This is a genomic window from Mesorhizobium sp. M1227 (genome assembly GCF_040318315.1).
Classification (GTDB): domain Bacteria; phylum Pseudomonadota; class Alphaproteobacteria; order Rhizobiales; family Rhizobiaceae; genus Mesorhizobium.
The window spans coordinates 226,215-283,885 of record NZ_JAMYLZ010000004.1 but is presented as its reverse complement, the minus strand read 5'-3'; the positions used below and the strand labels follow the sequence as shown (position 1 = coordinate 283,885).

Sequence of the window (57,671 nt, the reverse complement as noted above, 5' to 3'; positions counted from 1 at the left end):
CGGGCTGAAGATCCTTCGTGTCATTTAGCGCGAATAGGAACTGTCTGCGAGACTTCGATTAGGCCCGACCGCTATTGCCAGCCGACGGCCCGCGCCGTTTGGCGGGAGCGGCACCATCACCAATCAACCGGATTCATTACAATGAAGGGCGACAACCTCGAAGAGAGAGGGCAAGACGACGTATTGGCGCCAGAGAAGGCTTGGCGAGCAGAAAAACGGGATTGGATCCGAACTGGGCTGATCGCCGCGCAAATCCGCGCGGAAAAGCTGCGGCAAGGTCCAAGAAGAAATTTCGCAGGATCGAACACATGTGTTGGCTGGAAAATAGAAAGCTTATCCGCTCCGCGAAAGTCATTGCCGAGGCTGAGCATGCCGAACGTAGCGAAAAGACAGCAAGATTGAGATCGCTTCGGATGGCAGCTCAGAGTGACCTGAAGGTTCCGTTCCTTGAGGAACTCGATTGCTCTCTACTTATCGCCGCACTGACTCAAGGCGAATTATCGGCTAAACTTCCCGACGGATCGCATTGGCGGGGCCGAGCAAGGGCAACAGGCAAAAACCAGTATTCCTCCGCGCCCGCCAATTCGGACTAACGAGTGTTCTCTCGCCTGATATCGAATTCAGAAGGCGATCTCGAGACCCAGCTTGCCGCTGACAGTTGACTGTCTTGAGACCACTTGCCGCGAATCTCACTGCTGAGCGTTGATCGATTGAGACATTTTCAGGTTGAAGCCAGACGGAGTGCCACTGAGAAGTCTGCGTCTTCAAACTCACACTCTCCCTTCCGTCAACGCATGCCGTGTTGGAATAGCCGAAGCCGAAAGGCGGTAGCGCTCCTCAAACCCACTATCTCATCTCGGGTAGCAGGTGTGGCGATGTAGCCCTCGTCACAGGGCTAACCCTAGTGTTTGCACTGGCCAGGGGCCGCTTTTGATGCCACGCTGCGGAGCGCCGGCGGTCCGAGCACACACCGCCGATCCCTGCGACCCAGAGCATCGCTTCACGAAATTTCCCTAAGGGCAGTCAGACATTGTTCCGATCAGTGTTGAACGAGATAGGTTTCGATCCTGCCGACACCTGCCAGTTCTAGATTACAGCGCGGTTCGAGCTTCCAGGAGGTGCGCAGGGCCTGCTTGGTTGCCTCCGAGATTTGCATGCGGTCGGCCACGCCCTGGGACTCGAGCCGGCTTGCAATATTCACGGTCTCGCCCCAGAGGTCGTAGACGAACCGATGCCGGCCGATCAGGCCCGCGATCACCGGTCCCGTGTGCACGCCAATGCGGATCCGAAAACTATCGTTACCCCAAGCTAAGGGCTTCAACGCGTCCAGCATGGATTTCCCGAGTGCCACGATCCTGTCGGCATGGTCAGCTGCCGGTTCGGGAACACCGCTCGCAGCCATATAGGCGTCTCCGATGGTCTTGATTTTCTCGACGGAATGCTTCTCCGCCAAGACGTCGAACGTGCCGAATAGCCTGTCGAGGCGCTTGATCAGGTCCGACGGCGGCAACCTTGCCGCTATGCTCGAGAAACCGACAATATCGGCAAAAAGAATGGTCACTTCATCGAACCGGTCGGCAATGAACTCTTCGCCCCGATGCAGCCGTGCCACGATCTGACCGGGCAGGATCGCATGAAGAAGCGAGTCAGCCCGCCCCTTCTCCACCTCGATCTGCTGAAGATACTGGTGCTCGCGGTCAAGCCAACGCTTCTTCTCCAAACTCGAGTTGATCCGGGCGCGCAGCAGGACTGGATTGAAAGGTTTAGGCAAGTAGTCGTCGGCCCCCGCCTCGATGCAGCGGACCACTGCATCCACTTCGTCCAACCCCGATATCATGATGACAGGGATATGCCGCCATCGGCGCTCCGCTTTCAATCGTGAGAGCACCTCGATGCCGTTCATGTCCGGCATCAGGAGGTCCAGCAGAACCAGGTCGAACTCGTGTTCCGCAAGGTGAGCCAGCGCTGACAGACCGGACTCGGCAGTGACTACCTGATGACCGTCACGTTGCAAGCGGCGGGAGAGGAGACCGCGGTTACTGCTGATGTCGTCGACGACAAGTATGCGGCCACAGCCGGAGCTTACGGGGTGCTCCGTCTTGATCAGTGCCCGTTCGAGTCCTGCCGCATCGATCTCAGCCTGATCCGTGGTCCGCGGTTCCTCGCTGTCGGGTGCGCGCGAGAGGCCGGCGATTGCATCGACATGCGCCAACAACTCGGCCGCCGCGGCGAGCATCACCCTGACATCCTCTTCCAGCGCGTATTCGTGCAATTCTTCGGCTTCTTCACGAATCATTTCGGAATAGCCGATGATCGCGTTGAGCGGCGTTCGCAAGTCGTGGCGCAGTTTCGCCTCGATCTCGACCCCTGCCCGGTTCTGATTGTCGGCTTTTCCATGGATCAAGCTGTCGATCAGGCCATTCAATTCGCAAGCAGCGGCGCTGACCTTCTCCAGATCCGGTGTCATGTGGATCAGACCGAGGTCCTGCACCTGTTCGGTCAGCAACTCCTGAAATCCTGAGATTGCCCGCGCCGGTCCGGCGAGCTGCTGTGCCAGATGGACGGCGATCGCATGGCGTTGGAACTTGTTCTTGGCAGTCATGTTTTCAAACCGTCGGCCTGGGCCTCATCGATTCCCGGCGAGCAATTGTTCAATTTTCTGGACAAGTCGCGACAGGTCCACCGGCTTGCTATCGTAGTCATCGCAGCCGGCCTCGAGCGCCATTTCGCGATCGCTGGCCATCGCGTGCGCAGAAAGCGCAATGATCGGGATCCCGGAGGTGGCCGGATCAGCCTTGATCCGCCTGGTCGCCTCCCACCCGTCCATGACCGGCAAGCTCATATCCATGAGGATGAGATCCGGCCTTTCCGAAAGGGTGAGTTCCACGCCCGACTGTCCGTTTTCCGCAATTAGGACTTCGAACCCACGCCGCGACAACCGCCGCGAGAGCATGTCCCGGTTCAATTCGTTGTCTTCTACGAGAAGGATCCTCGTCATCCTCGGCTTCCTTCAGCCATGGGGGGCGGTTCCGCGATCGGCAATGCTGGCACCTGTCGATCCAAGCGGGAATATCTGGCGCTCGAGGGCCTCGACCAACTGAGACCGACTGTTTGCGCCCTTGGTCACAACCGCGACCGCCCTGTCGCGAAGCCATTTGAGCTCATCGGCCGACAAATCCTTGGAAGTCACGACGACGACCGGAATGTTCTGCAGCTCGGGCACCTGCTGCATCTCGTTCAAGGTCTCGAATCCGTCCATTTCGGGCATCAGCAGATCAAGCAGGACCAGACGTGGCAACAACCGCTTCATCAGCTTGAGGCCGCGCAGGCCATCGCTTGCCTCGTGAACCCGCCAATCCTTCTTGACCAGAATACGCCGAAGGAAATCGCGCGAGGCTTGATCGTCATCAATAACAAGCACATCGCGGTTGCCACTGCCGCAAGCCTCTATCGTTCGAACAAGCTTCCGCGTGTCGATCGGCTTCGTCAGGTATTCGACCGCACCGAGTGAGAGGCCGAGTTCGCGATCTGCAAGTATCGTCGCAAGGATTACTGGAATCTCGCAGAGCTCCTTGTCGCTTTTCAGCGAGCGCAGCACTGACCAGCCGTCCTGATGCGGCATGATAATGTCGAGAACGATTGCGACGGGGCGATGCGCTCGCGCAGCGGCTATTCCTTCCTCGCCGCTTGCTGCTTCGATCGACGCCAGTCCCGCCTCTGCCAAGGCCCTGGCGATGAGGGTTCGGGCGGCAGGTTCGTCATCGATGATCAGAACCGCCTTGTCCGACGGCCGCGACGACAGCGGTTCGGCGGATCGCTGCTCGCTAGGTTCCTCGTTGCACTCGGCTGGAATCTCCATTGTGAAGGTCGAGCCTTTTCCGAGCTCGCTCTTGACCGTTACAACGCCTCCGATCATTCGGCAGAAACTCCGGGTTATGCTAAGGCCCAATCCCGTTCCGCCATAGTTGCGAGTGGTGGACGCGTCTGCTTGCGTAAAAGGGTCAAAGAGCCGTTCTTGCTGCTCTGGCGTCATCCCGATCCCGGTGTCCGACACTATGAATATTAGCCAGTCGCGATCCGATCTCCTGTTGCGTCGAACCGCCAGCGTTACACGGCCCACTTCGGTGAACTTGGCCGCGTTACTGAGTAGATTGAAGAGGTTATGACGCAACTTCGTCTGGTCCGAATGCATTTTCCCAAGGTCGCCCGCGAGGTCCAGCACGAAACTGTTTCTGTTTTTCGCCATCAGTGGCGCGACTGTGGCCTGGACATCGCGCAACAAGTCGGCGACGTCGAAAGTCTCCAGGAAATTTTCCATCTTATTTGCCTCGATCTTCGACAGATCGAGGATGTCGTTGATGAGCGCGAGGAGATGGCGACCGGCCCCTGCGATCTTTTCCACATCTGGGACGAACTCGTTCATTTGCTCGTCACTCGCCTCTTCGATCAGCATCTCGCTGTAGCCAATGATCGCGTTCAATGGAGTGCGTAGCTCGTGGCTCATGGACGCGAGGAAGCTGCTCTTGGCCTCATTTGCCGCTTCAGCATGGCTCTTGGCCCGCTCGAGTTCGACCTCTCTCTGCTTCAGTTCCGTGATGTCGGTGTAAACGGCGACGGTCCCGCCGTCAGGGGTCTTTCGTTTGCTGACGCGGACCCAGCGTTCTCCGAAGCGACCCTCGTGGACGAAGCCTGCCGGATCCTTCTGGATGCGCAGCCTCTCCGCAATCCATTCCTCCGGCGACGCGCCCTCAAGGTCGACGTGCCCGCTCGCCAAGCGTCCTTTCAGAATATCCTGAAGGCTTTGCCCAGGAAGAGTAGCTCGCTCATTGCCGGGAAAGATTTCGCAGTATTTGCTGTTGGCAAGAAGGACCTTGTCCTCCGAATCGAACAGGACAAATCCGTCAGAAATCGCCTCGAGTGCCGCTGCGATCGTCCGTCTTTGCCGCTCCGCCTCATCTTCCAGTCTTTGCTTTTCAATTGCGCTCGCCCGGAAAAGCCGAAGCGTCCGCGCCATCGCGCCGAGCTCGTCGCCTCCCTCTGCCTGTATTTCGACGTCATAGCGTCCTTCCGTCAGATTTCCGATCACCCGGTTCAAGCGCCGCAACGGGCCGACGATCGAGCGAAGAACAAGGATGGTGAGAAGCGACCCGATCATCACCACGATGGCCACCAGCACGGCAGCGGTCGTCGCCGTTTTCTGGGTTTCCGTTACGACCTCGTTGCGAGCGGCTTCTGCCTCGGCGCTCGCTCGTTCGACGAGTTTGTTTAGCGCGGCATCCACATTTGCGCTGTGGGTGCGCGCCTCGGCGAGGAGAGTGTTGCCGATGATGCGGTTGTCTTGAGTATAGCTGTCTGCCGCTCGTAACGCCGTTTTGACATAGGAATCGATCTCAACGCGGATTTCCCTGACCGCATCCGGTGATGATTTCGAAAGGCGGTCCAGATGTGTCAGCAGTCGCTCGCGCGCCTGCTCGGCATTGCGCTGGGAATTCATCAACAAGCTAACCGACAAATCAGTCAGCCAGTAGCGCAATTCGCCGAATGTTACGTGGGCCGCAGCCGCAGTGGATGCGACATCGAAAAATGCCTTGGTCTCCGCGGTTCGATCTGCACTGCGATAAAGTGCCTGCGTGAGAAAGATGGACGATACGATGAGGCTGATAAGGCCGGCCGCTGTCAGCGCAGCTATGCGGGCCGAAATCGGTAGATTGGCGAAGCTACGCGCAAGTGGCCTCGCCGGCGCCGATACGGCCTCCACTTGGTGCGGTGATTGTTCCAAAGCGCTCATTTGAACAAGACGATGCTGATCGCGCCTCCCAGATCGCCCGCTTTGCCGCCCTCCTTAGGATATCCTGTCACGTCGATCTCGCCCTTCGGCTCGCCGTGACAGGAAAGACACGAGCCGGTATAGTATTCGGGCAGCAGCATTCGAAATGCCGGGCGTCCATCCGCCTCTGTGACGTCCGTGTAGGCTCCCTTCGCTCTCTGCGGATCCACCAAGACCTTTTCGATGATCTGTGCTTCCCAGGCGTCTGGAAGCGATTTGCGGTTGCGCACGAGTTGCTCTGGCGCAGTCACGCGCACCCGAGCTTCGTTGCCGGCCTTGGCGCTGAACTTGTCATTCATCAGACGCGCAAACACGGCTGGCACGAAGCCCTTGAATGCGATTCCCGCGCGGTTGATGTTATCTTGCTGTTCGTCCACCACCTCTCGCATCGCCTCAATCTGGACCTCAAGCAGACGCCGGTCGCGCTCGGTCAATTCGCCGGAAAGCGGGTCGTTGCCGGTGTGTTTTGAGTATTCGGCGATGGCCTCTCTCGTAATGCGCTCACCGTCGAGGTGCTTGTCGCCAAGAGCAGGATCATTGATGAGCGTCTGGTAGTTCGAGATGATACGTCGCCCCGCACGGAGCAATTCCGCGAGTCGCGTTCCCGTCGCGACATCCTCGGTAACTCCCGCTCCGATGGCAGACGACACGGCGAGCGCGCAGCCGACAAGAACAGCGGCAATGAAAGTCCGCGTCAACGTTGACATGCCGGACATTTCCGTTTCCCTTCCAGGAAGGCCACTAGCAGCATAGCACGATAAAAGCCGGGGAGGCAGCGACAAACTTCGAAGCTCAGGGAAGGAGGGAACGAAATTCGCCATCTGTTCCGAAGCGTCCCTGGCGTGTAACCCATCTCCGCCGAACGTCCCTTACACCCCATTGCCACCCCATTGCCAACCCACAGCCTCGACCAACTGGATGACGGCTTCGGGTGATGGCCGTGAATTGGTCCGGAGCAAGCGAGCTTCCGCTTAGGTCGGAACCGGCATTTCGCTCAGGGTAAAGCCACCAGGACAGCTTCAGGCAGAGCCATCACCTTCAGCACCGCTTCGCGTCGTGCTGCTGGCTGGAGACGCCGCTCGTTGACGGGCACGGCCGGCCTTCGCCTTACGGCTGCGCCAGCCGCGATCCGAACCGACGAACGCTTCCAGCATGTGCGGAATCAGGGCAGCGGTGTCCACGGGTTCATAGAGCCGGCTGTGCTCGGCCGCATACTGGTCGAGTTCCTCCTTGAGGGGCTCCGGCAGGATGATCGTCATGCGGACGACACCAACCTTCGGCAGCCGACCGAGCCTCAGATCAGGCATTGTTCACCTCCTGCTTGTGAGACAAGGACATGTTGACTGTTCAGATAATCAACATAGGCAACGACGTCGCGATGAACGGCGGCAGGCAGTTCGACGGTGATCTTGACCGGACGGTCATCGGGAATGGCGGAAAGTTTCAGCTTGGTCATGATGAATCCTTTGACGTGCCGTAAGGCACAAGAACAAGGTCGCGATTGACAATCACGCGAACCGGGAAACCGGGCCGCACGGTGAGCGTAGGCTGGACATAGAGCTGATTGCGCACGAGCTGCTGGCCAATATCGGAGGCCGAATCCTGCGTGCTTTCGCGGATGGCCTTGGCGATTTCGCTTTCGTCGTCGCTGGACCCAAGCGATGTCCCAATGCCCAGTAATGTTGAGAGTGCTGCGGCCCGGAACATCTGGCCCCAATGACGGTCGACCTCGTCCTCCAGCCCGGAAAATCCTTCAGCGTCTGCGCCCTGCTGGCGCTCCAGGACGATCGAGGTGCCGTCAGGCATGATCAGCCGGTTCCAGACCAGCAGCACGCGCGACTGGCCGAAGGCGACGTGGCTGTCGTACTGGCCGATCAGCCTCGCACCCTGCGGGATCAGGAGATGGGATCCTGTCGGGCTGTCATAGACATTTTCCGTGACCTGAGCGGTGATCTCGCCGGGCAGGTCGGAGCGGATGCCGGTGATAAGGGCAGCTGGAATGACGCTGCCGGCTTGCACCACATAGGGCGAGGCCTTCGCGGCGAGCCGATCGGGGCTGACTGTGCGACGGTCTGGCTCGGCATTGACGAAGGCCAGCTTGCGATCCTGCCCGTTTTGCGCGGCGCCAGGATCGATCGGTGGCGGCCCCAGCGGCGGAATCAGACCAGATTGGGTGTCCGGTTCTATGACTCTGCCGCCAGGATCCTTTCGTCTGGGACCAGGTCTCGTGTTCGTATCGGTGAAGAGCTTCGCCACGCGTGCGGCCTCGATCTCGGCCAGTCGGCGCTGCTCCTCCGGATCGGCGCGCGGTCCACTGACGGTGGACGCCCCAATCGGCTGGCCGCGCTCCTGCGCGCGCAAGATCGGCCGGCCCAAATCGCCAGGCAGCGCGGGGCCGAGTTGCGGAACACCTGCATAGTCCTTCGGCAGCTTCTGTAGCCCGTCGGCCGTTGAGCGGTTTTCGGTGGTGAAGAGCTCAGGCGGCTGTTCGGTTCCGCGCTGTCTGGTGTCGAGCGCCCAAATCAACGTGCCGAGGATCGCAGCGCTGGCAACTCCACCGACGCCTATCAGCACCTTGCGCGACAGTCGCGTGACCCTGGCCGGTTCGGGCCGAAGGCGCAGTTCCGCTCGAATGTCCTGGTTGGGTGCATTTGCAGGGTCGCTCATCGGAACAGCCTCGTGCTGGGCGAGGTTCGTTTGCCGTCCGTGCGCACGATGCGGACGCGCTTTTCGCTTGTTTTGTCGCCGAGCCTCAATTCAGCGGCGGCAAACAGCCGATCAACGACGTAGTAGTTCTGGCGAGCACGGTAGTTGACCAGCTCCGAGCCGCCCGACGGGCCGATGACAAAGAGCGGCGGCATTTCACCTTGCCTTATGCCCGACGGGAACTCGATGTAAACTTTTGCACCGTCATCGAAGGCGCGAAGCGGCCGCCAGGGCGCCATGTCGCCTTCGATGCGATAGCGAAAATTCAGTTTCTGGATGTCGACGCCGGACGCGACCGGCTGTGCGGCGGAAGCCTGCGCATTCTGGCGCCGCAGCGCAATCAGCTGGTCCTGCGGGTACTGCCAGGAGACCGAAGCCATGTAGGTCTTTTCGGTCGAGCGCAGCTCGAGATGATAGGTGCGGCGGTCGCTGTTGATGACGAGATTGGTCTGCAGATCCGGCCGTGTCGGCTTCACAAGAATATGGACCTGCTGGCGCTCCCCTGCCCCACTTTGCGTATCGCCGATGATCCAGCGCACCGTGTCGCCGGCGGCCACAGGCCCGGAGCCGACAAGCTGCTCGCCCGGCTGCAAGGCGATGTCGGTGACCTGGCCGGGCGCGGCATAAATCTGGTAGAGCGCGCCCTCACTCCACGGATAGAGCTGGATGGCATTGACGAACCCGTCGCGAACCGGCTGCATCCTCGCTGCCTCGTTCGCCTGGCTGATACGCTGCTTCGGATCGGGCGGCTCCGGCTCCACCTTCGTAGCGTCGACTGGTTTCAACTGACCAGGCAGCGGAAGCGGTTTCGGCACTTCCACCACTTTGACCGGACCAGGCGGCTCGACCCTGCGCACCGCAGGCACCGCATCGTCGTAGGCGATTTCCGGCGGAATGTATTTCTTCGATGCACAGCCGGCGAGCGCCGTTGCCGACAGCAGTGCCAGGGCAAGCCTACGTGCCTCGGGCGCATTGTGCGTGACCGGTTTCGCCGACGTTCTTGTTGGTGCTGCACGCATCATGAAAACTCCTTCGACCAGCTGATGGCGTTGACATAGACGCCAAGCGGATTGGCTTTGAGCCGGTCAGCGTCGCGGGGTTGCTGAATCACGATTGTGAGGATTGCGGTCCAGCGCTCGGTGCCGGCCAGGTTGCCATTCTCGTAACGGCGCTCGACCCAGGCGACGCGAAACGAATCGGGGGTAGCACGGATGACGCTGGAAACCTCGATGGCGATCTGGAGTTTGCCCAATTTGGCAAAAGGGTCGTTCAACCGGGCGTAATCATTGAGGGAAATGGCGCCGCGGTCTGTGGTGTAGTCGTAGGCTCGCAGCCAGTTTTGGCGGACGATGACCGGGTCGGCCGGAATGCTTCTGACCTGTTCGATGAAGCGGGCCAGATGCCAGGCGACCTGCGGATCGGTCGGCCGATAGTCGGCAACGGCCGGCGCGACAACCTGCGCTTCACCGAACTTGTCGACCTCCACCACCCAGGGAACCACTGAGCCGCGCGTTGACTGCCACACCAATGCGGATGCAAAACCGCCGGCCAGGACGAGAGAGCCGAAGGCCATCAGCCGCCAGTTTCTCGCCTGGACGCGAGCCGAGCCGATGCGCTCGTCCCAAATCTGGGCTGCACGCTGATATGGCGTCTCGGGGGGGGGCGTTTTTGCGTAACGAACGAAAGGGCGTCTAAGGGGGGTCATCGGCGGTCGTCCTGATCGAGGGAAACATTCATCGAGCCGCCCCCATCATCACTCGAGTGAACTGAATGCGCGGCGACGCTGGCGCCATGGCTCATGACCTGGCTACGCTTCATTCGTTTTGCCCATGCGGGCGGGGCGTCGGAACTGGTTTCGGAGGTCGACCAGTCACCCGAGGAAGCCGTTCCCGACGATCGCTCTCCACTCGTCGCACTCCAAGCCGCAAAGCGGCCGGCCTCATAGCTGTCGGACAGCGCCGACGCGGCGCGCGACATGGCCTGCTTCACCGGTCGAACGGCAGCGCTGGCACCGGCCCTGGCGACACCCGCCACGCCGGCGGCGACCGAGCCTGCACCACCTCTTCCAGATGTCGCTGCGCCAAGTTCCCAGGCGGCCGAAGTGCTGCCGGCCAGATGCGCGCCGCGGCGTGCGGCTGCTGCCGACATACGCGCACTGCCATTGAGTGCGCCTGCCGCGCCGCTCAATCCGGCGCGAGCACCCATAGCGCCAGCCACGCCAAGGCCGCCAGCGACGAGGCTCGTGCCAACAGCGGCACCTGCGCCCAGTTGCGGGGCACCGGAGACCAGCCCCGTCGCAATGCCGGGACCGAAGATCGACAGTCCCATCAGCGACAGAGCGCCCAGGACAAGCGACAGCGCATCCGTGATTGTGGGCTGTTCGGCGCCGAAGCCTTGGGTGAACTCGCCGAACAGGCCCGAGCCGATGCCGACGATGACGGCAAGGACCAGTATCTTCACGCCGGAGGCAACGATGTTGCCGAGCACTTTTTCGGCAAGGAAGGCGGTCCGGTTGAACAGCGCAAAGGGTATCAGCACAAACCCGGCAAGCGTCGTCAGCTTGAATTCGACCAGCGTGACGAAGATCTGGACGGCCAGAAGAAAGAACGCAATCAGTACGATCGCCCAGGCGATCATCAGCACTACGATCTGGACGAAATTCTCGAAGAACGATACGTAGCCCATCAGCTGGCTGGCGGCCTCGAGGATCGGATTGCCGGCATCGATGCCGACTTGCGCCACGCGGCCCGGCTGCAGCAATGCCGAGCCTGAAAGTGCCGAGCCTCCAGCCTTCAGGCCGAGCCCGGAAAAGCTCTCGAAGACGATCCCGGCAAGACGGTTGAAGTTGCCGATGATGAAGGCAAAGAAGCCGATATAGAGCGTCTTCTTCACCAGTCGGTGCAGCACGTCTTCATCAGCACCCCATGCCCAGAACAGGCCGGCCAGTGTGATGTCGATCACAATCAGGGTCGAAGTGAGAAACGCAACTTCCCCACCGAGCAGACCAAAGCCGGAATCGATGTAGCGAGTGAAAGTCTCGAGGAAGCGGTCGATGACGCCGGTGTCGTTCATGGCGCCACCGTTTCGGGATAGGGCCGGTCTTCCGCGAAAGGCGGCGTTGGCGGTTGGAGCGGCGGCAGCCCGGTCGGGTCCTTTTCGATCGACGGAGCCACGTTTGGCATGATCGGGCGGGATGGCCGCAGGAAGCGTCGGCGGCCTTCCGCCCAGGCTTTCCTGCAGGCGTCGTCATCGATCGCCGCCATGCCGATGTCCCGGCATCGGGCAAGCTCGACACTTGCCGGCTCGCCGCCCGGATATGCGGAGCGCGGGGAGGACGCGTCCTGCGAGCCGCCGCCGCGCAGCGCCATGGAGGCGGCGGTCATGGCAGCGCCAAGGGCAAGAACGGCTGTTATCCGGGCGGCGATCTTGAGATCCATGCGGTCTTCGCCTCAGTCGTGGAACATTTTTACGGATGACGCGCTGTAGCTGCTGCCCGTCATGAAACGGCTGAACTGTTCCCGCGCCTGCTCCTGTGCGGCCGCCCTTCTCGCCTGTTCAAGGGCTTCGGCTCGTCCTTGTGCCGCCAGCATCGCGGTGAGGTCGGCAACTTGCTTGGCCTGCACGGCAAGAAGCTGGTTGCCGGCCTGCGTCGCCTGAAGCACGCCGACAGCCGACTGGCTGGCACCAACCAGCGCACTCGTCTGCTCCTGTGTCTCTGCGATGTTGTCTACTGCGACGGCGCCGGTCTTCAGCGAATGCTCAAAGGCCGACACCGAGGTCTGCCAGCGTTGACGCGCGCCCTCGACAAGCTGCTGGCTGGAGAGTTCCGAACCGAAATTCTCGTAAGCGGAGGTAAACTGGCTCTCGATCTCCTGGACGCTATAGGCCAGCTTGTCGGCCTCGCCGAGCAGGCTCTTCATCTCGGAAAAATTGGCCTCGATCTGTCCAAGCAGCGAGGTTGGCAGGGAGGTGAGATTCTTCGCCTGGTTGATCAGCATCTGCGCTTCGTTCTGAAGCGAGCTGATCTGGTTGTGGATCTGCTCCAGCGCACGCGATGCCGAAAGCAGGTTCTCGGCGTAGTTCTTTGGGTCGAACACGATCAGTGCCGATGCCGGTGCCGATGACAGCGCCGTCGCGACGACGATTGCGCCGGCTGCCGCCATGCGACGGATACGGCGACCTGCAAGAACGGAATTCATGAGGGAAGCTCCTTTGTGGATTGGTCGATCACGCCAGTGAGATTGGGAATGAGGTCTGCCGCCCAGGAGAGACCACGGTTCGTAAGCCAGGCCTCGACGAAATGGTCTCGCCCCGCCTCGGCGATTATCCGGTCGATCGCGGCCTGGTCCGATTTGGACGATGCGGCGCAGAGCGCCAGCGCGATCGGACCAAGCCCCAGCTCGAACAGGCGGTTGCCGCGGCGGCTTTGACAGTAATAGTCGCGCTTCGGTGTCGCTCGGGCGACGATCTCGATCTGGCGATCGTTGAGACCAAAGCGTCGGTAGATCTCTGTGATCTGTGGCTCGACGGCGCGCTCGTTCGGCAAGAACAGCCGCGTCGGGCAGCTTTCGACGATGGCCGGTGCGATTGGCGATCCGTCGATGTCCGAAAGCGACTGGGTGGCGAAGACCACGCTGGCGTTCTTCTTCCTCAGCGTCTTCAGCCATTCGCGCAGCTGGTCAGCGAAACCGCCGTCGTCGAGCGCGAGCCAGCCCTCGTCGATGAGCAGCAGTGTCGGCCGGCCGTCCATCCTCTGCTCGATGCGGTGGAACAGATAGGCGAGCACGGCGGGCGCTGCACCTGTGCCGATCAGGCCTTCGGTTTCGAACGCCTGGACCGAAGCCTCGCCCAGCCGCTCGTGCTCGGCATCGAGCAGGCCGCCATAAGGGCCACCGATGCAATAGGGAAGGAGCGCCTGCTTCAGCGGCGAAGATTGCAGCAATACGGACAGGCCAGTCAGCGTCCGTTCGTGGACGGGCGCAGAGGCCAGCGACGTCAACGCCGACCACAGATGTTCCTTTACCTGCGGCGTGATGGACACGCCTTCGCGCAGAAGGATGTCGACAATCCAGTCGGCCGCCCAGGCTCGCTCTGGCGTATGATGAATATGGGCGAGCGGCTGTAGCGAAACGGTATGAACGTCGTCCGACAGATCGGCCAAAGTGAGCAAGGGCAACGGATCGTCAGCCCCCTGCCCAGTTCCGGCATTTCTTCCGAGATCATGCCAATCGCCATGCATGGCGAGCATGGCCGCGCGGATTGAGCCGCCGAAGTCGAAGGCAAAAACCTGGCTGTGCTCGTAACGTCGGAACTGCAGCGCGATCATCGCCAACAGGACCGACTTGCCGGCACCGGTCGGGCCGATGACGAGGGTGTGGCCGACATCGCCGACGTGAAGGCTGAACCGGAACGGTGTGGCGCCTTCCGTTCTGGCGAAGAACAGCGGCGGGGCGCCAAAATGCTCGTCCTCAATCGGTCCAGCCCAGACCGCCGAAAGTGGAATCATGTGGGCGAGGTTCAGAGTCGAGATCGGCGGCTGGCGGACATTGGCGTAGACGTGGCCGGGGATGCTGCCGAGCCAAGCCTCGACCGCGTTGACGCTTTCGGCGATGCAGGTGAAATCCCTGCCCTGAATGACCTTTTCGACCAGGCGCAGCTTTTCGTCGGCAATTGACGGATCAGCATCCCAGACCGTCACGGAGGCGGTGACATAGGCTTCGGCGATCTGATCTGAACCGAGATCCTGCAGGGCCGCGTCCGCATCGGCCGCCTTGTTGGCGGCGTCCGTATCAACGAGGACTGACGCCTCGTTGGTCATCACCTCCTTCAAAATTGCGGCGATCGATTTGCGTTTGGCGAACCACTGGCGACGGATCTTCGTCACCAGCTTCGTCGCGTCGATCTTGTCGAGCATGATCGCCCGCGTGGACCAGCGGTAGGGGAAGGCAAGCCGATTAAGGTCGTCGAGAATCCCCGGGAAGGTCATGGTCGGAAACCCGGTGATGGTGAGTGTGCGCAGATGCGCATCGCCAAGCCTCGGCTCTAACCCGCCGGCTAACGGCTGATCGACAAGCAAGCCATCGAGATGCATCGGCGTTTCCGGCACGCGAACGCGATGCCGCTTGGTCGAAATTGTTGAGTGCAGGTAACTCAGCGTCTCGCCATCATCGAGCCAGTCAGCTTCGGGAACGAAGCCTTCGATGAGGTTGAGCACGCGGTCCGTGCGATCGACATAACTCTTCAGGAGCTCCCAAGGATCGACGCCGGTCTTTTGCCGGCCTTCGTAGAGCAAGCTCTCCATTCGCGACGCTTCCTCGGCCGGAGGCAGCCACACGAAGGTGAGAAAGTAGCTGCTTTCAAACAGCACGCCGGACCCTTCGAACTGTTCGCGCCGCTCGACGTCGAGAAGCGCGGATGCGCAATCCGGGAACCGGCTGTCGGGATAGCCGCTGGCGGAATTGCGCTGCGCTTCGACAAAGATCGCCCAGCCGGAGCCGAGCCGGCGCAGCGCGCCGTTGAGCCGTGCGGTCGTGCCGACCAGCTCCGCCGGCGTGGCGGAGTCCAGGTCCGGCCCGCGAAAACGCGCCGTTCTTTGAAAACTGCCGTCCTTGTTGAGCACCACGCCCGGCGCCACCAGGGCGGCCCAAGGCAGATAGTCGACGAGGCTGGCGCTCTTGTTTCGATATTCCGCGAGGTTCATCACGGCGAAAACCTCAACAGCCGAAATGCGCGGGATAGCGCAGGTGCCGGCGAACCACGTCGACGAACTGCGCATCGCGCTTTGCCGCCCAGACGGCGGCGAGATGCCCGACCGCCCAGATGACGAGCCCCGCGATCCACAGACGAAGACCCAACCCGACCGCGCCTGCCAGCGTGCCGTTGGCGATAGCGACGGCGCGCGGCGCGCCGCCGAGCAGGATCGGTTCAGTAAGCGCGCGATGCACCGGCGCGAAAAAGCCACGGACTTCCTCCTCCATCAGATCAACGCCCCGCCGCCGAAGGAGAAAAAGGACAGGAAGAACGAACTTGCCGCGAAAGCGATCGACAGCCCGAAGACGATCTGAATCAGCCGGCGAAATCCGCCCGATGTGTCGCCGAAAGCGAGCGACAAGCCAGTGACGATGATGATGATCACCGCCACGATCTTGGCGACTGGCCCCTCGATCGATTCGAGAATTTGCTGAAGCGGCTCCTCCCAGGGCATGGAGGAGCCGGCAGCATGGGCGGACGCAATCGTCATGATCGCGGCGGTCGTCGCATACGACAGCTCCACGGCAAGTTTGCGGATAGCCGATGAATTGAAGCGGATCGGGGTCATTCTGAAGCTCCAAAGGGCGAGTGGTGATTCACGGTCATTGTGGTCTCGACATTTGCTTCCAGGGTGCGGTAGTCACCGGTGGCCGCATCGAGCCCGTCGACAAAGGCGATTTCGACGAGCCGGCGCGCGGAGCCGCGGCCGGCGAGGACGGCGACGAGGTCTATGGTTTCGGCTATCAGCGCGCGCGGGACCGTGACGACGGCCTCCTGTACGAGCTGTTCCAGTCGCTGCAGTGCGCCAATGGCAGAATTGGCGTGAATGGTGCCGATGCCGCCGGGATGGCCGGTGCCCCAGGCCTTCAGCAAATCGAGCGCTTCGGCGCCCCGTACCTCGCCTATCGGGATGCGGTCGGGCCGAAGCCGCAATGATGACTTCACCAGATCGGACAGCGAGGCGACACCATCCTTTGTGCGCAGCGCTACAAGATTGGGCGCAGCGCACTGCAACTCGCGTGTGTCCTCGATCAGCACGACGCGCTCGGCGGTTTTAGCCACCTCCGCCAAAAGCGCGTTGACCAGCGTGGTCTTACCCGTCGATGTACCGCCGGCCACCAGCACGTTCTTGCGTGTCTCCACGGCAAGCTGCAGGACGTCAGCCTGGCCTTCGGTCATGATGCCGGCAGCGACATAGTCTTGAAGCGTAAACACCGCGACTGCCGGCTTGCGGATGGCGAATGTTGGGGCCGTGACGACAGGCGGCAAAAGGCCCTCGAACCGTTCACCGGTCCCGGGCAGTTCAGCCGAAACGCGCGGCGAGCCCGAATGCACCTCCGCACCGACATGGTGCGCGACCAGCCTGACGATCCGTTCGCCGTCTGCCGCGATCAGTGTTTCATTGCTTGCAGCGAGTCCTTCGCTGAGACGGTCAACCCACAGGCGACCGTCGGGATTGAGCATCACCTCGACAATGGCTGGATCGTCAAGGAAGCCTGCGACCGCCGGGCCGAGGGCGGTGCGCAGCATGCGCGCGCCGCGCGATACCGCTCCCTTACTGGCATGATAGTTGGTCGCCATGCGGGTCCCCGTTTCTCGCCACGAACTGTTCTTGCCGCGGTCGGGGATCATTAGAAAAGGCAGGAGCGCCGGCCTTGCAACAAGCAAAACCGGCGATCGTGGCATGACGTGCAGAGACTTGCGAGATGCGGTGCCGCTACCGCGACAGCTCAGCAACCCGGTGCCCGACTGGCCATCGCCGCTCCAGCAGAACAGGCGGCTATATTCAAGAGGTGGCATCGCGACGGAGGATCAGCGCCTCGTTAGGTGCGTCTGACAGGATGAAGGGACTGCTTTCACGCTCTATGGACCGCTGCCGGAACGCTCTTTACCGCGGCCCCGGTAGAGTTCCTCGCCGGCCGTCGTCGGATTGGAGTCGACAGGCAGCTTCGGGAGACTGCGGTCGCCGCTTGGCAGGCGTCGGCCTGGCGATTGTCGTGGTCAATCCGGCGCGGGTAGGCGAGGCTAGCAGGTATGTTGAAGAGCCTAGAGAACTCTGGTAGAAATTGCCAGAAAGGTAGATTTTTGGAGTTTCTCGTGTCCCTGAACATCAAAAATCCAGCCACCGTTGCTCTCGCCGATGAACTCGCACGCCGCCAGGGTATCAGTAAGACAGCAGCCATTCATCAGGCCCTTAGCGAGCGCTTGCACCGCTTGGGCTTTGGAGAGACCGCTCAGGAGCGTCTGCTGGCAGAATTGCGCGCCATCCGAGAAAGAGTGGCACGATTGCCTGAACTGGATGGTCGCAGCGACGAGGAGATCATCGGGTATGACGAGCATGGAATCCCTAACTGATGGTGATCGATACCTCAGCTGTTGTAGCGATCCTTCGGAGCGAGCCTGAGGCAGCAAGGCTGGAACGAGCGCTGGTCTCCGATCCAATCCGTCTGATCCCGGCAACCTGCGTGCTCGAGGTACGCATGGTGCTGGTCAGCAGGCGCGGCGAACACGCGTTGGCTGAGATCGATCTTTGGCTGCGCAAAATCGAGGCCGACATCATTCCTGTCGACTCCGAATTGGTTGATCTTGCGACCCAGGGTTGGCTGACCTACGGCAAGGGCCACCACCCGGCGGCGCTGAATTTTGCCGATTGCCTCTCCTATGCTTTGGCAAAGCGTGCAGACGAACCGCTGCTTTTCATCGGCAAAGACTTCTGCCAAACGGATATCGAACCGGCATGAGCACGAGATTGTAAGATGATCGGCTGTCCCCAGCTTGAACCTGTAATAGCGCCCAATTAGTTTCGGCCCTGTCGGCTGGGCCTGCATCGAGGGGCGTCATGCCAATTGGTGCAAAAGCAGAGCAAGCTGGCGTCTTTCGTCTTTCCGATCTGGCGCTGCTGGGCCGCGTCTCGGATGGGTTGGAAGTTGAGGGCCAATCCAGCCGGCCAACTTGTAACTCAGACATTCACGGCCGCGACGCTGGCTGCACCAATAGATGATGGGCCTCGTCGAAAACAGCCCTTGGGAGGGCCCGAAGCTCGCTTGCTTGGTGGGTGAGATGCTCGAGATACTGCGTCGTCAGCGGGACAACCACTTGCGCTTGGGCCAAGTCACGACCGCGCTTGACTGGCTCGCGATCAGCTCGTTTTGAGACCCAGAATTGTGAGCAGCAAAAATACGCGGATCGGCAACCACGAGCCGTAACGGTCCGCCTTTTTCATCGATGGCGATTGCTTCGAAAGCAGGGGCATTTTCCAATTATGCCAGACCAGATCAGCAGTGTGTGGGACCGCGAACCTGTTTTGAGAGGTACTTGAACTCACCTTCGGGCAATTGGCCGCGCAGGTGTTTGGACGATACGCGCGCGGCATCATGGCCCACCAGATTCGGATTCGCGGCCAAGAGAACGACGTCGGCATAACTGTGCCTGAGATTCTGCTCGAGATCGCCGGCGGAACGCAGCCTCAGATGGTCTTTGAAAACGTGCTCTACGGATCGAGCCATGCAACATCTCCATTTGCGGCACCGAAGAGACATTCAGCCGGAGGGTTCTGGCGGTGCCGAACGGATGCGAGTGCGGTTGTTCCTCTGCTATGAGACAGGGGCGCGGAGGCCCGGAGAGGTGGACATGCCGCATCGACCGACGGATAATTCTCGGGACTCGCCGGTTTGAAAGGCGTACTCTGCTTTGATCGGTGATAAACATTAAGGGCATCGCCGGCTGTGAGCGAGCATCGTGCTTCCGCCCCAATTCGGGAGGGAGCCATGAGCAGCCCCAACACCTCCAAAATTGGCGTCGCAAACTCAGAAGACCGCGATCGGGCGCCACAGCCAATTCCTAGCCCAGAGCCTGTATACAGAAACGAACTGCTGCGGCGCATGTCTCCGGCCAACCTTCAATTGCTCAGGCCTCACCTTCACAGCAGCTTTCTGCCATTGAGGACGCAACTCGAAACCGCAAACGCCGCTATCGAGGCCGTCTACTTCTTTGAGACGGGGATCGGCTCGATGGTGGCGAAACTCCGGCCGGAGGTCGACGCCGAAGTTATAGTCATTGGTTTCGAGGGCATGACCGGCTCGGCGCTGATCATGGGCGGCGATCGATCGCCGCACGACTGCTACATTCAAGCGGATGCCGAGGTTGCCAGCATGGACGCCGAGCCATTCACAAAGGCGCTTTCCGACAGCCCGACGCTGCGGCTTTTTCTGCTGCGGTACGTGCACTACGCGTGGATCCAGGCAAGCTATACCGCCCTCGCCAATGCGCGTTTGAAACTGGAAGAACGGCTGGCAAGATGGCTGGTCATGTGCAACGACCGCATAGAAGGCGACCGGCTGCCGATTACCCATGAATTCCTGTCGGTCATGTTGGGTGTACGACGCCGGGCGTCACCCTGGCACTTCAAATGCTGGAAGGCCGCGGTCTGATCAGGTCAAATCGTGGCGAGGTCATCGTCCGTGATCGAACTGGTCTCATCACCTTGGCAAACAGCTCATATGGCCAGCCGGAGGCGGAATACGCCCGCCTGATCGGCGAGCAGGCATCTCCATGATCCGCGCCAATATCGAAGTCCGCCGATGGGATGAGACAAACCACCTAAAGCGGCAGGCCATCGCTAATGCTGGGCGGGGGGTCTCGATCCGCGAAGGGCAACCCCTGCTGGTTGCGACAGTTTGAGTGAGGCACGCCGAGTCTCTCCCTTCCCACAAAGAATTGATATGTTGAGACCGGAGGCTCTGTCAGCGCCGTTGGCGACCAGTCCGGCGCGGGAACCACCATCCAGCCGCAGTCGACGTGTTGTCCGGGTCCCGGCCAGCGTCGACGTTACTCCGACCGATCCCACACACTGACCAGGTCGGTGACGAGCAGCCCTGCAAACGGTCTGAGAAACCCTACCAAATGTGGCGGAACAAATCATGATCGTTTCTCATTGTGCTGATCAATCAAGGGAGATTGACCATGGGCGACCGGCACAACCCAAAAATCGAGGCATCGGCAAATGTCGGAAAAGACCCGGAAGATTGGGTCAGCGGAGATGACCCAATGACTCCCGCACAAGCCTCATATCTGAAAACTCTGGCCGAACAGGCCGACGACCCTGAGGCCTATGCCGACGGCCTTAGCAAGGCGGAAGCTTCTAAACGCATTGGTGCACTCCGGGAAAAGTTAGGCCTGTAGCGTCCGCCCGTGGCTTTTCGTCTCTAGCAAAGGACAGCCGATCGGATTGGATTGGGACAGTTTTGGTGCAGGTGACCCGCAATGAATCTTCTGAATTCAGTGCATTGTGGCTCGACCGGCGATCGAGACGACAAACGGCGGATGGGAGCGGCTCATAGGGTACAACAGCCCGGCATTCGCCCTAAACCCACCGAGACCTCGCACCCCCCGATCCAATCCTACTGTCGAAACAGATCAGGCCCTTCCGACGAGGGCGATGGTAACCAAAGACACAAACAGGACAAGGGCGATTGCAGCGCCCCAGAAGAAAACTTTTTCGGTGCCGCGTTGCTCTTCCTCGCGAGATATGTCTTTCGCCATTGTATGCATCCTTTGCGAAGGTCAGCGACTGAGCAACGTGCTGTGCCAAGGCTGGGTTCCCGATAAACTACTTGCCCGCTTCGCACTGTGAGACAGTTCTCGGAATGAAACTCCAACCGTCGGTTGGTGGACGCATCGCACCTGGTGCATCTAAAGTTCGCGTGGTCCGCGCGCACCGGGCATGTCCGACCCCCCGCTCGGTGCAACAGCGTTTGATCGACCCGCCGCATCAACCTGTGCGGCGGGCTTTTTTCCTCACGCGATGGAACACCGGCGCGCAGGAAAAGTTCTGCCCACGCAGCAAACTCTTTCCCTCATATTTTTGCTGCCAGATCGGATATCTCCGATCGGCCCGCGTCGTTCTTATCCTCCGGCGACGCGGGCTCGCCGTCCTGCTATCGGTCGAGGAACCACAGAACAACCGAAAGCACGATGCTGTCAGGACCCGGTGCCAATCGGAGCACAAACGTGAAGTTCTCACGCGGATCCTGGTCAACCGTAGCGGCATATGTAAGGCGGGAGCGTCTTCACCGATCGCCTCATCGGCTTCCTCGTGCAGGTCTAACTATACGTTCTGATGTTCTTGGACCCAAATGAGCTGCACCGCGTTGTTTGCGCGCATGCTGTGCTTCGCAATCTGATGGAAAAATCCGACGCCCCTGCTGCACCGCAGACAGCTCCTGGTGCCGAAGCGCGCTTTCCGTACGATCGTGCGGCGGTTGAGCGGTTTCGACAGACATTCCCGCGCGCCAGGTGGAGTGACGAGCGCAGAACCTGGTTCGTGCCAGGAAAGACTGCAGAGCGGCGGATCCAGCGCTGGCTTGCGCAAGAGGCGGATTTGCGAGCAGCACATGATGACAGCAAGGGACGGGATGCCTTCGCCTTCGATCCCCTGTCGAGCCGGTATCTGGAAGTCGCGGACGACCTGCGCATTCGCACGCCTTATTCGCGGACGGTTCTTGAGGAACTACGAGCCGTTCCATGGGCGAGCTGGGACGACGAACTGCGGGCCTGGAGGGTGCCTTTCCGCTCATACGAGGAGTTGAAGCGCCATTGGCCAAGCATCGAAAGGGCCGCAGGCCGCGCAGAACCGGAGGAGAGGAAACGGCGACGAGAAGCGTCCAAAGACTCCGAGGAACATAAAGCCGCCAGATTGCGGTATGCCGAACGCAGGCGACGTCGCTATCCACTGCCCCCAGACGATTTACCCCGGCTTGGCCGTGCCGTGGCAACGGAGCAATACGGTATCGTGGTCTTCACCGAGATTTCGGGTGAACTCGTCGACGCCTCGCAGATAGCAGCGTTCTATCCGCATTTGATCGAGGCGAACGTCGACCACGTCTGGGGCCGATGGCGTCCGGCGACGTTGGCTGAATTGATTAGAACATGGCCCGCTCGGCGTGCTGCCGGATTACCGGAACGGCAGCGAGGCTGGTGGCAACCAACGCTGGCCGAACTCAGGATAGCTCGCCAAATAGCTCGAAGCCTGGCGCGAAGAAGGGCACACGGCTTATGGCATTGTTCTCGCTTTTGAAGCTGGGGCCGTTTTCCACCGTCTGTCCGGTTGCCCTAGTGTTGAGATGTTACCCCGATCGGAGCCTTCCATGTGCAACGAATATGGCTTGGCTGAACATTGCTCGATGATGACGTCGCTGGCCTTGAAGCTCCCATGCATGAAACCGAACTTGACGTGGGCGTAGGCGCACGACACCAGCATCGATGATCCGGCTCCAATAACCCGCGTGGCAGTAAAGCCATCGACCGGCTTCTATGACGTTTGGAACGCACCGGCCGGACCTAGACTAACGGTGGGCGGGTGGTCAACTTGCCTTCCGAGGGAGCTTGGGAGCAGCACACGATTCCTGCTTCCGGCGTGGCGTTCCTCGAATTTGCCAGAACGATGTACCTGAACGCGAAAGATTCATTTCCGCTTCACGCTCAGCGTTTATGCCATCGCCGGACTGCGATGAAGTCCGCCGCTCCGCTACCGTGTGGCGGGCGCGCCAAGGTCATCCTGAAGGTCAAACCGTTTCTGCAGAATTTTGACGCACAAGGCCGATCCGAGGCCAACTGGGAGTGCATACCAGCTTGGAATTGTGCGGAACCGTACGAAGTCGATTGCAAGCAACCAACCTGGTTGGCCGGGCATTAATTTAGCAAAGCGTGAATTAGGAAGGCATCGGGAGGAAGACCATGCTGCACGTTAACATGCCTCGCGAATTTGAGGTCGGCGATGAGGTGGCGCTGGCAGGTATCGTGATCGCGATTCTCCCCAGTGGGCGCGCCAGGGTGAGCATTCCTTCGTATGACCATCCTTATACGATTGATCCGCCACCGAAAGTCCGGGCCGGCGACAGAGTGGTTCTTGTTGGGGACGTCACCCGCGTCGATCGCGGGGTGAACAAACTCACTGTGCGGATTGACTGCGGCGGGGTGATCACTGTCGACAATTCGGCGATTACTCGGCTGAGAAAGCGCAACCGGACTTCAGCGGGTTGACGCTCCGGATACACTGCCAGCGTCGGCGCAGGGAAGATGCAAGCGCCTTTGAACAGCCCAAGGGTGCGGCGCCGTCCGATAGATGGGAGCTCGACGGCTAGGGCACGCGTCCAGCGCAGCGCGTCCCTGGCGTCTTCCGGGTTACTGGTGAAGCAAGTCAGATTCGGGCCATCGCAAGCGCGCTTCACCTGCCGTCCGCTCTCGGCAACAGGCGGCCCGCCCGTCCAAGACGCGTAGCATGTGCCTTCGCGTGAAGGCACGCGGGCATCGCGATCGATCGTAACCTTTCTCTGCAACGAGCGCCTGTTCGCCGATCAGCAATTTCAATCGCGACAGGCTCCGGTTGGTGCGCATTATGGAGATCACATGTTTGTCCCGGCCGCGATGCCGGCAAAGGTCTGCTTCGGAGCGTCGCGAGGCAACTGGGCGACATGTTGCGGTGGAGCAAGCCGCCTGGGTTAAGAACCCGGCCACTGACGGCCATGCCGGTCAGTGGCGGCCACGACCGCACCGACAACGCCCGCAACGGCAATCAAGTCGTCGCTGAAAGCCCGCAAGGTGTCTGTCACGACATAGCGTGCCGGCGAAGCTCCGCCCTGGCGACCGGGATTCGTTGTAGGCCGACCGGACGGCAACGCCGGCCAGATGAGCGAGAACTCGGTGTTGGTCTCGATCAGGGTTGACGTTCGTCGACGACCGTCGGTAATTGCCGACTACGAGTCGAGGTCGTAGGGCTCGTGGCCCAGCTCGTTGTGATGAAGCGCCTCTGCCATACACCTGATATCGAACGCCTGGCCGCACGCCGGGCAGACGACATAATACTCCTCCTCCCGAAGTGGCGAAGCGTCGTGGTCTTGGGGAAGGACGATATCATCGTCGGGCATTGGGTCCTCCGGCAACCCGCCCGCTATGCTGGAACGCTTGCCGGCAGGATTTGTTTCAAAGTTATTGCGCCTGAGGAAAGGATCCGATGTCCGGTTTTGACAGCGATGCCGTCCCACCGGGCTGTTCAAAGTGATTATCATCTGCAACCTTTGGTTACGGCACGGGCAAGAACCTTTTCCTCCGGCGGCAAGGCTCGAATTCAACCAAGCATGCGCGGTCGAAAGACCTCCAATTCGGCAACGCACACTGCTGGCCGAGATCGACTGTGGAGACGAATGCCGAGGGGGGTGGAAGCGGTTGAGTGGCCCCGTCCGTTGTGATTCGTTTGAGTTGTCTAGACTTGAACGGGATCACGACATGGGTTGGACGGAGACCGCCCGCCGGCGATATTGCCGCGCGGGGCAGCGACATGCAAACGCGTTGACGGACAGGGAATGGGCGGTTGATCGAGCCGTTCCTGTCGGGAACGAAGACAACGGGACGACCGCGGATGACAGAACTTCGGGCGGTCGTGGACGCGCTTCTCTACATCGCCTGGACCGGCTGCCAATGGCGGGCATTGCCCGACCGGTTCCCGCCGGTTTCGACGGTTCAACGCTAGTTCTATGCCTGGCGGGACAACGGGCTGTGGAGACCATCAACTTGCACTTGGTGGCTGCGGCACGCCTGCGCTGGTCGCGAGGCGAGCCCGAGCGCCGGTGTCATCGACAGCCAATCGGCAAAGACCACGGACGTTGCCGGTTTGCGCGGTAACGACGCCGGCAAGAAGGTCAAAGACCGCAAGGGCCATATCATTACCGACAGCGAGGGACACTTGGTCGGGCTGAGGGTGCACGCAGCCGACTTCCAGGACAGGGATGGGGCAGTCGGCGTCATCGCCTCCATTCGACGGCCTTATCCCTGGTTGCGCCATCTGTTCGCCGACGCCGGCTATGCCGGAGAAAAACTGTCGCAGGCTCTGGCCAATCTCGGCACATGGACCATCGAAATCATCAAGCGCTCCGACGCAGCCAAGGGCTTTGAGATGCTGCCACGACGATGGGTCGTCGAGCGAACCTTCGCCTGGCTGGGACGTTGTCGCCGGCTCGCCAAAGACTTCGAGGCGACCATCGCCAGCGCCGAGGCGTGGATCTTCATCGCCTCGATCGGCCTCATGCTTCGCCGCATGGCAGCTCCGCGTCGTGCGTAACCGAATTTCGAGTCAGGCTCTTAGAGCTTGTTCTCTGGCTCGACGGCGCAGAAACGACCGAGGATTACTTCCAGACCAGAATTGATCGTTCGGCGCATATGAGCACAAGCTAATACTCCCGGTTGCTCGATGAAAGGTTAAAGCGATCGGTGTTCGGCTCGAGGATTACTGCACGCATTCGCTTGGTGGACCAATGCTTCGATCATTTACAAGGCAACCCGGCAAGTGCAGGAACTTTCAATTATTCGCCGGTTCAAGTACGCTTCCGATTGCCATGTCGAACGCGCGGCCAAGGAGGAGGAAGGCATGCATCGGATCGCCACTCTTGCGACTTTCAGCATAGGGCTTGCCTTTTTTGCAACCATATCAGCGTCACAATCCCAAGCTGCACCTTGCGGTATCGTGCACAAGCAAGCCCGCCAGCCGCTGAGTGATCAAAATTTCTGGTTGCTCGCTGAACATGACGGCAAAGCTTTCGTCGACCAACGCACTTGCCTTGTTGCCCGGCTAGACAGGCTTGATCAACCCGCAACGCTGAGCGATGCGATGGGGTACTGCGCCACGCTCGGGCAAGGCGGGCCGCACGGCGACATGGGCTGGGAGCTTCCGACGATGGCGGAACTGACGAGCCTCGATTCGGCAGACTGGCCAAGTCAGCGCGAGGCGTTCGCGCAATACAAGCTGCCGCCGCTCGCACGTAGCGAAACCGAATACTGGACCCGCACTGAATGGCCGGGCCTGGCAGGGTCCTTTGCGGTCGTTGCCTTCAGTGCCCCCACCACTCTGGTGCGTCCGCTTGAAGCGTCCAAGAAGGCAGGCGTATGGTGCGTTTTTGGGGCGCCCGCCACAGGCTTGGACTAGCTGCCTGGCAGCCCGCGCAGATTGGTTGAGGTTAGGGCCCAAGGCCAGATCGTGACCTCCCGCATTCGAACCGTGGGCGCCGAACGATGCTTGGACGGGGCCAAGAGAGCGGAAAAGACAACTCTTTACGATGCGTTAACTGCATCAACACTTAGGCACGCATTTCCGTAACGGAATGCAAAAAGCCACGTGTATCGACAGACAAACCGTTCTATCTTACTTTAGCAGTGCATTTTAAAGCGAAGCTGAATTTGAATTGGCCACGCCTTCGGCGGCCAATTTCCGCTGTAGCGAACAAATACCAAAAGTAGCCTGCTAGCATATTGCCAGTAAAGAGCAATGAGGCCGCCGTTTCGACGGTGGGGGAGGCTTTTGTGCATTTTCCTTTGGTCGTTATGTTGAAGAGGTACATCTTCAATCGAGCGATCATCGTCGCGGCGTTTCTTGTGCACGGCGAAGGAATTGACCCCGCTGCAGCCCAGCAAATCTGCGGCCCCGCGCTATCGCAGTGCGACCTGCAGACCGACCCCGCATGCCTTGAACGCACCTATGCGTGCGGTGAATACGATACCGTTGTCCAGTCGCTCTTCGTCGAGCGGTTCGAACCGACGCCCGACCAGAAATACTTCGTCGGCGCCTCATTCTACGGCCGCCACATTCGCGAACGTGCCGCCGGCGTGCAGTGCGAGATGGTGAAGTTCGCGCGCGAATACCTGACCGACTATCTGTCCGGCGTCGAGACCGAGTTCACCACCAGCGGCTCCTTCGGCACGGTGCGACAGATGGATCAAATCTATCATGCCGCGCAGATGCTGACCGACCTCGGCAGCGTAACCGGTTGCCCGGAATCGGCACTCACACGCGCCGCCGTCGAGGACATCGCCCGCAGTGAGGCCGTACGCTATGCGCGCTCGGTGTTCCTGCAGCCGCCGCCGGAAGCCCGTTCCTCGTTCGAAACGCTGCAAGGCGCGCTGAGTGGCTTCGTCAGTCGGGCGTCAGACCTCGAAACGGGCATCGCGCTGCGCCGCGTCGAGATTAAGTCGGCCGACACGCACTTGAAGGCGATCCGCGCCATTTTCGCGGAGATCTTCGGACCGGTGAGCGGTGCGGGCGCGACGCTGGTCGCCAACACCTCAATCCTCGACGGGTTGGCAGCGAAGACGACGCAGATGCTGCGCTCCGTCGAAGTTTCGGAGGAAGAGTTCAAGCGGGCGCTCGGCAACGTAACGCCTGAGCAATACGCCAATCTTAATCGCAAGACCGTCGCTAGCGCTGAGGACTTTCTCAAAGTCTCCGCCTTCCACATCAATATGATCGGGGTGCTGCTCCCGACCGATCCGGCAAAGCCCTTCTGGCGACTGGATGCCGAGGTTCATGCCGACAACGCGGCACAGGGCGCATTCAATGATCTCACCAAGATTAAGGCGGACTGGAAGGCGCACGGCGCTGCGACCGGCATCTGCGCCCAGGCAGGCGCAGCCGACAGGGTGTGGTACTGCCGATGACAAGCTTCCGAGACATCGCGTTATTCGTCATCGTCAGTTGCGTGTTGGCCAGCGAAGCCGGCGGCGCATCGATTCTGGAGCGCGCTTACACATCGGAAAAACTTGACGGCTTCTGGAACGCCACGCTCTCGAACGCGACGCCCGAAACGACCCGGTTCAGCTTGCTCGCCCCCGGCCCCGTTGCCGTCGAACCGAGTCACGAGGCGACGCAGCCCGATTTCGGCCTGCCCTTCGCCGGCGAGGTGATCGGCGAGGCATCTGCCCCCTCGGGCGGCAGCCGCAGCGTCGGCTTTCCGGTCATCCCGCTTTCGGCTGACGACGCCTCGGTGCTGATGCGCCGGCTCGCCTGGGCGGAGATCTATCTCAGCCGCTACCGCTTCTTCGCCCCGGTCTCGACCGATAACGCTGAAGAACTCGCCGCCCTCCTCGGGCGACAATACGCAGCCGCGATCGAGGCTTACCTGATCACCGGGCGGCTTTACTTTTCCGGAGCCGACTTGCAGGAGAAATGCCGGCATCTGACGCGTATGAACGAGATCGATGCTGGACCTTTGTCGGGCGCAAGCGCGGATGCGCTGCCTGCTGCCTGGCGCCCGCTATTCCCGATCGTTGGGGCGGTGCGTGCACGGCTCGGCTCGGACGCGCTGGCAAAGCTGGTCTGTTCGGCCAAGCCAGTGCGTGGGCGGGCCGAGACGACCGGCCTCATCGAGACGCGGGTGCGCGAACAGATCGTCAAGGCGGTCAGGACGAAGGTCGACGACACGCTCAACCTGATGAACGCCGCTTCGACCCAATATCAGTCGCTGGTCAACGAGATGGACGTGACGATCAAGTCGGCCGAGGTGATGGAGTTGGAGCGAGTACTCGGCAACGCTCAGGCCAACATGGTGCTTGTCAAGGAGGACCAGCTGAAAGCAGCCGAGACGATCGCCACGCTGCAGGCCGTCGATCTCTCCAGCCTCAACCAGCCGGATTCGCTGAAGGAGTTCGAGGACGGTAAGGCAAGGATGTTACAGATCGTCGGACAAATCGAAGGGGTGATGACGGCTCTGTCCGGCCTCGCGCATGTCGTCGACGATCCGACGATCACGTCAGAGCTTTCTTCCTGCGCAGGACTGGCCGGCGCGTATTCGACGCTCGACCTCACGCTGGACACCGGCGCGCTGACTGCGAAGATCAATGGGCCCTACGAAGACTGCATCAATCATGCCCGGGCGGTGGTCGGGCGGTTCCAGAATCCTTCGCTTTCCAAGGCGCAGATGGCCGAACTTGCCCGGCACGTGCGCCAGATTTCCGAGGTTCTTCTGACGACGGGGCAGCCATGAGACGGTTTTTCCTGCTTTGCGGACTGGTTGCCGGCGTCGTCTTCGGCGCTGCGGGAATGGCGCGCGCGCAGGACTGCATGGCGCTCGACGTCGACGCGGCGGCCGGCCATGCCGGCGAGCTGACGACCCTGCTGAAGATCGCTAATTTCCGCGCCGACGTAAAATATATGGGTGAAGTCGCCACCGAACTCGAACAGTTCCTGACGACCTGCGGCGACGAGGCGACCGGACGGCTGGCGATCGTGTGCGATTTCGACTGCCATCTGCAACTCGGGCGCTACCGCCTGTTCCTCGCGGCCGACATGCCCTTCCTGTCGTCGGCGAGCGGTGTCAGCCGAAACGATACGCCGGTTTCGCCGCAGGCGGCGCAGGAATTCGGCCGGCAAGGCATCGAGATCGTCGACAGGGGTCTTCGCATTCTGGCGCGGCAACAAGGCAACGACCAGGGAGCCGCGGCGGGAGCGGATGCGAGTTACCGCAGCTTCGTGCGGCAGTTGACGGCGCTGTCCTCGCTGAAGATCCAGTTGCTTATGAACACCGGCGACGTCTGGTACCAGACCCTCTCGGAGGCGCGCGTCAAGGCGCTCGACTTCCTGGTCTACGATACGTTGGGCGCTGTCGGAGGCGCCGGCCTCGACAGCCAACCCAACCTCTCCAAGGCCTACACCAATTACGAGGCCGCAATGTGGGTGCTGGTCGAGACGCAGATGGATATTCCGGGCGAGTCCACCTACGACGACTTGCGCGCCGACCTGCTGCTGCAGCACAGCGACCTCGATGCCCGCATGGACAGCGTGCACAAGGGTTTCCTGTTCCTCAACATCGACCCCATGCAGTTCACCACGATCCCGTTCGAAGAACTGCAGCAGGCCCTGGCCGAAAGCGAACAGCGACTGACCGAGGTCGAGCGCAATGTCGAGGCGCTGGTTGAGCGGTGGTACGCGAACAAGGAAGGCCAAGCGACCCGCGCGATCGATGAGGAGCGGACGATCCGCAGCCAGGAAGTCAACCTGATCGCCCACAAAATCGGCAAGCTGGAGCACGAGGCGCAGACCTTCGCCACCACCGTCCAGCAAGAGATCAACGCGGTCGACGCCGAGAAGGACACGTTCGGCTATCGCCAGCAGATCAGGTCGCTGGAGATCGAGCTCGGCACCAAGATCGCCGAGTTCGAGAACCAGCGCCGTCAGATCAATGACAGGCAGGAACTCGATCTCATCGTCCTCTCCAAGGAGGCCGAAGTCGAGCGGCGCAACGAACTGCGCTGGCTGCTGAATTGGGAAATGACTCAGATGAACCTCGATCTGCAGATTTCCTCGCTCGAGAGCCAGATCACCGAATATGCCCGCCAGACCGAGCGCAACGCCAACCAGCTCGAACAGGCGGTTCGCCAGCGGCAGATCCTCCAAACCCAGATCACCAACAACCAGGGTGCGATCGCCCGCGCCAACGACACAATCACCGAACTGCAACTGCGCCAGACCGATCTCTATCAGCGCCGCCGGGCCGTCGACCGCGAACAGCTTTGCGGCATCGAGAACCAGCTCGCCCTGATCGGAGAGGCGCCGGCCCATCCATTCACCCCGCTGCTTGCGGGCGAACAGCCGTGCCAGACAGTGACGCCGGCCTTCACGCGCAACCAGTATGTCGCCCAGATGTGCGGCCCTGATGGACAGTCGGGCCTCAGGGCTCAGCTCTTGGCCACACAGACCCAGGCCAGGGCTTTCCTGATGAAGTGCGTCATCGGTGACGCCGATTTCGCCGACGTCGAGCCGCTGATGTCCGACCAGCAGATGATCACGTCGAACGTCTCGCTGCCGCAGGAACTGGCGAACGTCAGTTGCGGCTCGTTCACACAGACGGAAACCGACTTCGCCAAGAAGCTCTATGAAGCCGAGCGTGACGCCTATGCCAAGAAAAAGGCGGACCTTGAGGAAGCCCGCGACCAGGTCGACGGCCAGTTGACCGAAGTGATCGCCTGGTTCGCTGCGTTCAACGGCACGACGCAGGCCGCGCAGATCACGCTCACCGCCATCCAGGCCGCCTACGCGATCTCCGCGGCGATACCCGAGGTCAACGTCTGCGCCTGCGGGCTCGCCAGCGGCGCGGCGACCAAGATCGACACCTCCAAGGTCGTCAAGGCGTCGCTCGAAGCGGCACAGTCGATCTTGTCGACGATCATCGCGACCGGGCGGGTGACGCAGGAGAACATCAACCAGATCAACGGCCTGCAGCAGAGGATCACGCAGCTGCGCCAAGCGAATGAGGAACTCGACCTCGACAAGGCGCTCAAGGCCCGGGCGCTGATCGACACGCATTTCCAACTCGCCGGCCGGCTGGCGCAAGGGGCCGAAGAGATCAAGGAGCTGACACTGCAGGGCTCGATGGCGGCGGTCGACTGCCAGAGCCAGGATCTCGGCATCGACGAACAGGTGGCGCGGCTCACGTCCGACCATGAACGAATACTTGCCGGACTCGATCTTCAGGCGCGCGAAAACGACATGCTCAGTTTCCAGATCACCGACCAGCAGCGCACGATCGACCGGCTGACCAATGAGATCGCGATCCTCAATCTCGAACTCGACAAGCTGTCCTTGTCGGAAGCTCAGCTCAACGAGGACAATGCACGTGTTGCCGAACTGGTCGCGGCAACCAACGGCCGCATCGAGCGCGTTCGCGCTGCGCAGACGACCGTTACCGGCCTCGCCGAGAAATCAAATGCCTCGACCAACCTGATCAACGAACTACGCGACAGGCAGAGGGACAAGATGCTGGCACTGAACGATGCCGAACTCGCCTTCGTCGAGCAGCGCATCACGCAGTCGCGCGGCAACACCGAGGAACTCGTCGCGGGCCTGAACCAGGCCAAGGATCTCGGTCTCAAGAGCCGCGCGCTCCAGGACAGCATCCTGAAGTTCCAGGGCAATATTCAGGCGGAGGTGACAAAGCAGCAAGAAGACATGACCAAGCTCGTTACCCAAATCGACGATCCGGCGACGGGCAAGAATCTGTTCATCGCGACCCAGGACACCGTAGCCGACCTGATGAAGGGCATTCCCGAATATCTGGTGACCAAGCGGCGCGTGCTTGAGACCGCCAACCGGCTGATGCACCTGATGCGCCGCCGCTTTGAAGTGGTGCAGGCCTTCACCGGCGAGGCCGCGACTGTGCCCGAGGTCTATGTGCGCAACGCAACCCAGCTGCAGGCAATGATCGACGACATTGTCGCCAAGCGCTTTTTCGACGAGCGGCAGATCAATATCGATGTCGCCCAGATCGTAGTGCCCGCCAATTCCGGTTTCGCCCGCAAGCTGGCGCTCGACGAGAATGTCGAGTTCGAGGTTTCGCCCTTCGCATCGACCGACGGGCTGATGAAAGCGAACGGCTATTTCGCGCTATGGGCGCCCAACAAATTCCGCGAGCGCAAGAATCTGACACTGATCGATGTCTTCGTCGGCACCGACTACCAGTGCACTGGCGCGCAGTGGAACCGCTTCGCCTTGCAACACCGCGGCAGCGGCTTCGTGTTCAAGCCGCTGACCAAGGGGTCGAACGAGGTCCGCGCCGACATTTCGGTCGGGCCGGAGCGGGTCGCCTTGCAGACCTTTTTCAACCAAGCCGACAGCGGCGACGAGATCAGCCGGATCATCCGCTATTGGGTTCAGGATCGCTACCAGGCGCGCAAGTTCCCCCGCGCACCCGGACCGTCGAACGACACCAGCCTGATCCTGCCCTATCTCGGCGCGCCGCTGATCGGCTCATACCGGCTGTCGCTGCAGCCGAGCGACTGCCCCTTCGACGGCGCTGTGTTCACCCTCTATTTCATCTTCGCGAGCGCGCCATGAGAGCGATCATCGCCACAGCGGCGCTCGGCATGGCGCTTGGCGCGACGGGAGCGGCCGCGCGCGACCTCTTCGTCGACAATCTTGCCGGCTATAGGATCGAATCGCGTGTTCTCGACGCTCCAAACTGCGAGGGGCCGGCCATTCCGGACGGCACGCTGAAAACCTTCGAGCAAGGCCTCTGCGTCTTCCACCGCCCGGCCCGCAGTCCCGAAGACAGCCAACGCGCCGCCAATCTAATGCGGGAGGCGCAGACACGCGGACTGCCGCCCGTCCACCAGCAGCTTGCCGGGCTGATTTCAGGTCTGGCGACCTGCGCCGAGGCGACGCGTCACCTCGACGCCTACCGCGCTTCGGGGAACCAGAGCCGGATGGAGCAGACGCTGTTCTGCCGCGACCGGCGGCACAGCCAGGCTGACTTGAATGCAATCGAATGGAACCATGCGCTGTTCGAGTATGCCGACGGGCTCGCTTCGAACCGGACGCTCGATCAGAGACTGGCGGAGATGAGCGCCTGCCAGGCCGGGCCATTGAGCGCCGATTTCGACGCCCAGTGCGGCCTGATCTCCAATCTGTCTGACACCGAGATCAATGCCTTCGCCGACGGAGCGGCCGGCAAGGTGATCGAAAACTACTTCGCCAGCGTCGAGAGCCCGATTACGGCGATGTTTTCCCGCAAGCTGAAGCGTGCCGAGGGTCTGGTGCAGAGTTCGCGCGCCGGCATCGACGGTATCAAGGCGGGCGCCGACGCGGTGAACAAGGAATACGCTGCGCTAAACCAGGTTTACGAGGCGGCGCGCGACACCAAGATGGGGCCGATCTACAACGCCTACCGCGAAGCGATCCTGAGGGCGACCTCGATCCTCGACGAGTTCGACCGCTGGAAAGGCGGCCTGTTCATAACCTCGGAAAACATCAACCTGATGCCGAAGATCACCGAACGGTCGGGCGAGATCGCGGGCGAGAAAACTCGCGTCGAAGGCCTAGCATTCGCAGCCAAGGCGAGCGGCCTGATCACCGACATCAAGCGCATCATCAATGCCGACGCCGAGAACCGCGCCGCAGTCGCCGCGCTTTGCCGCATCTACTTCTGCGAACTGACCAACCGCCGGGCAATGGCCGACGTCATCCGCACCTGCCGTCGGCCGGCGCTCGCCAACAATCCGCTGTGCATCGGCCAGAACGGGCAGATGAGCAATGGAACTCTCAAGGTCGATTTCCAGGGGCCGCACTCGATCTCGGTCAAGGAGCTGTGCCAGTCGGCCGGCCTCGATCCGTTGATGACCGAAGTCAATATGGAGCCCACCCGTGCGGCAAGCTGCCTGAGCGAACTGAGATGAGACAGGCGGCCGCATTGCTCACCCTGTTTCTCGCCAGCACTTCGGTGGCCCCCGCCGAGCCGCAGCTTGACGCTTTCGTCACCGATCAGAACAAGGACGTCTATGTCGCGCTTTTCGACGGCAAGGCGGTGGAGCTTGCCGGCTGCGCCAGCGCCGGCCAGGCGAAGCGGCTGCTGCACCTGCCTGACACCGCTATCGTCTCGGAGGCAACGTTCGCCAAGCTTCAGACCGAAAACGGCTTCGGCGCGCAGCCGCGCTTGCCATGCCCCGGCACGGCCTTCGATATCGACTGGCCGGCGACGACCGCCATCTGGGCCGATGTCGAGGCATCGGGCAACTACTATCTCCCCGCCGTCTCGGGCAGCGGTTATTTCGCCGTCCCCGCCGCCTGCGCGGAGATCAAGGCAGCGCTCGCTATCCGCGAGCGGTTGCAACTCCCTGGCGTACTGCAGGGCTTCGTCGCGCCGCCCGATGTCGGGACACCCTTCGTGTTCGATTGCGGGCGCGCCGATCTTGGCGGCACATCGAATGTAGCGGTGGCGAGTGCGGCGCGCTGGAGTCTGCACCGGTTTGAAACCTTCCTCAGCGCCGAAAGCATTGGCGACACGATCTATGTCGTGCGCTACGCGCCGCCGGGCGAAGGTGCGCAGCCCTCCTACCTGCCGATTGTGCGCCTTGACGGCAAGGCGACGCGCGACATCATTGCCGATGCAGCCGGAGCGGAAGCGGCGGAGAAGAAGCTGCGATCATTCTTCGGCATCGCTGAGGCCGAGGCCGTAACCCTGCTCGGCGCCGACGCGGTGGCGGCGCTTCGTTCGGCGCCCTTCGTCGACCTGTGTCTGTCGAATTGCGATGGCTATCAGCGCGAGCACTCGACCTTCGCGCAGCCGGGTATCGACCTCGGCCTGACGCCGCTGTCAGCCGGCCTGTCCATCACCTCGCTTGACTCCCTCGGCAATGCGCGGCTGGATTGGATCTTCGCGGAGGGGCGAAGCCTGTCATTTACGGGTTGCCCGCGTCTGACGTTGGCGCTCGGCCTCTCCGCCCCCGGCATTGGCGACTGGATGGGCGAGACGGATCGCGCGCTGACAGCCGCTCCGGCGCCGGGTACCGGGTTCGACTGTCGGGGTTCGGCCGGCGATACGTGCCTTCGCCGCATCAATGATGGCGGCACGCTGACGCTGGCGCAATTCTCTGCCGAGGGCGATTGCGCCGGGCGGGCGAATCTCAGGCTCGAACTGCCCGCATCGGTCCAGATGCCGCAGACGCTAATCCTGAAGGGATTGCCGTTCAAGACCGTGCACATGGCGCCGGCCCCCGGCGTTGCCCGCACGCGGCTCGTCGGCACCGCCAACCGAGTGCCTGCCGGCACGTCGTCATGCATCCTGTCAGCCACAGGCGTGATCATCGTCGCCGATGGATTGCCGCGGCTCGAACTCGAGCGGATCGATCTGGCGCGGGCAGCCGCTCAAACGACCGACGAGGTCGTCGCCGTGATCGCGCAGAATGGCGCGGTCGCGCTCGACGATGTGACTATCGGCACCGTGGCGGACGGACTGTCGCCGATCGCGCGGGGCGCGTCGCTGTGCCTGGCGGACCTTTATGCGCGCGGGCTCAGGGTCGAAGCAGACATGCTGGCGATCCAAGGCGTTCGGGCACGGCTGCTGATCTCGGCCCAAGCGCCTGCCCGCTCCAGCATTGTGCGCGCACGCTTCGGCGCGGTGCTCACCTCCGACAGCCTGATGCGGATGGCCTTCACGGACATCGCCGCCGCCAATCCGCTAGTTCTGCGCGGCGCGGTCGTGGCGGGTCGCTCGGACGGGCTCGCGCCCATGGCCGCTGGCCTTACGGTCGGCTCCGCCATCCAGCTCGAGCGCGGTTCGTCGGCGAATTTCACCACCTCGACGGTGTCCGGCTTCCGCTGCGCGGTCAGTTTCGCCGACAGCGCCTCCAGCGCCAGTTTCCTGCTGCCGGGCAACGACATTGCACACGACAATACCAGCCGGGCCTGCGGGCCAGGCCGCTTCAGCCTGGTCGAATAGAGCGGAAAGGAGAAACCAGATGACCCGCATAGCCCGATCGCTGCTCCTGCTGGCGCTGCTTGCGGTGATCGGCGCCGGTCGGGCCCGAGCCGAGGAACCGAAGCTCGTTCTGTTGGAGGACCCGACGCTGAACGCCACTCGCTTGCACTATCCCCTGCTCATCTCCGAAGAACGCGGCTACCGCATTCGCTGTAGTGTTCAGGCGGACGAGGAAGCAGTGATCCGCGGACTGGGCTTAGTAACTTTCCCGTCGCAAATGCTGAGCGCCGTCGACAATGCGGTCATCGCGGCCGACCCAGCCGCCAATCCGCTGTTGTGCCCATCCGACGAGCACTACCCGATCAAGGTCTTTGCGCATGATAGCGGCAGCGGGCTCGTCTACTACCTGCAGTTCCCGACCGATTTCGGGTCAACGTCCTTTTCCGACCAACTCTACATTCCCGGCTGCGCGCCGTTGGTCGAAGGGTTAAAGCTCAACCTCAATCAGGCGATCGAGGCCGACCCCACCCCTTTCTTTGCCGGAAAGGTCCATACCATCGCATGCCTGGCGGGCCCGCCGCTTGTCGGACGGCCGACGACCTTTGCCAGTTGGTGCATCAAGAACGACCTTGATCCTGCCCAGCAGACGACGGTCGAGGAGCTGCTCGAGCTGACACCCGGCGGTGCCTCCGCGTTGGGCAATCCGGCGGCGTGCGCAAGCGCGCAGGACTTTCTCGCGTCGAGCACGACGCTCGACCTTGCCGGGCGACGGCTGACAAATCTCGAGCCGCTGGCGACACTTACCCATCTGACGCGCCTGACCTTGTCCGGCAATGAAATAGCCGACACGCGCGATCTGGAAAAGCTGACCAAGCTTACCTTTCTCGATCTGTCGCGAAACAGGATCAGCAACATCAACGTGACTGGCGTGATGAAGGATTTGGCCGACGCCGACCTCAGTTCCAACCAGATCGCCGACCTGCGGCCGCTCGCCTCGGCGCGGGCGCTGACGCGACTGGTTCTGGCCAGCAACAAGATCGACGACGTGTCGCCGTTGCGGTTTCTGCAAGAGCTCACGGCGCTCGACCTGTCGAAAAACCGCGTCACGGATGCGCGCGCCTTGATGGGCCTTACCGAACTCACCTCTCTTAACCTGCGCGCGAACCGTCTGGCCACGGTGCAGTCCGTCAGCGCCATCCTGCCATTCAAGCCTTCGCTGGACGGCAATCCGGTCTGCATCAGTCGACCGGAGCAATCGACCGCGGCCACCGGGAAAATTTTCGAAGCCTGCATCACGGCGATCAAGGAGGGAGACGTGGTGCTGGCAAACATGCAGACCGGCAAATGCCTGGCAGTTTCCGAGGGGCGCCTCGACAACAACGCGCCGGCCGTACAGTTCAACTGCGACGGCGACCAGTGGCGCCGCTGGAAGCTGGTCGAGACGAATGACGGTTTTCAGTTACAGAACGTGCGGACCGGAAAATGCCTGACGATTGCCGGCGGTGTCAGCACCGACAACAACATCCCGGCCCTTCAATTCGACTGCGACCGAGATCCGTCGCGGCGCTGGAAGCTGACCGCAACCGGCGACGGCTTCCAGGCTGAAAACATGCAGACGAGCAAATGCCTGACCATTGCCGGCGGGGTGAGCACCGATGACAACGTCCCTGCCCTCCAATTCAATTGCGACCGCGATCCGTCGCGGTTCTGGAGCATCCGGGCGGCCGACCCGGAAGTGTTGCTGGTGAACCGGCAAACCGAAAGGTGCCTTTCGGTCGCGGAAGGACGAACCGACAACAATGCACCGACGGTGCAATTCGACTGCGACGGCAGTCAATGGCAGCGCTGGAGGCTGGTCGAGACGGGCGATGGCTTCCAGGTGGCCAACGTCCGGACAAGCAAGTGCCTGACGATTGCCGGCGGACTCAGTACCGAAGACAACATCCCGGCCTTGCAGTTCAACTGTGACAGCGATCCTTCGCGTCGTTGGAACCTTGTCGAGACGCGCGACGGAGTTCAGGCGGAAAACGTCCAGACAGGCAAGTGCCTGATCATTGCCGGCGGGGTTAGCAACTTGAACAACATCCCGGCCCTTCAGTTCACTTGCGATCGCGAGCCGTCGAGCTTTTGGACCATCAAGACCGCGGACGAGATGTAGCGCTGCCATTGGTTCGGGCTGATTGAGCCGCATCGATCAGCCTGAGCCTCGAAAGGAGAAACCAGATGAACCGCATCGGCCAATCGCTGCTCCTTGTTCTGGTCATGCTCGTGGCCGCCGCCGCCGGCCCGGCCCGCGCGGACGAGCCGAAGGTTGTGCTGTTCGAGGATCCGGCGCTGGAGGCGAACCGGCTGCATTATCCGTTGCTTATCTCCGACGGGCGCGGCTACCGCATCCGCTGCAAGGACCAGGCGGACGAGGAAGCAGTGATCCGCGGACTTGGCTTCGCGACGGTTCCCTCGGAGGTGTTGACCGCCGTCGACAGCGCGATCGTCGCCGCGGATCCGGCCGCCAATCCGCTGCTGTGCCCCTCGGGCGAGACATACCCAATAAAGGTGTTCGCGTACGATAATGGCGGCGGCCTCATCTACTACTTGCAATTTCCCTCAGACTTCGGCGCGACGACATTTTCCGACCGGCTCTACATTCCATCCTGCGCACCGCTGGTCACCGAGTTGAAGCTCAATCTCGACCAGGCGCTGAACGCCGACCCCACGCCGTTCTTCGCCGGCAAGATCCACACCATCACGTGCCTCTCGGGCGCGCCGCTGGTCAACAAGCCGACCACCTTCGCGAAATGGTGCATCAAGGGCGACCGCACGCCGGCTGAAACGGCGACCGTGATGGCGGTGCTCGATTCAACGCCCGGCGGAGTCTCCGCGCTCGGCAACCCGGCCGCCTGCGCCACCGCACAGACCTTCCTGGAATCGATCACGACGCTGAACCTGAGCGGCAAGGGCGTGCAATCACTCGAGCCGATTGCGGTGCTGACGAACCTCACCAGCCTGTCGATCGCCGGCAACAACTCGATCGCCGAACTCGGGCCGCTGGCCAAGCTCAAGACACTGACCTTTCTTGATATTTCCGGCAATCACGTCAGCAACATCAACGCCCTGGCGCCACTGATCGCGCTGACGCGGGCCGACGTCTCCGACAACGACATCACCGACATCCGCGCGCTGTCGGCGCTGGCGTTGCTGACGAACCTCACACTCGACGACAACAAGATCGCCAGCCTTGAGCCGCTGCAATTCCTGCAGGCGCTCTCGATCCTGTCCATCGCCAACAATGGCCTCACGGGCGACATGCTCGATCCGCTCAGCGCGCTCGGCGGCCTGACCAGTCTCAACCTCGCCAACAACAAGATCGAAACCTTCGCCAATCTCGGCAGCTTCCCCTCGACGCTGGCCATCAATCTCAGCGGCAATCCAATCGTGGCGAATGGCGGGCAGAGCTTCGTTGACCTGTGCGTGCTGCACCGCGACGCGGCGACCCCGCTTGGGCAAACCATACGAGCCATGGTCGAACTGGAGGGTGGCGGGACGTGCTTGGTGGTCGGCAACAAGCTGCTGGCGACCACCGCACTCGATTTGTCGTCGAAGATCGTCAGCGATCTGCGTCCGCTCGCCACCTTACCGCAACTCACCTCGCTCAACCTGTCCAACAATGCCATCACGGACGTCTCGCCGCTTGCCGGCCTGACCAATCTCGGCACACTCAACCTGTCGAAGAATTCGATCGCCAATGTCAGACCGCTGGCAGCGCTGTCGGGCCTGATCAGTCTCGATCTTTCCGACAATCCCGTGCAGGCGAGCGACTTCCTGTCGGCATGCCTGATGCGGAACCAGACCGACTTTCTAACGCCCGCGCAAACCGCGGAAGTGAACGCGCTGCTATCGATCTCGGGCAAGACTGTTTGCGGCAGAGCCTATGACGATCTCAGTTCGCGCCAGTTCGCCGATGCGAAGAACCGCGGGTTGACCAGCGTCTCGCTCTTCCCGGTGATGGGAAATCTGACCTCCATCGACCTGTCCGACAACCAGTTGTCCGACGTCTCGGCGCTGTCGGCGGTACCGGGGCTGACGAAGCTTTGGATCCGCAACAACCAGATCCCCTCGATCCAGGGCATCCTCCAGCTGCGCCGCCTCGAACAACTGAACATCGACGGCAATCCCCTGTCGAACCTGATCGGCATCGGAATGCTCAACAAGCTGACAAAGCTCTATTTCTCGAACACACACGTACAATCCGTGACGCCGTTGGCAGACCTGCCGCTGCTCGAGGATGCCGGCATGCGCAATCTGCCACTGCAATACGCCAGCTTCGCTGAATACTGCATCGTCTACCGGTTCGATTCTATTGCGCTCGGCGACGCCCGCGGCTTCATGGCGGCGCTCGACAGCCGCATGCAGGCCGACCACGTCGACAGCGCAGATTGCAGTGCAGCGCAGAACTGGGCGCAGTCACTGACCAGCCTGACTCTGAACAAGAAATCGATCATCGCCGTCAACCCGGTGGTCCATTTCCGGGCGCTGGGCGAACTTAACCTCTTCGACAATGTGATCACCGACGCGTCGCCGATCGCTTCGCTGACAGGACTTCAGAAACTGAACCTCGCCACCAACCGGCTATCCGCGATCCCGCGCTTCGGATCGAGCGGGCTCAAATACATCTACCTGAACGACAACCAGATCACCAATGTCGGCAATCTATCGAACATGCCGGCATTGTCGGATATCGATCTGCGCAACAACCGGGTCTTCGATGCGCTGCCGCTTGGCTCGCTTCCGGCGCTGTCAGTCGTCGATCTGAGAGGCAATCGGATCGAGAACTTCGCTAGCGTCCATCCGGTGATCGGAAAGACCTATCTGGGCAACAATCCGGTCTGCTCCTTCCCGCAGCCGCTCCTCCCTCAAGTCGCCGAAGCCTGCAACCGCGAGCCGTGGCGCATCTTCGATGGAAACATTCACTTGCACGACGCGATCGCCGTCCAGCCCTCGGTCATCTGTCCGCGCCCGAACTGCTTACAGCTCATCATCGTGGGTCCGCAAATTCATCAGTAGTGCCTGCATCCGGAGAGGTAGTCCCATGTTCATAAAGACCCTTACCGCCCTCGCAGCCCTGGCCGCTGGCGCCGCAGTACTCGGCTCACCGGCCCGCGCCGAAGACAAATCTGCGACGTCGATTGTGCAGTTGCCCGCTGCGGGCGGCACTGTCACGCAGGAGGAAGGCAGCTTCACGCTGAACAACAATACGGGATCGGCGAACTTCACCGTGCCGCTACCCACCCTGCCGACGCGCGGCCAGTTCGGGCCGCAACTGAGCCTCACCTACAGCCAGTTCGCGGGCGATACCGGCAACGGGCTCGGTATCGGCTGGCAGTTCAATACCCAGGCGATCGCCGTCAATGACGATCTCGGCACGGCCGTGCCCGGCACCAAGCCAGGCGGCGATTTCTTCTCCCGCCTGTCGTATATGGGCGCGCGGCTCATCTTCCTCGGCAACCAGAACGGCGTCTGGGAGTACAAGCCCGAATATGCCGAGGATTTCGTCAAGATCCTCTACCACACTGGCGCGTTCGACGTCCTTTCGCTCGACCTGACGGGCGGCCTACACACCGACACCATCTCCTCCGGTTTCGAGGTGATCAACGCCAACGGAACACGGCTGATCTTCAGCGGCGATTCCTCCGTGGCAGAGGGCAATTTCGATGTAGCCGCGCCCTATGTCACGAAATGGCCCCTGGTGCTGCAGCTCAATGCCAACCGCGAAGCCATCCGCTACGAGTACCAGCGTTTCGGTGGACGCAGCTACCTGACAAACGCCAGCTTCGCCGGCGGTCAGAGCAGCTATCAGTTCGAGCTGATCGAGACGCAATCGACGCTCGTAAGCCACACCAATGGCAGCAAACAGGAGAACGCCCGGCTCTACGGCAAGGTGACGGCCAAGTTCAAAGACACCGTCTACGCCCAATGGTGCATGGGATATGTCGGCCGTGATACCAGTGACACGTCGAAGTTCGTCGTCCGGGCGCATCCGGACTGCCTGGCGAAGGCTCAGGCCGACCTCACGCCGCTCATCGACGCGCAGTCGGTCAATGTGCTCGACCAGCTGCGCGTGCTCTACCGGTATGGTGACACCGGCGGCGAGGCGCTGGCGCAATCGACGCTGAAGTTCCCGGACATCCATTTCGGCTATTCGTCGTGGACAAGCGCCGAACTGGCGTCGCGCCCCGTCGTGTTCGAAGCGCCGAAAATGGCGTTCGCCGGCGACATCCCGCCGCAGAATTTCGAATTGGCCGACCTCAACATGGATGCACTGGTCGACATCGTGCAGACCAAGGATGACGGCGCGACGGTGCATCTCGGAAGCGGCGACCTGAACAGCGCCTTCGGCGACACCAGCCAACTCGTGCTGTCGCGTCCGACCGAGGCTGGACTAATGCGCCAGATCGCCCCCCGGCTCACCGACAATCGCTTCGCTTTTGCCGACATCCTGGGCGACAGCTTCGTCGATATCGTCGAAATCGAAGACGGGCTGATGCACGTCTATGACGGCAAAGCCGACGGGACCTTCCCTTATCTCGGCCGCTCGATCCCGCTGCCCGGCGTCTCGCCAACGACATTCGCGGGCGGCAACGGCCGCTTCGCCGACGTTAATATGGACAGCCTGTCCGACATCGTCACGACGCGCCTCAATGCTGATGGCCGCACGGAATGGCGGATATTTCTCAATCTCACCCGGCGGCAGGCCGATGGGGGTTACAACGTCAATTTCGGAGCGCTTACCAAAGCGTTCCCATTCAACAGTCAGGACGGCCAGATACTCGGCCGCAACAATGTGCGGATGGTCGACATCAATGGCGACCGGCTGCCCGATCTCGTCGTCATCCGCCCGGCTGACCAGGGCTTCTGCCTCTATGAGAACCAGGGCGACATGTTCTCGAAGGACCCGAATGCGCTGCTGTTTGGCGACGCCGCGATCAACGATCCGGTCTGCGGTCACGGCAGCTTCTCGAAGATTGGCGGCATGCAGCCCGGCGATAACCTCGCCACAATGTGGTACATCGACGCCAACGGCGACGGCATCATCGATTTCGCGTCGATGGGCGAGCGCACTGACCAGATGCGCGTCTGGCTCGGCTTCGGCGACGGGACCTACCTGAAGGATCCGCTCAGCATCGCGCTCAATCTGCGGGTTCAACTGGGCGCGTCGACGCAGACCTTCGCTTCGCGCGTCGCAGACATCGACGGCGACGGCCAGAGCGAAATCATCGTGTTCCAGAAGCCGTCCGGCGACGAGGTGAAGCCCGTCGTCGTGATTGACTTCAACCGCACCGACACGGTGCAGTTGGTCAAGGCCAACCTGCTCACGGTCGTCGACTTCGATTCCGGCCGCCGGCACGACATTCGCTATGCGACTTCGATCGACGAGATGCTGCGCGACCGCGCCAACGGCCAGCCGACGCGCAACCTGCATTTTCCCGTTGTCGTTGCCAAGCAACTCGTCACGTCGCAGGGCATACCCGGCCAGGTTCGCGCCCAAGTGCAGACGGACGAATATTTCTACCACAATCCATTTTACGATGTGATCAATCGCCGTTTTATCGGCTTCTCGGACGTCGAGAGGATCGCGTACGGCGACGAGAACGCGGCCGGCCAGCGGGTCACGCAGCGCTCAAGCCTCGATCGCGAACAGTATTACACCTTCGCGGAAACGGCGGCTGACCTGAACCTCGCCGGCAAACTGAAGATCCGCAAGACCTATGAAGTGAAGCCCGAGGCGACGCTCGTCGCGAGCGCGGAGACGACCGAGACGCTCGATCCGTCGGCGGCGGCGCTGCACTCGCTGTCGACCGCCACGCGCACCCAGAAGCTGCCGACGACCGGGATGATGTTGAAGTGTGAGTCGTCGGTGTGGGAGACGTTTTCGCGTGGCGACGGCTCGTCCTATCTCAGAAAGGTCAAGGAGACGCTGACCGGTTCCGCCGGCGACGCCGAACAGCAGGACCCGGCCGATCCCGAATGTAAGGACCCGGTGAAGGTCCAGACGTATGCCGATTTCGACGAATTCAATATGCCCGCCTCGGAAACTGTGCAGGTTCGCGATATCCCGGGACCCGCGGATTTGACCATTCAGGGCTTTAGCCGCACCACCCAGACCGGGTATGCGCAGTCGCGTGCCGATCTCGCCGCGCTCAGCATTGTCAACGCCGCATCCGAGCGCCGTATCCTAACCGGAACGCGACTGCTCAGCCGTGAAAGCTTCACCTATCTAGCCGACGCGGGCGGTCGCATGGGCACCCGGACACTCGAAGTCTTTTCCGGCCTCAGCAACTTGCCGGCGTCGCTCGAGCAGTTCCGCAACGCCACCCGCACCCTCACCAAGAGAATGGGCTATGACGTCTTTGGCAACACCACCGCGCTGTCGGACGACCTTGGGCAGACAGAGGCCGTTCTCTACGAACAGACCGGCACCTCGCCGATGAGCCACACCAAGATGGCGGGTGGTGCGCCTGAGCTCAACCAGATCACGTCAATGACCTACGACGGGCCACGGGCCGGAGCTGTGCGAACGATGACGACTCCCCTCGGCATGGTCGTCACCAACGACTATGACGCGCTCGGCCGTAGGATCCATGAGGTGGCAGCCGACGGTGCGGAGAAATTCTACAGCTACAAGATCGGCGAGAGCGGCCTGCCCTCACTGATCTTGACATCGAAGCGCCGTTACGCAAGCGCTGCCCAAACTCCGGAAAGCGAAAGCGAATTCATTGCCGAGCTCGCCGCCTACAACGCCCGCGGCAACCAGATCGCCGACCTGGAAAGCGTTGCCGAGGGGGGCGTGCGGGTCCGCAACTTCGCGCTCTACAATCGCAACGAGAAACTGGTCTTCCGCTGGACCCCATTCGTCGTCAGGAGCTTCGGCGGTATCGACGATCTGAACCTGCAGAAGGTCTTCGAGCTGGGCGACGTTCCGCGTCCGGATCACGAAATCGGCAACACATATACCTACGACGCAACGGGCCGCATGGTGCGTGAGTCTTACCCGTCGGGCAAGGTTTCCGAGATGACCTTCGGGCCTTGGGGCACGCACACAATAACGACCTATGCCGATCAGTTCGATGGTACGGTGCGGAGCGAGGAATATTCGCTCAGCAACGAGAACGGGGTGACCGGCTTCATCGCCGCCAATGGCGACGGCGTGATGCAAATTTCCCGCTTCGTGCGCGATTCCTTCGGCTATTTGAGCGAGATTTGGCTGCCGGGCGAAACTGCGCCTCGACGGTTGATCTACAATTCGGTCGGCGACATCGAATTCCAGTCGATCCCCGGAATGGGCGACCGGTACGCCTTCTACGACGCGCGCGGGCGGCAATCAGCGATCGCGCGCGTCGGCGTGAACGGCGAAGCTTCCGTGCAGACGTCCACCTACGACTTCCTTAACCGCAAGCTCACAGAGGTTGACGACGGTGTCCTCCATCTCGAATACCGCTACGACCGGGGCGTCGAGATAGCCTCTGCGGCCGGGTTCGAAGTGCCGATCGCGTTGCCGCTCGATAAAATAACCGAGGTCATCATCCACGATCCCAACGGCCTGTTCGATGCGGCCGAACGCTACGCCTACAACGCGAACGGCCGCATGACCGCCAACGAGGTGGAGATCAACCACGCAAAGTATGCCGATCGCTTCCATCACACGCTTGATGGCCGGATCGATTCATCGATCGGCCCACGCGGCCTGACGTCGAAATTCGCGCTCGGACCGGACAAGAATCTCCGCTCCGTGACGGTATCCCATCCGGACTTCGCCGGCCCGCAGAAAGTGATCGAGAACATCACGTACAATCCGGAAGGACGGGTCGAGCGCGTCAACTACCGGCTCGGCGCCTTCACGCAGATGACCTACGATCCGACGACGCTGTTCCTGACGCATATCGTCTCGCAAGCGGGAGGCGTTCCGCTGCAGGACTTGACCATGGCTTTCAACTCGAACGGCTCCATCACACAGATCGTCGATGCGCTGGGCAGTGGCGCCGGCGACGCGACCCATGTCGACCGTTCCGGCACCTTTCACTATGACTTCAAGAACGAGCTCGTGAGTATCGATCGCTATGGCAAACATGCCGAATTCGGCTATTCGCCTGCCGGCACCTTCGCCCGCAATGACGAGCTCGATCCCGGAGCACGGATTGTCCCGGCGGCAGCCAGCGCGACCGGCCTCATTCCGGCCGGCAGCGCGTCCAAGCCATATGGTTTCGATGGCTTCGGCCAGCTGGCGACGTCGCCGAACCTTACCGGCACTGTCTTTGACATCAACGGCCGGCTCATCCGAGCGCAAACCGTGACCAACGACGTCTTCTACGGCTACGACCAGACCGGTCGACGCCTATACAAGAAGATCGTTACTCCGGACGGATCGAAGCCAGACCAGCTTTATCTCTATCCAGTGGAGACATTCGAGGTCGGCCCAAAGGGCGAAGAGAGCTATGTCAACATTGCCTCGACCAAGTTGGTGCGGCTCGAGCACGGCACCGGTAAATGGTTCTATTACCTCAAGGATCATATCGAGAGCAGCGACTATGTGATCGCCTCGGGCGGCGCCCCGGTCGAGCAAATGCTCTATCGCGCATACGGAACCGAGCACAAGCCGGAAGTACTGGCTCCTGCCTGGGCCGATCACTTGACGGATATTTCGGGCGAGTTGCCGCGCGAAAAAACCCACCATCGGTTCACCGGCAAATATCTCGACGACGATACCGGGCTCTACTACTTCGGTGCCCGCTACTACGATCCGGCCCTTGGCCGCTTCGTCTCACCCGACCCGCTGTATGTCGGCGATCCTGAGCGCTGCACCGGCAACCCCACATCATGCAATCTCTTCGCATATGCCAACAATAATCCGATGGCCTATATCGACCCGACAGGTCTCAAGGAGATCGTGGCCGGCGATGCCGCCTATCGGCGGCAAGTTGAGGAGGATATCCAACGCACAGACCCGACTGCCCGAGTCGACAGCAAGACCGGCGAGGTTTCGCAAAGCTGGCTCCACGGCGCCTGGCTCGACGTCAAGGACTTCTTCGTACCCGGTACCGGGATGGATACAGGGCGCGAACTCACCAAGAGGATTGTCGACAGCCCAGAAACGGTGACGATCCAGAACGTGGCCGGCCGCACCGGAACCGATCTCGCCGATCACACGAAGGATCCGACGACGACACCGGGAGGAGCGGTCATCTCTTACGATCCGGCGGCAGCCCGTATCCGCACGTCGAGCGAGTTCGACAAATCGACCGGCACGGTCGCGACAAACCCGGCCGATCCCGGCATCGTGCTCGCCCATGAGCAAATCCACGCCTCCCACATCCAGGCGGGACAGATTTCCGGCATGGGTCCAGCCACCTACAACGGGCTTGATGGAAAGCCACATACCTCCATGGACGAGGAAGCGCGGACCGTCGGTGTCGGCGGAACGCCGCGGCCTGACGACATAACGGAGAACCAATTGCGCGACATGCTCGGTATCAAGCCGCGCAACCACTACAACTGATTCGCGGCAACGCAGAAGGACGGAGGCATGACATGCGTAACTTCCCTCTCTCTACGGCAGCGCTGGCCGGGCTGGCGATGCTCATCACTGCGGCGGCCCTCGCTCAATCCATGAACCCGCAGATGAAGGAGCCGCAAGCGATGCCACTCGATTTCCTGACCTGGATCGATCGTGACGCAGACTGGCTGCAGAAGCAAATTGCCGCACTTGGCGGGTCGGGAAAGCTCACCATCGATGGCGGCATTCTGGAGACGACCGACCTTGATACGTTGAAGGCAGCCAATCGCATTCGTGCCTTTGCCTACCTCGCGACCAAGGGGCTGAGGCCTCCCTATTTCGATCTGACGATCGCTGCGGGTGACGCGACGAAGCGGTGCGTCACGCAATTCCCCCGCAGCATTGCTCCAGGCATCGGTCCCATGGATTTTGCAAGGAAGAGTTTCCCGGCGGACGCTGCCGACCAAACCGAACTGAAATCCTGCACGGTCGCAGGTCAGGGTAAAGACTATGCCGGGCTTGACCGGGCGACCTTTCGAGATCGCTACTTCGATGCATCAGGCACATTGAAGCCGGAATTTCGCAACCTCGGCGACGATCCCGCTTTCAGAGCCAAGGCGATCGACGAGGGCTTCTTCCTGGCGACGGAGGATTATAGCGGCCTGTTGCAGCTGGACCTGCGGTAGGCTAGCCGCGAGGTAGCAAGCAACATCTGGCGCCGACGAAGGGCTAGACTGGTATTGTCCACGTGCTTTGTGGGGGCCGACCAGCGCCAGCACCAAGCGGGCCGGTCCTTGTCGCCTTCTCCGCGCCTTCCCGGTGTGCCAATGCCAGAGATAGGAATATCGGAAGACCTGTGCGACTTTGGTTTTGGCTCAGAGAGCTCGTCGTGAGATGGTCGAGACTCGGCTCCATGCGGAGGCTTCGACCGCAGCGATATCGTCCTTGTTGAGCTCCGCTATCAGCTCGACCCGCCTGTCGCGCCCAACAGCCGGACAAAACCCCCGTAGGCCAGCAGCACGGCGCGTGCCGCCGTTTTGGTGATGACGACCGGATTGCGGACCGAGGTATCCTCATGAGCGCCGAAGTCTTTCTCGAGAGGGCGGCGGCGGTGACGATGGCGGTCATCGGCGTGACCGCTTTATTCCCGAATAGAGGCGCTTTTCGCGCTTTCCGCGAGTGCCTGGCGCCAACCAAATGGAAACGAGCCCGTGGCAAGGCTGCTTGCAAGATCCAGCTGAAATCGCAGCGAGACGGGCTGATGCCGCCTACGCGCTCAACTGCGTGCCGTCCTTCGACCGCCGGGATTTTTCTAGCCGGAGTTTTGACCGACGACGACCACGCCGGCTCGCTCACAAAAACAACAAGGCCCACTCCCGGGCCTTGTCGTATCAACTCTGCTGTCGGCCCTGCCCTCAGTTTCCCGTCATCTGCTTGGCATTTTCCGGCGTGATCGCGGTCGTGTCCACCGTCACCGTCGGCTCCACCGACGAAGCACACTCAAGCAGGATCTTTTTCGACATCTCGATCGCTTCCTTGGCGCCGGTCGGGTAGGTGAAGGTTGCCGCCCAGTCGCCCTTGGCCACGGCCTCGATGCCGCCGGCCGGACCCGGCAGGCCATCAGTGCCGATGATCTTGACCTGCTTGCCCGCGCCCTTGGCTGCGAGCAGCGCACCCGCCGCCATCATGTCGTTCGAGGCATAGAGCACCTTGATGTCCGGGTGCGCTTGCAGCATGGCGGAAAAGGCGGTCTGAGCTTTGTCGGGCACCCAGTCGGCGGCCTGCTCGGCCACCACTTGGATTTTGGCATTCTCCTTCACACCGTCCTTGAAGCCGTTGAGCCGCTCCACCGCTGGCGTCGAACTCGGCAGCCCTTCAAGCACCGCCGCCTCGCCGCCTTCCGGGAGCAGGGTCTTTGCGGTGTATTTGCCCGCTTCGAGCGCGATCTTGTAATTGTCGCCGCCGATGAAGGCGGTGTAGTCCTTGCCGGGGTCGCCTACCGTTTTGCGGTCTAGTTCGATGACGGGAATGCCGGCATCCATCGCGCGCTTCACCGCCGGGGTTATGGGTGCTGCCTCGAAGGGCGAGATCAACAGCAGATCAACTTTCTGGGTTATGAAGTTGTCCACCTGCGAGGTCTGCGTGTTGACGTTGCCGGCGCCGTCGGCGATCTGCAGCGTGAACTGCGGCACATCCTTGACCGCCGCGGTCAGCTCGTCATTGACATGCTGGCGGTAGGGCTCGGCATTGTTCGCCTGCGAAAAGCCGATGATGAACTGGCCGTCCTTGGCGCAGGCCTTGACCATCGGGTCGGCCGCTTGGGCAGCACCCGCCATGCACAGGCAAGAGCCTGCCAGAAAGGCGACCTGCAGGGCGCGCCTCGATCCTTTTTCCATCGTTGTCATGCTTGCTCTCCTCCTCGTCGGGCCTATGGCCAGACCTTGGTTTCATGGTCTTCCAAATGCTGCCGCCGGCCTCCTATCGTCCCAAACCCTCGCGGCGGCGAACGAGGGATTGAAGCACTGCCGCCACAACGATGATCGCGGCGGTCGCGAGCAGCTGCATGGCGGGGGTAACGTTGTTGAGCTGAAGGATGTTGGCGAGCGCGCCGAGCATGATGGTGCCGGCAACGGTGCCGACCATCGAGCCGGCGCCGCCGAACAGGCTGGTGCCGCCGATGACCACGGCCGCGATGGCCGTGAGCTCATAGCCCATACCGTCATTGGCGCTGCCGAAGTTGAACTGACCCGCATGCACGACGCCGGCAAGGGCGGCGGCAAATCCGGTAATGGCATAGACCGAGATCTTGACCATAGAGACAGGAACGCCCGAAATGCGCGCCGCTCGCTCGTTGCCGCCGACGGCAAAGACATAGCGGCCGAAGCGCGTGGTATTCAGTACCAGGGTAGCAATAGCGGCGAAGACGATGAAGACGATGGTCGCCACCGGCACTGTGTTGTTGAACAGGCGCTCGCCCAGTACCGCGAAGACAGGTGGCGCCAGGCCGGGCCCCTCGCCATAGGAAATATTAATGTACTGGTTGCCGGAAACGACCAGCGCGAGACCCCGCGCCGCCTGCAGGCCGGCGAGCGTGACGATGAACGGCTCAAGCCGAAAGCGGCTGGAAATGGTGCCCTGGATCACGCCGAAGACGGTGCCCATTACCAGCACCGCGAGAATGGTCGGGATAAGCCCGAAGCCGCCGGAGATCATCATCGTCGCGGTGACGACGCTGGAGAGACCAAGCACTGCCCCCACCGAAAGGTCGATGCCGGCGGTGATAATGACGAAGGTCATGCCGATGGCGATAATGCCGGTCTCCGACACGGCGCGCACGATGTTGGCCATGTTGTCGGGCGCAAGGAACAGTATCTCGCCATGGCGCCTGGGCGAGAAGATGACGCCGCCGATCGCCACCAGCACCAGGCCGATCAAGCTTTGGAAGCGCACGATCAGCGCGAGTGGATCGCGATGCTTTGCGGCCGGTGCGGCTAGCACCGGACCGCTCGCAACCGAAATCTTCTGTTCGGACATCACGCCTCCCTGCCATTTGCCGCTGCCATCACGGTGTGCTCGTCAACGCCACCGGTGAATTCCGCTACATTGCGCCCCTGGCGCAGCACCACGATGCGGTCGCACAGGCCAATCAGCTCCGGCATTTCGCTGGAGGCAACTAGGATGCCCAGGCCTTGTGCAGCCAACTGCCGCAGCCGCTGATAGATCTCGCCCTTGGCGCCGACATCGACGCCGCGCGTCGGCTCGTCGAGCAGCAAGAGCCGGGGATTGCCACGTATCTCCTTGGCCAGCACCACCTTCTGCTGGTTGCCGCCGGACAGCGCGCCGACCGCGATGTCGGGATTCTTCGGCCGAATGTCGAACTGGCCGAACGATTGTTTCACCGCCTCGGCCTGGCGGCCCGGCGACATCAGTCCGCCCGGCGATATTCGCCGGATCACCGACATGACGAGGTTGAGGCCAACCGCCATCCTCAGCATTAGGCCACTGCCACGGCGGTCGTCGGTGACGAAGGCGATGCCGGCAAGGCGCGCGGCTCTGATCGAATCAAGCTTGATCGGACGGCCGGAAATGACCACGCCGCCCTCCCATTGGCCGGAAAGGCCGGTGCCGTAAAGCGCGCTCAAGAGCTCGGTGCGCCCTGCCCCCATGATGCCGGCCAGCCCGACGATCTCGCCTTCATGCACCTCGAGTGAAAGCCCTGTCGGGGCCTGCCAGCCGGCGCTTTCGCGCGCTAGCCGGAAGCTGGCATTGCGCAGGCTGAGCAGAGCCCGGCCGACGGCCGTGGTGCGCTGGGGATAGAGTTCGTCCAGTGGGCGCCCGACGAGCAGCCGCACCAGTTCGGCCTGCGGTGTGTGCGGATCGGTGATGCCGGCTACACGTCCGTCCCGCATCACCGTCACCCGGTCCGCGATCTGCGGCACTTCCTCCAGACGGTGGGAGATATAGACGATGCCGACGCCACTGGCGGCGAGCTTGCGCATGATGTCGAACAGCCTCTCGACCTCGCCCACCGTTAAGGCCGCCGTCGGCTCGTCCATGATCAAGACCCGCGTCGCATAGGACAACGCTTTGACGATCGCAACGACCTGGCGTTGCCCTATCGAGAGGTCGCCGACTAGCCCAGCGGGATCGATAGCCAGTTCGATAGCTTCCAGACGCTTGCGAGCTTCGCGGCGCATCCCCGCCACATCGAGCAGTCCGCCCGAGCGCATCAATTCGCGGCCAAGGAAGAGGTTTGACGCCACATCGAGCGTTGGAACGAGATCAAGCTCCTGAAAAATGGTCGCAATTCCGGCCGTCTGCGCCTCGCGCGGGTTGTTGAACCGCACCGGCTTGCCGTCAATCTGGATTGTACCTTCGTCGGGTGCGTAAACTCCCGACAGCAGATTCATCAATGTCGATTTGCCGGCGCCGTTCTCGCCCAGCAGGGCGTGGATCTCGCCTGGCTTGAGATCGAAATCGACACCGCGTAGTGCCTGAACGCCGCCGAAGCGTTTCACGGCCCCTGTCACCGATAGAAGCGGCGCGCTCATGCCGGCCTCCCGCAGGATTGACGGGTATGCAGCGTCGCCTGAAGCCGCACCGAGCGGGGCTCTGTATCCGTTGATGCAATTCGGGCGCTAAGCAGCGATGCGGCCTGCCGCCCGATTTCGGCGCAAGGCTGCGCAATAAGGGTCAGTTGCGGCTCAAAACAATCGGCCCATTCGAAGTCGTCAAAGCCGACAAGTGAAAGATCCCGAGGTATTTCGAGACCTTTTTCGCGAACCGCTCGGACCGCTCCGATCGTCGCCATATTGTTGCCGGTGACCAAGGCCGTAGGCGGCGAAGGCAACGACAACATCGCGCGGGTCGATGCCGTAGCGCTCGCCGTGTCGACGTTCCCTGGCTGCAGATATTCCGACACGTAGGCAAGTCCGTTAGCCATCAAAGCTGACTTGAACGCATCGATACGTTCGCGAGTCGTAGCAAGGCCCGGCTGCCCTGCAATGAACCCAATCCGCTGATGGCCGAAGGATGCGACGTGATCGATAAGAGCGCGCATCGCAGATTGGTTCTCAACGCCGATCTGGTCAAATCGTTCGTCGGCAAACCGGTCGATCAGAACGCAGGGAACCATTTTCTCGGCAAGGTAATTGGTGGCTCGCTCTGGGGCACCCGAGGGCGCCAAAATAACGCCGTCAACACGTCGTTGATGGAAGGCGCGAACGACCGCAAGCTCCCGATCAGGATCGTCCTGCGTGTCGGAAAGGAAAACCATGAGGCCAAGACGCGCGCATTCCGCTTCCACGGCACAGATGATGTCAGTGAAATACGGGTTCGAGATCGCCGAAATCGCCAAGCCGACGCTGTTGGTTGAAGCGACCTTGAGGGAACGCGCCAGCCCATTGGGCTGATATCCAAGCAAAGCAATCGCTTCGTTAATGGCTCTCGATTTCGCAGGCGAGACAAAGCGCGTGCGGTTGATCACATGTGACACCGTTGAGACCGACACCCCGGCACGAAGGGCTACCTCAACCATCGTTGCCATTGCGGCTCAAACGGAGTGCTACTCGCAAGCGCTCCTCCCTGATGTTGCGCTTTAAACCCGCTCTGTCCTGGCGGATACAATAACCCTAGTGCCATCGAAACGTTTGCGCAATCGATTCGATAGTCGTTTTGATCTGATTAGACTAATGTTGTCTCGAATGAAGCAAAGCAGACATACGACGTCCGCTCGCTCACCACCCGAACTTTGTGGGCACGTTTAGGAACGGTGCGCGAGCAGATACCAACCCGTCGGAAAGATCACGGTCCCGAGAGACGCTTCAATCTGGCGTCACGCACCTTATCGGCTCGCTGGCGGCACTGGCGGGACATCGTCGGCTATTTCCTGCCTGAGCCTTGGTCCTTTGCTGAGCCGGCGACCGAGCGCATCGACGAAATTGTCGTAGCGCTGCAAGCCCTTGGCGCGCGCCTCCGCTTGCGCCGATTCCGGCAAGGCTGGAGTCGAGTTGAGCCAAAACCGGACGAACAATGCTAGCGTCTCAATAGCAATTCCGACGTCACGCTCGACCCGCTGCACGCGTCGATCGATCTGGTCGAGGCGGCGAGTGATCGCCGCTTGCTTTCGTTCTTCGGCGTCCGGCGACAGGAACGACGCGAGCGCAGCCTCGGCGACCAGTGACAGCGAGACCTCGCGCCGCCCAGCGTAATCCGCCAGTGCCCTCATTATGTCAGGGTCGAGATAGGCAGACAGACGTCTTTTCTTGGCGTTCTTCATGCGCTCAAAGCTCAATGCCATCATTGGGGTCAAGGGCGGCCTGACGAGCTGCGCGTCTCATGGCTTGATCGACACTGCGGCGACGAACGGCGTCATCATCGGGCTCGTCCCTGTCGAGGTCGAACTCATCGTCGCAGCGTGCCGTTCGTTCCGGCGCGATGTCTTCGTGTTCGGGAAGCTCGGGCTGGCGGCGAATGCCGCCATTGGCCGGATCCTCGTCCTGCTGATCCCTGGCAAGCCTCAGCTTGCGAGATTTGCCTTCCGGCTCAGCAAGAAGTGTCGTGTCGGTCCAGTCGTCAGGGCGAGCGTTCTGCGTTGTCCCTCCGGTCCTTGGTGGCGGCAAGACGCGCTCGGCAAGACGCGGGTCGGCAAAGTAGCGTGCCTTCTTCGCACGGACTGGGAACTGGCCCGAGATCATAATGATCGCCTCGGTCGGCGGCAGCTGCATGATCTCGCCCGGCGTCATCAGTGCACGCGCCGTTTCCTGCCGCGACACCATCAGATGCCCGAGCCAGGGCGACAATCTGTGCCCCGCATAGTTCTTCATGGCGCGCAACTCGGTCGCGGTCCCCAGAGAGTCTGAGACGCGCTTGGCCGTCCTCTCGTCATTCGTGGCGAAGCTCACCCGCACATGACAATTGTCGAGGATGGAATTGTTCGGTCCGTAGGCCTTCTCGATCTGATTGAGCGATTGTGCAATCAGGAACGACTTGATGCCATACCCGGCCATGAAGGCCAGCGCGCTTTCGAAGAAATCGAGCCTGCCAAGCGCGGGAAACTCGTCCAGCAGCATCAAAAGACGCTGCCGGTGATCCTTCGCGTGAAGATCTTCGGCGAGCCTGCGGCCGATCTGGTTAAGCACGAGTCGGATCAGCGGCTTTGTGCGACTGATGTCCGATGGCGGCACGACCAGATAAAGCGTCGTCGGCCGTGCCTCCTCGACAAGGTCTGCGATCCGCCAGTCACAGCATGACGTCACCTTGGCCACAACTGGATCGCGGTAGAGGCCCAGAAAACTCATGGCCGTCGAGAGCACGCCGGAACGCTCGTTCTCGGACTTGTTAAGCAGTTCCCGAGCAGCCGACGCAACGACGGGATGCGGGCCTGCATCACCCAAATGCCGCGTCAGCATCATGGCGCGCAGCGTTGCCTCGATTGGCCGCTCTGGATCGGAAAGGAAGTTCGCCACGCTTGCGAGGGTCTTGTCTTTCTCCGCATAGAGCACGTGCAGTATTGCGCCGACCAGCAACGCATGGCTGGTCTTCTCCCAGTGGTTGCGGCGTTCCAATGTGCCTTCTGGGTCGACCAGGACATCCGCCACGTTCTGCACATCTCGAACTTCCCACTCGCCCCGTCGCACCTCCAGCAGAGGATTGTAGGCTGCTGATCCAGCATTGGTCGGGTCGAACAGAAGCACCTGGCCGAAACGGGCCCGCCATCCGGCCGTCAGTTCCCAGTTTTCGCCTTTGATGTCGTGGACGATTGCCGAACCCGGCCAGGTCAGTAGTGACGGCACCACCAGGCCGACGCCTTTGCCGCTTCGGGTCGGTGCGAAACATAGCACGTGTTCCGGACCGTCGTGGCGCAGATAGTGTCGGCCCAACATACCCAGGATCACCCCATCCTGACCGATCATCCCAGCGGCCTTGATTTCGTCTCGCGTCGCCCAGCGCGCCGAGCCGTAAGTCGTGGTGTCCTTTGCCTCGCGCCCCCGCCACAGCGACATCCCGATCGCTGCGACGATAGCCATGAGGCTTCCGCTCGCCGCAATCGCCGCGCCCTCCAGGAAGACCTTCGGCGCGTAGGCGTCGTAGAAAAACCACCACCAGAAAAAGGCTGGCGGCGGATAAACGGGCTGTCCAGCCAATTCGAACCACGGCGGACCGAGTTGGCTTTGAAAGCCGAGCCGCCCTGCCGTCCACTGTGTTGCTCCCCATGTCGTCGCGACGACGATCAGAAAGGCGGTGAGTATCTGGCCCCATAAAACCTTGCTTGCCGGCATCGGTCGTTTCCCAAATGGATGATCGGAACAACCGAAAAGCTCGAATTCCTAAATCCGCAAGAAGAAAGGGGCGGTCGAAGCAGCATGGCGTACCCGGACGTGGAAAGACTTGCCCGATGCGGGCTCGAATGTTGAACGAGCATCGGGGGGCTGCTTTCTTCTGGAGCCGTTGAGCCGCTACTTTGCCCAATGATAATTAGTTGTCTCGGCTCAGATGCATTTGACGAGATGGACGGGTTCTTGGAGAACCGCGGATTGCCCACGACCAAATGAACAAGAGCCCTCGGCGGCGCGCCGAGCCGGAGAACGCTCTAGTCCCGGCAAGTGGTGGTCAGCCGGAATTGACGTTCTGCTGAGCTCGAATCTTACCGCCTCCCTGATCGGTAGCGCGATAGATCCAGAGCCGACTCGATGAGCAGACCCATCAAGTCTGTTCAATTTTGTTAATCAATTCAGTCACATCAACTATTGCCATGGACTTTCGTTGGAACTGTTGCAAGCCGCGCCGGCCTCACGGGTCGCGGAATCTATTGGGCCGCACCAAAGTTCCAGATGTCCCGATGCAGGCGCCACGTCCCGTCGTCCCCTTTTTTCCAAACGACAATGTACTTGCCCGCAACGGTGGAAGGGGCACCGCCTTTGCTCGGCACACCGAGCGTAAATGCGCCAACTTCGTAGGCGAGATTCCCGCTCTCTTCCACTTCCAGCGCCTTCAGGGTGAGATTCTTCATCCCGGCCTTGATTGCGCCCTGCCAGAATTCTTCCACGCCCTTGCGGTCATCGACGCGTTTGCCGTCGGGTGGCAGCAGGGCGGCATCGTCGGTATACATTTGACCTACCGCTGCTGCGTTTCCGCTGTTGAAGGCGTCCATGAATTTTACCAACGCCGCTTCGATGTCCTCACGAGCCGAGTGGGCGGCCGCAGACAATGCAGACGAAACAAGCAGCACAGCAGCAAATGCAAATGACTGAACCAGTCTCATTTCGTCCTCCCTTGCGTGCCCGACATGCCCACCCGATGAATAGCGCCGACCCAAGGGCGCCGCGGCGCGTTC

The 57,671-nt window shown here is 61.4% G+C and carries 42 protein-coding genes and 3 pseudogenes; 18 read left to right on the top strand and 27 right to left on the bottom strand.

Annotation, left to right across the window (positions count from 1 at the left end):
• Positions 1–200 precede the first annotated feature (200 nt).
• Positions 201–593 carry a hypothetical protein gene (locus NKH28_RS08930; protein WP_352473010.1) on the top strand — a complete coding sequence of 131 codons (393 nt, stop codon included), beginning with the start codon at positions 201–203 and terminating at the stop codon, positions 591–593.
• Between the two features lie 446 nt (positions 594–1,039).
• On the opposite strand, the gene NKH28_RS08925 is transcribed toward NKH28_RS08930, so the two are convergent.
• From NKH28_RS08925 to trbB, 16 genes and pseudogenes are all read right to left on the bottom strand, one after another.
• Complete coding sequence (locus NKH28_RS08925) at positions 1,040–2,602, bottom strand: adenylate/guanylate cyclase domain-containing protein (protein WP_352685429.1); 1,563 nt, start codon at positions 2,600–2,602, stop codon at positions 1,040–1,042.
• A gap of 24 nt (positions 2,603–2,626) precedes the next feature.
• Positions 2,627–2,998, bottom strand: a complete 372-nt coding sequence (locus NKH28_RS08920; protein ID WP_352502866.1) for a response regulator — start codon at positions 2,996–2,998, stop codon at positions 2,627–2,629.
• A gap of 12 nt (positions 2,999–3,010) precedes the next feature.
• Positions 3,011–5,788, bottom strand: coding sequence for an ATP-binding response regulator (locus NKH28_RS08915; protein ID WP_352927955.1), 2,778 nt, complete (start codon positions 5,786–5,788; stop codon positions 3,011–3,013).
• The gene (locus NKH28_RS08910) at positions 5,785–6,543 is read right to left on the bottom strand and encodes a Tll0287-like domain-containing protein (RefSeq protein WP_352502868.1); all 759 of its coding nucleotides are present in this window, start codon (positions 6,541–6,543) and stop codon (positions 5,785–5,787) included. The genes NKH28_RS08915 and NKH28_RS08910 overlap by 4 nt, the downstream gene beginning before the upstream one ends.
• A gap of 303 nt (positions 6,544–6,846) precedes the next feature.
• On the bottom strand, positions 6,847–7,134 hold the full coding sequence (locus NKH28_RS08905; RefSeq protein WP_352502869.1) for a DUF2274 domain-containing protein: 288 nt from the start codon (positions 7,132–7,134) through the stop codon (positions 6,847–6,849).
• 41 nt (positions 7,135–7,175) lie between these two features.
• A pseudogene (locus NKH28_RS08900) lies at positions 7,176–7,283 on the bottom strand (DUF2274 domain-containing protein); the annotation flags it as partial.
• Positions 7,280–8,494, bottom strand: coding sequence for a TraB/TrbI/VirB10 family type IV secretion system protein (locus NKH28_RS08895; RefSeq protein WP_352978484.1), 1,215 nt, complete (start codon positions 8,492–8,494; stop codon positions 7,280–7,282). The gene NKH28_RS08895 and the pseudogene NKH28_RS08900, both read right to left, overlap by 4 nt.
• Complete coding sequence (gene trbG / locus NKH28_RS08890; protein WP_502902739.1) at positions 8,491–9,555, bottom strand: P-type conjugative transfer protein TrbG; 1,065 nt, start codon at positions 9,553–9,555, stop codon at positions 8,491–8,493. Before trbG ends, NKH28_RS08895 begins: the two co-directional genes overlap by 4 nt.
• The gene (trbF, locus tag NKH28_RS08885) at positions 9,552–10,238 is read right to left on the bottom strand and encodes a conjugal transfer protein TrbF (RefSeq protein ID WP_352978482.1); all 687 of its coding nucleotides are present in this window, start codon (positions 10,236–10,238) and stop codon (positions 9,552–9,554) included. The genes trbG and trbF overlap by 4 nt, the downstream gene beginning before the upstream one ends.
• A complete protein-coding gene (gene trbL, locus NKH28_RS08880) occupies positions 10,235–11,605 on the bottom strand; it encodes a P-type conjugative transfer protein TrbL (protein WP_352772991.1) in 1,371 nt (456 codons plus the stop codon). Before trbL ends, trbF begins: the two co-directional genes overlap by 4 nt.
• A complete protein-coding gene (gene trbK-alt, locus NKH28_RS08875; protein ID WP_352978480.1) occupies positions 11,602–11,970 on the bottom strand; it encodes a putative entry exclusion protein TrbK-alt in 369 nt (122 codons plus the stop codon). The genes trbL and trbK-alt overlap by 4 nt, the downstream gene beginning before the upstream one ends.
• A 12-nt stretch (positions 11,971–11,982) precedes the next feature.
• A complete protein-coding gene (trbJ, locus tag NKH28_RS08870) occupies positions 11,983–12,732 on the bottom strand; it encodes a P-type conjugative transfer protein TrbJ (RefSeq protein WP_502906611.1) in 750 nt (249 codons plus the stop codon).
• Positions 12,729–15,236 carry a conjugal transfer protein TrbE gene (gene trbE, locus NKH28_RS08865; RefSeq protein WP_352978501.1) on the bottom strand — a complete coding sequence of 836 codons (2,508 nt, stop codon included), beginning with the start codon at positions 15,234–15,236 and terminating at the stop codon, positions 12,729–12,731. Before trbE ends, trbJ begins: the two co-directional genes overlap by 4 nt.
• A 10-nt stretch (positions 15,237–15,246) precedes the next feature.
• Positions 15,247–15,510, bottom strand: a complete 264-nt coding sequence (locus NKH28_RS08860; RefSeq protein WP_352685422.1) for a VirB3 family type IV secretion system protein — start codon at positions 15,508–15,510, stop codon at positions 15,247–15,249.
• Positions 15,510–15,773, bottom strand: a complete 264-nt coding sequence (locus tag NKH28_RS08855) for a TrbC/VirB2 family type IV secretion system protein (RefSeq protein ID WP_352978499.1) — start codon at positions 15,771–15,773, stop codon at positions 15,510–15,512. The genes NKH28_RS08860 and NKH28_RS08855 overlap by 1 nt, the downstream gene beginning before the upstream one ends.
• A gap of 74 nt (positions 15,774–15,847) precedes the next feature.
• Positions 15,848–16,864, bottom strand: a complete 1,017-nt coding sequence (gene trbB, locus NKH28_RS08850) for a P-type conjugative transfer ATPase TrbB (protein WP_352502876.1) — start codon at positions 16,862–16,864, stop codon at positions 15,848–15,850.
• A 516-nt stretch (positions 16,865–17,380) separates the two neighbouring features.
• Here trbB and NKH28_RS08845 point away from each other — a divergent pair.
• A complete protein-coding gene (locus tag NKH28_RS08845) occupies positions 17,381–17,638 on the top strand; it encodes a type II toxin-antitoxin system VapB family antitoxin (protein ID WP_352492342.1) in 258 nt (85 codons plus the stop codon).
• Complete coding sequence (locus NKH28_RS08840; RefSeq protein ID WP_352612595.1) at positions 17,638–18,024, top strand: type II toxin-antitoxin system VapC family toxin; 387 nt, start codon at positions 17,638–17,640, stop codon at positions 18,022–18,024. Before NKH28_RS08845 ends, NKH28_RS08840 begins: the two co-directional genes overlap by 1 nt.
• Before the next feature lie 226 nt (positions 18,025–18,250).
• Here NKH28_RS08840 and NKH28_RS08835 read toward each other — a convergent pair.
• Positions 18,251–18,406 (bottom strand): annotated as a pseudogene (locus NKH28_RS08835) (hypothetical protein); the annotation flags it as partial.
• Between the two features lie 152 nt (positions 18,407–18,558).
• Entirely contained in the window at positions 18,559–18,789 is a 231-nt protein-coding gene (locus tag NKH28_RS08830) for a hypothetical protein (protein ID WP_352502878.1), read from the bottom strand.
• Between the two features lie 261 nt (positions 18,790–19,050).
• Between NKH28_RS08830 and NKH28_RS08825 the strand changes: the two genes are divergently transcribed.
• Positions 19,051–19,713, top strand: coding sequence for a Crp/Fnr family transcriptional regulator (locus tag NKH28_RS08825; protein WP_352978478.1), 663 nt, complete (start codon positions 19,051–19,053; stop codon positions 19,711–19,713).
• 532 nt (positions 19,714–20,245) lie between these two features.
• The gene (locus tag NKH28_RS08820) at positions 20,246–20,464 is read left to right on the top strand and encodes a DUF3072 domain-containing protein (protein ID WP_352502879.1); all 219 of its coding nucleotides are present in this window, start codon (positions 20,246–20,248) and stop codon (positions 20,462–20,464) included.
• A 234-nt stretch (positions 20,465–20,698) separates the two neighbouring features.
• Here the strand turns inward: NKH28_RS08820 and NKH28_RS08815 are convergent, their stop codons facing one another.
• On the bottom strand, positions 20,699–20,824 hold the full coding sequence (locus NKH28_RS08815; RefSeq protein ID WP_352612592.1) for a hypothetical protein: 126 nt from the start codon (positions 20,822–20,824) through the stop codon (positions 20,699–20,701).
• A gap of 640 nt (positions 20,825–21,464) precedes the next feature.
• Between NKH28_RS08815 and NKH28_RS08810 the strand changes: the two genes are divergently transcribed.
• Entirely contained in the window at positions 21,465–22,358 is an 894-nt protein-coding gene (locus NKH28_RS08810; protein ID WP_352978476.1) for a hypothetical protein, read from the top strand.
• Positions 22,359–23,017: 659 nt separating this feature from the next.
• The gene (locus NKH28_RS08805; protein ID WP_352612590.1) at positions 23,018–23,323 is read left to right on the top strand and encodes a hypothetical protein; all 306 of its coding nucleotides are present in this window, start codon (positions 23,018–23,020) and stop codon (positions 23,321–23,323) included.
• A 713-nt stretch (positions 23,324–24,036) separates the two neighbouring features.
• Here the strand turns inward: NKH28_RS08805 and NKH28_RS08800 are convergent.
• Entirely contained in the window at positions 24,037–24,207 is a 171-nt protein-coding gene (locus NKH28_RS08800; RefSeq protein ID WP_352612588.1) for a hypothetical protein, read from the bottom strand.
• Positions 24,208–24,565: 358 nt separating this feature from the next.
• Here NKH28_RS08800 and NKH28_RS08795 point away from each other — a divergent pair.
• The 11 genes and pseudogenes from NKH28_RS08795 (at position 24,566) to NKH28_RS08745 (ending at position 48,522) form a co-directional block, all read left to right on the top strand.
• Positions 24,566–25,397, top strand: a pseudogene (locus NKH28_RS08795) (IS5 family transposase).
• Positions 25,398–25,622: 225 nt separating this feature from the next.
• Positions 25,623–26,258 (top strand): Lcl C-terminal domain-containing protein, encoded by a 636-nt coding sequence (locus tag NKH28_RS08790; protein WP_352771857.1) that lies wholly within the window; start codon positions 25,623–25,625, stop codon positions 26,256–26,258.
• A gap of 395 nt (positions 26,259–26,653) precedes the next feature.
• On the top strand, positions 26,654–27,763 hold the full coding sequence (locus tag NKH28_RS08785; RefSeq protein WP_352978474.1) for a hypothetical protein: 1,110 nt from the start codon (positions 26,654–26,656) through the stop codon (positions 27,761–27,763).
• Positions 27,760–29,088, top strand: a complete 1,329-nt coding sequence (locus tag NKH28_RS08780) for a hypothetical protein (RefSeq protein WP_352612583.1) — start codon at positions 27,760–27,762, stop codon at positions 29,086–29,088. The genes NKH28_RS08785 and NKH28_RS08780 overlap by 4 nt, the downstream gene beginning before the upstream one ends.
• Entirely contained in the window at positions 29,085–32,933 is a 3,849-nt protein-coding gene (locus tag NKH28_RS08775) for a coiled-coil domain-containing protein (protein ID WP_352871002.1), read from the top strand. The genes NKH28_RS08780 and NKH28_RS08775 overlap by 4 nt, the downstream gene beginning before the upstream one ends.
• Entirely contained in the window at positions 32,930–34,270 is a 1,341-nt protein-coding gene (locus NKH28_RS08770) for a hypothetical protein (protein WP_352502901.1), read from the top strand. The genes NKH28_RS08775 and NKH28_RS08770 overlap by 4 nt, the downstream gene beginning before the upstream one ends.
• Positions 34,267–36,312, top strand: a complete 2,046-nt coding sequence (locus NKH28_RS08765) for a hypothetical protein (RefSeq protein ID WP_352612577.1) — start codon at positions 34,267–34,269, stop codon at positions 36,310–36,312. Before NKH28_RS08770 ends, NKH28_RS08765 begins: the two co-directional genes overlap by 4 nt.
• Positions 36,313–36,331: 19 nt before the next feature.
• Positions 36,332–38,449 carry an RICIN domain-containing protein gene (locus NKH28_RS08760; protein WP_352871000.1) on the top strand — a complete coding sequence of 706 codons (2,118 nt, stop codon included), beginning with the start codon at positions 36,332–36,334 and terminating at the stop codon, positions 38,447–38,449.
• Between the two features lie 65 nt (positions 38,450–38,514).
• Complete coding sequence (locus NKH28_RS08755) at positions 38,515–41,352, top strand: leucine-rich repeat domain-containing protein (RefSeq protein ID WP_352685414.1); 2,838 nt, start codon at positions 38,515–38,517, stop codon at positions 41,350–41,352.
• Positions 41,353–41,377: 25 nt separating this feature from the next.
• The gene (locus NKH28_RS08750; RefSeq protein WP_352978472.1) at positions 41,378–47,839 is read left to right on the top strand and encodes an RHS repeat-associated core domain-containing protein; all 6,462 of its coding nucleotides are present in this window, start codon (positions 41,378–41,380) and stop codon (positions 47,837–47,839) included.
• Between the two features lie 32 nt (positions 47,840–47,871).
• Positions 47,872–48,522 carry a hypothetical protein gene (locus tag NKH28_RS08745; RefSeq protein ID WP_352502906.1) on the top strand — a complete coding sequence of 217 codons (651 nt, stop codon included), beginning with the start codon at positions 47,872–47,874 and terminating at the stop codon, positions 48,520–48,522.
• Positions 48,523–49,251: 729 nt separating this feature from the next.
• Here NKH28_RS08745 and NKH28_RS08740 read toward each other — a convergent pair.
• The 7 genes from NKH28_RS08740 to NKH28_RS08710 form a co-directional block, all read right to left on the bottom strand.
• Positions 49,252–50,241, bottom strand: a complete 990-nt coding sequence (locus NKH28_RS08740; protein WP_352470518.1) for a substrate-binding domain-containing protein — start codon at positions 50,239–50,241, stop codon at positions 49,252–49,254.
• Positions 50,242–50,314: 73 nt separating this feature from the next.
• Positions 50,315–51,370, bottom strand: coding sequence for an ABC transporter permease (locus NKH28_RS08735; RefSeq protein ID WP_352978470.1), 1,056 nt, complete (start codon positions 51,368–51,370; stop codon positions 50,315–50,317).
• A complete protein-coding gene (locus NKH28_RS08730; protein ID WP_352978468.1) occupies positions 51,370–52,887 on the bottom strand; it encodes a sugar ABC transporter ATP-binding protein in 1,518 nt (505 codons plus the stop codon). The genes NKH28_RS08735 and NKH28_RS08730 overlap by 1 nt, the downstream gene beginning before the upstream one ends.
• The gene (locus NKH28_RS08725) at positions 52,884–53,882 is read right to left on the bottom strand and encodes a LacI family DNA-binding transcriptional regulator (RefSeq protein ID WP_352502909.1); all 999 of its coding nucleotides are present in this window, start codon (positions 53,880–53,882) and stop codon (positions 52,884–52,886) included. Before NKH28_RS08725 ends, NKH28_RS08730 begins: the two co-directional genes overlap by 4 nt.
• A 297-nt stretch (positions 53,883–54,179) precedes the next feature.
• The gene (locus NKH28_RS08720; protein WP_352470524.1) at positions 54,180–54,635 is read right to left on the bottom strand and encodes a CopG family transcriptional regulator; all 456 of its coding nucleotides are present in this window, start codon (positions 54,633–54,635) and stop codon (positions 54,180–54,182) included.
• Positions 54,619–56,616 carry a conjugal transfer protein TraG gene (locus tag NKH28_RS08715; protein WP_352612568.1) on the bottom strand — a complete coding sequence of 666 codons (1,998 nt, stop codon included), beginning with the start codon at positions 56,614–56,616 and terminating at the stop codon, positions 54,619–54,621. The genes NKH28_RS08720 and NKH28_RS08715 overlap by 17 nt, the downstream gene beginning before the upstream one ends.
• A gap of 527 nt (positions 56,617–57,143) precedes the next feature.
• Entirely contained in the window at positions 57,144–57,599 is a 456-nt protein-coding gene (locus tag NKH28_RS08710) for a YybH family protein (protein WP_352502912.1), read from the bottom strand.
• Positions 57,600–57,671: the final 72 nt, after the last annotated feature.

Coding starts and splice junctions, on each gene's coding strand:
- NKH28_RS08925 (WP_352685429.1), bottom strand. CDS start 2,602: ATGACTGCCAAGAACAAGTTCCAACGCCATGCGATCGCCGTCCATCTG.
- NKH28_RS08920 (WP_352502866.1), bottom strand. CDS start 2,998: ATGACGAGGATCCTTCTCGTAGAAGACAACGAATTGAACCGGGACATG.
- NKH28_RS08915 (WP_352927955.1), bottom strand. CDS start 5,788: ATGAGCGCTTTGGAACAATCACCGCACCAAGTGGAGGCCGTATCGGCG.
- NKH28_RS08910 (WP_352502868.1), bottom strand. CDS start 6,543: ATGTCCGGCATGTCAACGTTGACGCGGACTTTCATTGCCGCTGTTCTT.
- NKH28_RS08905 (WP_352502869.1), bottom strand. CDS start 7,134: ATGCCTGATCTGAGGCTCGGTCGGCTGCCGAAGGTTGGTGTCGTCCGC.
- NKH28_RS08895 (WP_352978484.1), bottom strand. CDS start 8,494: ATGAGCGACCCTGCAAATGCACCCAACCAGGACATTCGAGCGGAACTG.
- trbG (WP_502902739.1), bottom strand. CDS start 9,555: ATGATGCGTGCAGCACCAACAAGAACGTCGGCGAAACCGGTCACGCAC.
- trbF (WP_352978482.1), bottom strand. CDS start 10,238: ATGACCCCCCTTAGACGCCCTTTCGTTCGTTACGCAAAAACGCCCCCC.
- trbL (WP_352772991.1), bottom strand. CDS start 11,605: ATGAACGACACCGGCGTCATCGACCGCTTCCTCGAGACTTTCACTCGC.
- trbK-alt (WP_352978480.1), bottom strand. CDS start 11,970: ATGGATCTCAAGATCGCCGCCCGGATAACAGCCGTTCTTGCCCTTGGC.
- trbJ (WP_502906611.1), bottom strand. CDS start 12,732: ATGAATTCCGTTCTTGCAGGTCGCCGTATCCGTCGCATGGCGGCAGCC.
- NKH28_RS08860 (WP_352685422.1), bottom strand. CDS start 15,510: ATGGAGGAGGAAGTCCGTGGCTTTTTCGCGCCGGTGCATCGCGCGCTT.
- NKH28_RS08855 (WP_352978499.1), bottom strand. CDS start 15,773: ATGACGATTGCGTCCGCCCATGCTGCCGGCTCCTCCATGCCCTGGGAG.
- trbB (WP_352502876.1), bottom strand. CDS start 16,864: ATGGCGACCAACTATCATGCCAGTAAGGGAGCGGTATCGCGCGGCGCG.
- NKH28_RS08840 (WP_352612595.1), top strand. CDS start 17,638: ATGGTGATCGATACCTCAGCTGTTGTAGCGATCCTTCGGAGCGAGCCT.
- NKH28_RS08830 (WP_352502878.1), bottom strand. CDS start 18,789: ATGGCTCGATCCGTAGAGCACGTTTTCAAAGACCATCTGAGGCTGCGT.
- NKH28_RS08825 (WP_352978478.1), top strand. CDS start 19,051: ATGAGCAGCCCCAACACCTCCAAAATTGGCGTCGCAAACTCAGAAGAC.
- NKH28_RS08820 (WP_352502879.1), top strand. CDS start 20,246: ATGGGCGACCGGCACAACCCAAAAATCGAGGCATCGGCAAATGTCGGA.
- NKH28_RS08815 (WP_352612592.1), bottom strand. CDS start 20,824: ATGGCGAAAGACATATCTCGCGAGGAAGAGCAACGCGGCACCGAAAAA.
- NKH28_RS08810 (WP_352978476.1), top strand. CDS start 21,465: ATGGAAAAATCCGACGCCCCTGCTGCACCGCAGACAGCTCCTGGTGCC.
- NKH28_RS08805 (WP_352612590.1), top strand. CDS start 23,018: ATGCTGCACGTTAACATGCCTCGCGAATTTGAGGTCGGCGATGAGGTG.
- NKH28_RS08800 (WP_352612588.1), bottom strand. CDS start 24,207: ATGCCCGACGATGATATCGTCCTTCCCCAAGACCACGACGCTTCGCCA.
- NKH28_RS08785 (WP_352978474.1), top strand. CDS start 26,654: ATGTTGAAGAGGTACATCTTCAATCGAGCGATCATCGTCGCGGCGTTT.
- NKH28_RS08780 (WP_352612583.1), top strand. CDS start 27,760: ATGACAAGCTTCCGAGACATCGCGTTATTCGTCATCGTCAGTTGCGTG.
- NKH28_RS08775 (WP_352871002.1), top strand. CDS start 29,085: ATGAGACGGTTTTTCCTGCTTTGCGGACTGGTTGCCGGCGTCGTCTTC.
- NKH28_RS08770 (WP_352502901.1), top strand. CDS start 32,930: ATGAGAGCGATCATCGCCACAGCGGCGCTCGGCATGGCGCTTGGCGCG.
- NKH28_RS08765 (WP_352612577.1), top strand. CDS start 34,267: ATGAGACAGGCGGCCGCATTGCTCACCCTGTTTCTCGCCAGCACTTCG.
- NKH28_RS08760 (WP_352871000.1), top strand. CDS start 36,332: ATGACCCGCATAGCCCGATCGCTGCTCCTGCTGGCGCTGCTTGCGGTG.
- NKH28_RS08755 (WP_352685414.1), top strand. CDS start 38,515: ATGAACCGCATCGGCCAATCGCTGCTCCTTGTTCTGGTCATGCTCGTG.
- NKH28_RS08750 (WP_352978472.1), top strand. CDS start 41,378: ATGTTCATAAAGACCCTTACCGCCCTCGCAGCCCTGGCCGCTGGCGCC.
- NKH28_RS08745 (WP_352502906.1), top strand. CDS start 47,872: ATGCGTAACTTCCCTCTCTCTACGGCAGCGCTGGCCGGGCTGGCGATG.
- NKH28_RS08740 (WP_352470518.1), bottom strand. CDS start 50,241: ATGACAACGATGGAAAAAGGATCGAGGCGCGCCCTGCAGGTCGCCTTT.
- NKH28_RS08735 (WP_352978470.1), bottom strand. CDS start 51,370: ATGTCCGAACAGAAGATTTCGGTTGCGAGCGGTCCGGTGCTAGCCGCA.
- NKH28_RS08730 (WP_352978468.1), bottom strand. CDS start 52,887: ATGAGCGCGCCGCTTCTATCGGTGACAGGGGCCGTGAAACGCTTCGGC.
- NKH28_RS08725 (WP_352502909.1), bottom strand. CDS start 53,882: ATGGCAACGATGGTTGAGGTAGCCCTTCGTGCCGGGGTGTCGGTCTCA.
- NKH28_RS08720 (WP_352470524.1), bottom strand. CDS start 54,635: ATGGCATTGAGCTTTGAGCGCATGAAGAACGCCAAGAAAAGACGTCTG.
- NKH28_RS08715 (WP_352612568.1), bottom strand. CDS start 56,616: ATGCCGGCAAGCAAGGTTTTATGGGGCCAGATACTCACCGCCTTTCTG.
- NKH28_RS08710 (WP_352502912.1), bottom strand. CDS start 57,599: ATGAGACTGGTTCAGTCATTTGCATTTGCTGCTGTGCTGCTTGTTTCG.